Origin of the sequence: Acinetobacter sp. YH12094, from assembly GCF_013419295.1 — a bacterium.
Lineage (GTDB): Bacteria > Pseudomonadota > Gammaproteobacteria > Pseudomonadales > Moraxellaceae > Acinetobacter > Acinetobacter amyesii.
Genome location: NZ_VPAK01000005.1, coordinates 115,343 through 165,382, shown reverse-complemented (window position 1 = coordinate 165,382; position 50,040 = coordinate 115,343). Strand labels below are relative to the sequence as shown.

Annotated in this window: 41 protein-coding genes, 1 tRNA gene and 1 pseudogene (1 of these 43 running past the window's edge); 24 read left to right on the top strand and 19 right to left on the bottom strand. The window is 41.8% G+C overall.

What is annotated here, in order from left to right:
• The 12 genes and pseudogenes from tuf to FTU34_RS06130 form a co-directional block, all read left to right on the top strand.
• Nucleotides 1–149 (top strand): annotated as a pseudogene (gene tuf / locus FTU34_RS06185) (elongation factor Tu); the annotation flags it as partial.
• A 55-nt stretch (nt 150–204) separates the two neighbouring features.
• Nucleotides 205–280: transfer RNA gene (locus FTU34_RS06180), tRNA-Trp, on the top strand.
• 76 nt (nt 281–356) lie between these two features.
• Nucleotides 357–797 carry a preprotein translocase subunit SecE gene (gene secE / locus FTU34_RS06175; RefSeq protein WP_078189832.1) on the top strand — a complete coding sequence of 147 codons (441 nt, stop codon included), beginning with the start codon at nt 357–359 and terminating at the stop codon, nt 795–797.
• A gap of 7 nt (nt 798–804) precedes the next feature.
• Nucleotides 805–1,338, top strand: a complete 534-nt coding sequence (gene nusG, locus FTU34_RS06170; protein ID WP_078189831.1) for a transcription termination/antitermination protein NusG — start codon at nt 805–807, stop codon at nt 1,336–1,338.
• A gap of 115 nt (nt 1,339–1,453) precedes the next feature.
• Nucleotides 1,454–1,882, top strand: a complete 429-nt coding sequence (gene rplK / locus FTU34_RS06165; RefSeq protein ID WP_004868049.1) for a 50S ribosomal protein L11 — start codon at nt 1,454–1,456, stop codon at nt 1,880–1,882.
• A 3-nt stretch (nt 1,883–1,885) separates the two neighbouring features.
• On the top strand, nt 1,886–2,581 hold the full coding sequence (rplA, locus tag FTU34_RS06160; protein WP_078189830.1) for a 50S ribosomal protein L1: 696 nt from the start codon (nt 1,886–1,888) through the stop codon (nt 2,579–2,581).
• Between the two features lie 301 nt (nt 2,582–2,882).
• Nucleotides 2,883–3,389 (top strand): 50S ribosomal protein L10, encoded by a 507-nt coding sequence (rplJ, locus tag FTU34_RS06155; protein WP_111885844.1) that lies wholly within the window; start codon nt 2,883–2,885, stop codon nt 3,387–3,389.
• Nucleotides 3,390–3,437: 48 nt separating this feature from the next.
• Nucleotides 3,438–3,809: a 50S ribosomal protein L7/L12 gene (gene rplL, locus FTU34_RS06150; RefSeq protein WP_078189828.1), complete on the top strand. Its 372-nt coding sequence runs from the start codon at nt 3,438–3,440 to the stop codon at nt 3,807–3,809.
• Nucleotides 3,810–4,113: 304 nt separating this feature from the next.
• Nucleotides 4,114–8,202 (top strand): DNA-directed RNA polymerase subunit beta, encoded by a 4,089-nt coding sequence (gene rpoB, locus FTU34_RS06145; RefSeq protein WP_180035023.1) that lies wholly within the window; start codon nt 4,114–4,116, stop codon nt 8,200–8,202.
• Between the two features lie 155 nt (nt 8,203–8,357).
• Nucleotides 8,358–12,557, top strand: coding sequence for a DNA-directed RNA polymerase subunit beta' (gene rpoC / locus FTU34_RS06140; RefSeq protein ID WP_078192842.1), 4,200 nt, complete (start codon nt 8,358–8,360; stop codon nt 12,555–12,557).
• Nucleotides 12,558–12,717: 160 nt separating this feature from the next.
• Nucleotides 12,718–13,260 carry a hypothetical protein gene (locus FTU34_RS06135; RefSeq protein ID WP_180035022.1) on the top strand — a complete coding sequence of 181 codons (543 nt, stop codon included), beginning with the start codon at nt 12,718–12,720 and terminating at the stop codon, nt 13,258–13,260.
• 130 nt (nt 13,261–13,390) lie between these two features.
• Entirely contained in the window at nt 13,391–13,747 is a 357-nt protein-coding gene (locus tag FTU34_RS06130; protein ID WP_078192840.1) for a DNA transfer protein p32, read from the top strand.
• Nucleotides 13,748–13,797: 50 nt separating this feature from the next.
• Here the strand turns inward: FTU34_RS06130 and FTU34_RS06125 are convergent, their stop codons facing one another.
• Nucleotides 13,798–14,280, bottom strand: coding sequence for a DUF4442 domain-containing protein (locus FTU34_RS06125; protein ID WP_078189823.1), 483 nt, complete (start codon nt 14,278–14,280; stop codon nt 13,798–13,800).
• Between the two features lie 128 nt (nt 14,281–14,408).
• Between FTU34_RS06125 and FTU34_RS06120 the strand changes: the two genes are divergently transcribed.
• The 6 genes from FTU34_RS06120 (at nt 14,409) to FTU34_RS06095 (ending at nt 20,634) form a co-directional block, all read left to right on the top strand.
• A complete protein-coding gene (locus FTU34_RS06120) occupies nt 14,409–15,284 on the top strand; it encodes an alpha/beta fold hydrolase (RefSeq protein WP_078192838.1) in 876 nt (291 codons plus the stop codon).
• Nucleotides 15,285–15,380: 96 nt separating this feature from the next.
• On the top strand, nt 15,381–16,748 hold the full coding sequence (locus FTU34_RS06115) for a Na+/H+ antiporter family protein (RefSeq protein ID WP_180035021.1): 1,368 nt from the start codon (nt 15,381–15,383) through the stop codon (nt 16,746–16,748).
• Nucleotides 16,749–17,054: 306 nt separating this feature from the next.
• Nucleotides 17,055–17,663: an OmpW family protein gene (locus FTU34_RS06110; protein ID WP_180035020.1), complete on the top strand. Its 609-nt coding sequence runs from the start codon at nt 17,055–17,057 to the stop codon at nt 17,661–17,663.
• A gap of 157 nt (nt 17,664–17,820) precedes the next feature.
• The gene (locus FTU34_RS06105; protein WP_078189819.1) at nt 17,821–18,168 is read left to right on the top strand and encodes a lysozyme inhibitor LprI family protein; all 348 of its coding nucleotides are present in this window, start codon (nt 17,821–17,823) and stop codon (nt 18,166–18,168) included.
• A gap of 117 nt (nt 18,169–18,285) precedes the next feature.
• Nucleotides 18,286–20,205: a molecular chaperone HtpG gene (htpG, locus tag FTU34_RS06100; RefSeq protein ID WP_180035019.1), complete on the top strand. Its 1,920-nt coding sequence runs from the start codon at nt 18,286–18,288 to the stop codon at nt 20,203–20,205.
• Between the two features lie 204 nt (nt 20,206–20,409).
• Nucleotides 20,410–20,634: a hypothetical protein gene (locus tag FTU34_RS06095; RefSeq protein ID WP_180035018.1), complete on the top strand. Its 225-nt coding sequence runs from the start codon at nt 20,410–20,412 to the stop codon at nt 20,632–20,634.
• A gap of 68 nt (nt 20,635–20,702) precedes the next feature.
• Here the strand turns inward: FTU34_RS06095 and FTU34_RS06090 are convergent, their stop codons facing one another.
• The 5 genes from FTU34_RS06090 to FTU34_RS06070 all read right to left on the bottom strand — a co-directional run bounded on the left by FTU34_RS06090 (nt 20,703) and on the right by FTU34_RS06070 (nt 24,624).
• A complete protein-coding gene (locus FTU34_RS06090) occupies nt 20,703–21,863 on the bottom strand; it encodes a hypothetical protein (RefSeq protein WP_180035017.1) in 1,161 nt (386 codons plus the stop codon).
• 98 nt (nt 21,864–21,961) lie between these two features.
• A complete protein-coding gene (locus FTU34_RS06085) occupies nt 21,962–23,410 on the bottom strand; it encodes a hypothetical protein (RefSeq protein ID WP_180035016.1) in 1,449 nt (482 codons plus the stop codon).
• An 11-nt stretch (nt 23,411–23,421) separates the two neighbouring features.
• On the bottom strand, nt 23,422–23,601 hold the full coding sequence (locus FTU34_RS06080; protein ID WP_078189814.1) for a hypothetical protein: 180 nt from the start codon (nt 23,599–23,601) through the stop codon (nt 23,422–23,424).
• Between the two features lie 351 nt (nt 23,602–23,952).
• Nucleotides 23,953–24,141, bottom strand: coding sequence for a hypothetical protein (locus FTU34_RS06075; protein ID WP_111885834.1), 189 nt, complete (start codon nt 24,139–24,141; stop codon nt 23,953–23,955).
• A gap of 234 nt (nt 24,142–24,375) precedes the next feature.
• Nucleotides 24,376–24,624, bottom strand: coding sequence for a glycine zipper domain-containing protein (locus tag FTU34_RS06070; RefSeq protein WP_078192883.1), 249 nt, complete (start codon nt 24,622–24,624; stop codon nt 24,376–24,378).
• A 237-nt stretch (nt 24,625–24,861) separates the two neighbouring features.
• Here FTU34_RS06070 and FTU34_RS06065 point away from each other — a divergent pair, with 237 nt between their 5' ends.
• Entirely contained in the window at nt 24,862–25,062 is a 201-nt protein-coding gene (locus FTU34_RS06065) for a dodecin family protein (protein ID WP_067761311.1), read from the top strand.
• Nucleotides 25,063–25,139: 77 nt separating this feature from the next.
• On the opposite strand, the gene FTU34_RS06060 is transcribed toward FTU34_RS06065, so the two are convergent.
• From FTU34_RS06060 to ompR, 5 genes are all read right to left on the bottom strand, one after another.
• A complete protein-coding gene (locus FTU34_RS06060) occupies nt 25,140–25,826 on the bottom strand; it encodes a DsbA family protein (protein ID WP_111885832.1) in 687 nt (228 codons plus the stop codon).
• Between the two features lie 150 nt (nt 25,827–25,976).
• Complete coding sequence (locus FTU34_RS06055) at nt 25,977–26,396, bottom strand: GNAT family acetyltransferase (protein ID WP_078189811.1); 420 nt, start codon at nt 26,394–26,396, stop codon at nt 25,977–25,979.
• A 127-nt stretch (nt 26,397–26,523) separates the two neighbouring features.
• Complete coding sequence (locus FTU34_RS06050; protein WP_078192882.1) at nt 26,524–28,041, bottom strand: acetyl-CoA hydrolase/transferase family protein; 1,518 nt, start codon at nt 28,039–28,041, stop codon at nt 26,524–26,526.
• A 206-nt stretch (nt 28,042–28,247) separates the two neighbouring features.
• Complete coding sequence (locus FTU34_RS06045) at nt 28,248–29,708, bottom strand: ATP-binding protein (RefSeq protein WP_180035015.1); 1,461 nt, start codon at nt 29,706–29,708, stop codon at nt 28,248–28,250.
• A gap of 246 nt (nt 29,709–29,954) precedes the next feature.
• Nucleotides 29,955–30,719: a two-component system response regulator OmpR gene (gene ompR, locus FTU34_RS06040; RefSeq protein ID WP_078189809.1), complete on the bottom strand. Its 765-nt coding sequence runs from the start codon at nt 30,717–30,719 to the stop codon at nt 29,955–29,957.
• A 335-nt stretch (nt 30,720–31,054) separates the two neighbouring features.
• Between ompR and FTU34_RS06035 the strand changes: the two genes are divergently transcribed.
• The gene (locus FTU34_RS06035) at nt 31,055–33,415 is read left to right on the top strand and encodes a Tex family protein (RefSeq protein ID WP_180035014.1); all 2,361 of its coding nucleotides are present in this window, start codon (nt 31,055–31,057) and stop codon (nt 33,413–33,415) included.
• 246 nt (nt 33,416–33,661) lie between these two features.
• Complete coding sequence (locus FTU34_RS06030; protein WP_180035013.1) at nt 33,662–35,842, top strand: SulP family inorganic anion transporter; 2,181 nt, start codon at nt 33,662–33,664, stop codon at nt 35,840–35,842.
• Nucleotides 35,843–35,912: 70 nt separating this feature from the next.
• On the opposite strand, the gene FTU34_RS06025 is transcribed toward FTU34_RS06030, so the two are convergent.
• The 7 genes from FTU34_RS06025 to FTU34_RS05995 all read right to left on the bottom strand — a co-directional run bounded on the left by FTU34_RS06025 (nt 35,913) and on the right by FTU34_RS05995 (nt 42,211).
• Complete coding sequence (locus FTU34_RS06025; protein WP_078189807.1) at nt 35,913–36,227, bottom strand: hypothetical protein; 315 nt, start codon at nt 36,225–36,227, stop codon at nt 35,913–35,915.
• Nucleotides 36,228–36,299: 72 nt separating this feature from the next.
• Complete coding sequence (locus tag FTU34_RS06020) at nt 36,300–37,379, bottom strand: patatin-like phospholipase family protein (RefSeq protein ID WP_180035012.1); 1,080 nt, start codon at nt 37,377–37,379, stop codon at nt 36,300–36,302.
• A 106-nt stretch (nt 37,380–37,485) separates the two neighbouring features.
• On the bottom strand, nt 37,486–37,893 hold the full coding sequence (locus FTU34_RS06015; protein WP_180035011.1) for a hypothetical protein: 408 nt from the start codon (nt 37,891–37,893) through the stop codon (nt 37,486–37,488).
• Nucleotides 37,894–38,004: 111 nt separating this feature from the next.
• Entirely contained in the window at nt 38,005–39,624 is a 1,620-nt protein-coding gene (locus tag FTU34_RS06010) for an AarF/ABC1/UbiB kinase family protein (RefSeq protein WP_180035010.1), read from the bottom strand.
• A gap of 18 nt (nt 39,625–39,642) precedes the next feature.
• On the bottom strand, nt 39,643–40,311 hold the full coding sequence (locus FTU34_RS06005) for an SCP2 domain-containing protein (protein ID WP_180035009.1): 669 nt from the start codon (nt 40,309–40,311) through the stop codon (nt 39,643–39,645).
• Nucleotides 40,312–40,327: 16 nt separating this feature from the next.
• Nucleotides 40,328–41,272, bottom strand: a complete 945-nt coding sequence (gene ubiE / locus FTU34_RS06000) for a bifunctional demethylmenaquinone methyltransferase/2-methoxy-6-polyprenyl-1,4-benzoquinol methylase UbiE (protein ID WP_180035008.1) — start codon at nt 41,270–41,272, stop codon at nt 40,328–40,330.
• 225 nt (nt 41,273–41,497) lie between these two features.
• Nucleotides 41,498–42,211 carry a hypothetical protein gene (locus FTU34_RS05995; RefSeq protein ID WP_078192822.1) on the bottom strand — a complete coding sequence of 238 codons (714 nt, stop codon included), beginning with the start codon at nt 42,209–42,211 and terminating at the stop codon, nt 41,498–41,500.
• A gap of 205 nt (nt 42,212–42,416) precedes the next feature.
• On the opposite strand from FTU34_RS05995, the gene FTU34_RS05990 reads away from it, so the two are divergent.
• Nucleotides 42,417–43,835, top strand: coding sequence for a phosphate--AMP phosphotransferase (locus FTU34_RS05990; RefSeq protein ID WP_180035007.1), 1,419 nt, complete (start codon nt 42,417–42,419; stop codon nt 43,833–43,835).
• A gap of 140 nt (nt 43,836–43,975) precedes the next feature.
• Here the strand turns inward: FTU34_RS05990 and FTU34_RS05985 are convergent, their stop codons facing one another.
• Nucleotides 43,976–44,497, bottom strand: a complete 522-nt coding sequence (locus FTU34_RS05985) for a hypothetical protein (RefSeq protein ID WP_180035006.1) — start codon at nt 44,495–44,497, stop codon at nt 43,976–43,978.
• 179 nt (nt 44,498–44,676) lie between these two features.
• On the opposite strand from FTU34_RS05985, the gene FTU34_RS05980 reads away from it, so the two are divergent.
• Nucleotides 44,677–48,459, top strand: a complete 3,783-nt coding sequence (locus FTU34_RS05980; RefSeq protein ID WP_180035005.1) for an exodeoxyribonuclease V subunit gamma — start codon at nt 44,677–44,679, stop codon at nt 48,457–48,459.
• Nucleotides 48,456–50,040, top strand: the 5' end (the start) of a protein-coding gene (locus tag FTU34_RS05975) for a UvrD-helicase domain-containing protein (RefSeq protein WP_257226234.1). It continues 2,186 nt past the right edge of the window; the window shows 1,585 of its 3,771 coding nt (coding positions 1–1,585); its start codon is at nt 48,456–48,458; the stop codon falls past the right edge of the window. Before FTU34_RS05980 ends, FTU34_RS05975 begins: the two co-directional genes overlap by 4 nt.

The following is a 50,040-nucleotide window of genomic DNA, read 5'->3' as shown; positions in this document are numbered from 1 at the left end:
AAGGCGTTGAAATGGTTATGCCTGGTGACAACGTAGAAATGTCAGTAGAATTAATCCACCCAATCGCAATGGACGCTGGCTTACGCTTTGCGATCCGTGAAGGTGGTCGTACAGTTGGTGCGGGTGTTGTTTCTAAAGTAACTGCATAATATAATACAGTTATCTTTGTACAGATCGAGAGTTTCGACTCTCGATTTGCTCTGCAGGTCAGTAGTTCAATTGGTAGAGCGTCGGTCTCCAAAACCGAATGTTGGGGGTTCGAGTCCCTCCTGGCCTGCCAAATTTTTTTAAAAAGAAGCTTGATGCTGGCTCAACTGGTCATATAATAAGTCGCGAATCCTACGACGAGTACAAAAATGTCGAATGATAAATCGCGTGACGCATTAAGCGACGCGCCAATTCCTCAAAGAAATAATCCTGCTGAAGTTGTTAATTCTGGTTCCCCTTTAGACTATGTTCTGTGGGTTATCGCGTTGATTTTACTCGGTAGTTCTATGATGGTGAATCAACATTTGCCAGCATACTGGGCACCAGCGAATGATGTTTGGGTCCGTGTTGGGGTAATTTTGGCTTGTATCATCGTGGCTTTAGGTTTATTATACGCCACCCATCAAGGCAAAGGCTTTGTTCGATTGTTGAAAGATGCTCGAATTGAGTTACGTCGAGTGACTTGGCCAACCAAGCAAGAGACCATGACCACATCTTGGCAGGTACTTGCGGTAGTCTTAGTGGCATCTATTTTATTATGGTGCTTTGACTATGCTTTGAGCTGGTTAATGAAGTTTATTATCGGGTAAGAGAGCTATGAAACGTTGGTACATTATTCATGCCTATTCTGGTTATGAAAAACAAGTGTTACGCTCACTTAATGATCGAATCCAGCGTAGCGCTGTAGCCGATAGCTTTGGTGAAGTCCTTGTCCCTACTGAAGAAGTAGTGGAAATGAAGGATGGTAAGAAACGTAAATCTGAGCGTAAATTCTTTCCCGGCTATGTGTTAGTCGAGATGGAAATGAATGATGAAACTTGGCATATTGTTAAAGAATGTCCAAAAGTATTAGGTTTCATCGGTGGTACTGCAGAAAAGCCTGCACCAATTACGCAAAAAGAAGCTGATGCGATTCTTGCACGTGTACGCAATACTGGCGAAGCACCTCGTCCCAAGACGATGTTTGAACCAGGTGAAGAATTACTCGTAATTGACGGTCCATTTACCGATTTTAAAGGCGTGGTGGAAGAAGTTCTATACGATAAGTCACGTTTAACGTTGACGATTAATGTATTTAATCGACCAACTCAGGTTGAGCTGGAATTTCGCCAAGTCGAAAAATCGGTTTAATTTAACTTGGTTGATAAACGCCCGATTTGTTATGAGTCGGGCATTGTTGTTGTAACGGTATCGTTACTTATATGTATGGGGAGCCTAGCGGCGTTAGTACCCAGAGGTAATTGAAATGGCTAAGAAGATTGACGGCTATATCAAGCTGCAAGTTCCAGCTGGTAAAGCAAATCCATCTCCACCGATTGGTCCTGCACTAGGTCAACGTGGTGTTAACATCATGGCATTCTGTAAAGAATTCAATGCTGCGACACAAAAAGTTGAAGCTGGTCTTCCAATTCCAGTAGTGATCACTGTGTACAACGACAAGTCGTTCACATTCATCATGAAAACTCCTCCTGCTGCGATTCTTCTTAAGAAAGCTGCGGGCATCCAAAAGGGTTCAGCTGTACCTAACAAAACTAAAGTTGGTAAGTTGACTCGCGCTCAATTAGAAGAAATTGCGACTACTAAAGAACCAGATCTTACTGGTGCTGATTTAGACGCACGTGTACGTACCATTGCTGGTTCTGCGCGTTCTATGGGCTTGGAAGTGGAGCTATAAGACATGGCTAAATTAACTAAACGTCAAAAAGCCATTGTTGCTGCTGTTGAAGCTAACAAAGTTTACACTTTGGAAGAAGCAGTTGCAGTTCTTAACGGCCTTCCAGCAGTAAAATTCAAAGAATCTTTGGATGTTGCTGTAAACCTAGGTGTTGATCCTCGTAAATCTGACCAAGTTGTTCGTGGCGCGACTACACTTCCTGCAGGTACTGGTAAAACTGTACGTGTAGCTGTGTTTGCTCAAGGCGCTGCTGCTGAAGCTGCTAAAGCTGAAGGCGCGGACGTTGTTGGTTTTGATGATCTTGCTGAAAGCATCCAAGCGGGTAACCTTGACTTTGACGTAGTAATTGCAGCTCCGGATGCAATGCGCGTTGTTGGTAAGTTAGGTACGATTCTTGGTCCACGTGGCTTAATGCCAAACCCTAAAGTGGGTACTGTAACTCCTGACGTAGCTTCTGCTGTTAAAAACGCGAAAGCTGGTCAAGCACGTTACCGTGTAGACAAAGCGGGTATTATCCACGCTGCGATCGGTCAAGTAGGTTTCACTGCTGAAGCTGTTCGTTCAAACGTTGAAGCTCTTGTAGCTGACCTTAAGAAAGCAAAACCTGCTACTTCTAAAGGTGTTTACATCCAAAAGATCACTTTAAGCTCAACTATGGGTCCTGGTCTTGTTGTTGATGTAGCAAACGTTTCTAAATAAGTTTCGACTTATTACAGAATTTTAAAGCCCTGAGTAATATTTGAAGCACTGCTTTAAATATTACGCAAGAAATGTTCCGTCGTATATTGCGTGATTCAGGCAAACTTTGAATTGATAAATTTAGATTTATCAGCGTCAAAGACCTCAGGCGAGGGGAGTTTTATGCTTTCTTCTTAATAGCCCAGCCTGAGTAGACGCGGTGGTGTGATTTGTTCCTCCTCCGCGTGTTGGTTCAGTGATGAGCTAACGAATTGGGAGTGCATCTGTATAGGTGCATAAATCACCGTTAGGAGGTTTTACAATGGCTCTTCTTATCGAAGGCAAAAAACAGATCGTAGCTGAAGTAACTGAAGTTGCTTCTACTGCGTATGCTGCTGTTGTTGCTGACTATCAAGGTTTAACTGTTGAGCAATTAACTGCTCTACGTGTTGAAGCTCGTAAACTAGGTGTTGCTACTCGTGTAGTTCGTAACACTTTGGCTAAACGTGCTCTTCAAGATACTCAATTCAATATCTTGAGCGACAACCTTGTTGGCCCAACAATCTTAGCTTTCTCAACTTCTGAAGACGACATGGGCGCAGCTGCTCGTTTGTTTGAAGAATTTGCTAAAACTAATAAAGCATTTGAACTTAAAGCTGCTGCATTTGACGGTAAAGTTTATCAAGGTGCTGAAGTTAGCGTTATCGCGAACCTTCCAAACCAAGAGAAAGCGCTTACTATGCTTGCAAACGTTCTTCAAGCTCCTATTTCGAAATTGGGTCGCCTTATTACTGCGCTCAAAGAGAAAAACGAGTCAGAAGCTGCTTAAGCTTAAATCAATTTACACACCATTCAATACCCATTTGGAGTTACTCTCATGGCTTTAACAAACGAAGAAATCTTAAACGCAGTTGCTGAAAAAACTGTTCTTGAACTTGTTGAACTTATTTCTGCTTTCGAAGAAAAATTCAACGTATCTGCTGCTGCTGTAGCAGTTGCTGCTGCTCCTGGCGCTGCTGGTGCTGCTGCTGAAGAACAATCAGAATTCAACGTTGAGTTGACTTCTTTCGGTGCTAACAAAGTTGCTGTAATTAAAGCAGTTCGTGAAGCTACTGGCCTTGGTCTTAAAGAAGCTAAAGATCTTGTTGAAAGCGCTCCTTCAGTTCTTAAAGAAGGCGTTTCTAAAGAAGAAGGCGAAGAACTTAAGAAAAAACTTGAAGAAGCTGGTGCTACAGTTACACTTAAGTAATCTTAAGGGGAGTCGATTTTTTTATAATCGGCTCCAAAAAATGGCTGGTGGCCCTTGGGTCATCAGCCTTTTTGCGTTACAATAATCGGCTCGATTTTTGTTTGCATGATATAAAAATCATACAAATTAAAAATAATTGATAAAACCAAACGCTTACCAATATTTTTCAGTAAAAAAATATTGTTAAGCGTTTTAATACCACTAAAAATTGCAGCATTTGTGAAAGTGGTGGCCATATCGGCCTGCGTAATTCCTTCTAAGTTCGTTCTGCAGGCGGACTTAGTTTACTTTCCGAGGACTCCAGATGGCATACTCATATACCGAAAAGAAACGGATCCGTAAGAATTTTGGTAAATTGCCCAAGGTAATGGATGTTCCGTACTTGCTCGCGATTCAAGTCGACTCGTACCGAACTTTCCTTCAAGACGGCAAAACTCCAAAAAACCGCGAAGATATCGGTCTCCAAGCCGCATTTCGTTCAGTTTTTCCTATTGAAAGTTATTCTGGCAATGCTGCTTTAGAATTTGTTGAGTATAGTCTTGGTAAGCCTGAATTTGATGTGCGCGAATGTATTCTTCGTGGCTCAACTTATGCGGCGCCAATGCGTGTAAAAATTCGTCTGATCATTAAAGATCGCGAAACTAAAACAATCAAAGATGTGCGTGAGCAAGAAGTCTACATGGGTGAAATGCCACTTATGACAGACAACGGTACCTTTGTGATCAATGGTACTGAGCGTGTAATCGTATCTCAATTACACCGTTCACCAGGTGTATTCTTTGACCACGATAAAGGCAAAACTCACTCTAGCGGTAAAGTTCTTTACTCTGCTCGTATCATTCCTTACCGTGGTTCATGGTTAGACTTTGAATTCGATGCAAAAGATCTTGTATATGTTCGTATTGACCGTCGTCGTAAATTACTTGCGACTGTTGTGCTTCGTGCCTTGGGTTATAACAACGAACAAATCCTAGACATGTTCTACGAAAAAGTACCTGTATATCTTGATATGGGTAGCTATCAAATTGACTTGGTTCCAGAACGTCTACGTGGCGAAATGGCACAGTTTGATATCGTGGGTACAGACGGTAAGACAATTGTTGAACAAGGTAAACGTATTAACGCGCGCCATGTTCGTCAAATGGAAGCAGCAGGTCTTGAAAAACTTTCTGTTCCTGATGAATACCTATATGAACGTATTGTTGCTGAAGATGTAACGTTACGTGATGGCGAAGTAATTGCTGCAAATACAGTACTAAGCCATGAAATTATGGTGAAATTGGCTGAAGGCGGCGTTAAACAATTCAACGTACTTTATACCAATGACATCGACCGTGGCCCATTCATTGCGGACTCTTTACGTGCAGATACTACAACTGGTCGTGAAGAAGCACTTGTAGAAATCTACAAAGTGATGCGTCCGGGTGAGCCACCAACAAAAGAAGCTGCTGAAAACTTATTCAACAACTTGTTCTTCTCTTCTGAACGTTATGACTTATCACCAGTAGGTCGTATGAAGTTCAACCGTCGTTTGGGTCGTCCTTACGAAGTGGGTACGGATCAGAAGTCTCGTGAAGTTGAAGGTATTCTTTCGAACGAAGACATCACTGATGTATTGAAAACATTAGTTGAAATCCGTAACGGTAAAGGTGAAGTCGACGATATCGATCACTTGGGTAACCGTCGTGTTCGTTCTGTTGGTGAAATGACAGAAAACCAATTCCGTGTTGGTCTAGTTCGTGTTGAACGTGCTGTTAAAGAACGTTTATCTCAAGCTGAAACTGATAACTTGTCTCCGCAAGATTTAATCAATGCGAAACCAGTTGCTGCTGCAATCAAAGAATTCTTTGGTTCAAGCCAGTTGTCTCAGTTCATGGACCAAAACAACCCGTTGTCTGAAATTACACACAAACGTCGTGTATCAGCATTGGGCCCAGGTGGTTTGACTCGTGAACGTGCGGGCTTCGAAGTACGTGACGTACATCAAACTCACTACGGTCGTGTATGTCCAATTGAGACTCCTGAAGGTCCAAACATTGGTTTGATCAACTCACTTTCTGTTTATGCGAAAGCGAATGATTTTGGTTTCTTAGAAACGCCTTACCGTAAAGTTGTTGATGGTCGTGTAACGGATGACGTTGAATATCTTTCTGCGATTGAAGAAGTAGGTACTGTGATTGCACAGGCCGATTCAGGTTTAGATAAAGACGGTAACTTAACAGAAGAATTTGTTTCTGTACGTCACCAAGGTGATTTCGTACGTATGCCTCCTGAAAAAGTGACGCATATGGACGTATCTGCACAGCAGGTTGTATCTGTTGCCGCATCACTTATTCCATTCCTTGAACACGATGATGCCAACCGTGCATTGATGGGTTCAAACATGCAACGTCAGGCAGTACCTACGTTGATCGCTGACAAGCCGCTTGTTGGTACAGGTATGGAAGCAAACGTAGCGCACGACTCAGGTGTATGTGTTCTTGCGAAACGTGGTGGCCGTATTGAATTCGTTGACGCGTCTCGTGTTGTTATTCGTGTAAACGAAGACGAAATGATCGCGGGTGAAGCAGGTGTAGATATCTACAACCTGATCAAATATACACGTTCTAACCAAAACACTTGTATTAACCAAAAAGTGCTTGTAAGCCTTGGTGATCAAGTGGGTCGTGGTGACGTATTAGCTGATGGTCCATCTACAGATGGCGGTGAATTGGCATTGGGTCAAAACATGCGCGTAGCATTCATGACTTGGAACGGTTACAACTATGAAGACTCGATCTTATTATCTGAGCGTGTGCTTCAAGAAGATCGTTTAACATCAATCCACATTCAAGAATTGTCATGTGTAGCACGTGATACTAAATTGGGTGCGGAAGAAATTACTGCCGATATCCCGAACGTGGGTGAAGCAGCACTTTCTAAACTTGATGAGTCAGGTATTGTTTACATCGGTGCTGAAGTAACAGCGGGCGATATCCTTGTAGGTAAAGTAACACCTAAGGGTGAAACCCAACTTACTCCGGAAGAAAAACTTCTTCGTGCAATCTTCGGCGAAAAAGCGGCTGACGTTAAAGATTCATCTTTACGTGTATCTTCTGGTGTTAAAGGTACTGTTATTGACGTTCAAGTGTTTACACGTGATGGTCTTGAAAAAGACGAACGTGCTCAAGCAATTGAAAAAGCTCAATTAGATGCTTACCGTAAAGATTTGAAAGAAGAATTCAAAATCTTTGAAGAAGCAGCTCGTGAACGTATTGTTCGTTTGTTGAAAGGTCAAGAATCTAACGGTGGCGGTACAACTAAACGCGGTGACAAATTAACTGAAGAGTTATTGTCTGGTCTTGAGTTGGTTGATCTTATTGAAATCCAACCAGTCGACGAAGCGATTGCTGAACGTTTAACTCAAATTCAAGTGTTCTTGAAAGAGAAGAGCCTTGAAATTGATGAGAAATTTGCAGAGAAAAAGCGCAAATTATCTACAGGCGATGAACTGACAACTGGCGTATTGAAAGTTGTTAAAGTTTACTTGGCTGTAAAACGTCGCATCCAACCGGGTGATAAAATGGCGGGTCGTCACGGTAACAAAGGTGTTGTATCAAACATCCTACCTGTAGAAGACATGCCACACGATGCAAACGGTGTTCCAGTTGATGTTGTACTTAACCCACTGGGTGTACCATCACGTATGAACGTGGGTCAGATTCTTGAAACTCACTTAGGTATGGCAGCTAAAGGTCTTGGCGATCAAATCGACAAGATGATGAAAGAGCAACGTACTGTACTTGAGCTTCGTGATTTCTTAGACAAGATTTACAATAAAGTTGGTGGCGAACAAGAAGATCTTGATAGCTTGACTGATGAAGAAATCTTGGTGCTTTCAGGTAACTTGCGTAAAGGTGTTCCTTTAGCAACACCAGTATTTGATGGTGCTGAAGAATCACAAATCAAAGAATTGTTAGAACTTGGTGGCATTTCACGTACTGGTCAAACAGTATTGTATGATGGTCGTACAGGTGAACGTTTTGACCGTCCAGTAACTGTGGGTTACATGTACATGTTGAAACTGAACCACTTGGTTGACGACAAGATGCATGCGCGTTCTACTGGTTCTTACTCTCTAGTAACTCAACAGCCGCTTGGTGGTAAAGCACAATTCGGTGGTCAGCGTTTCGGTGAGATGGAAGTATGGGCACTCGAAGCTTACGGTGCAGCATATACACTTCAAGAAATGCTTACTGTGAAGTCGGATGACGTTGAAGGTCGTACCCGTATCTATAAGAACATTGTAGATGGTAACCATTACATGGACCCAGGTATGCCTGAATCGTTCAACGTATTGACCAAAGAGATCCGTTCTTTAGGTATCAACATTGAACTGAAAAATGGTGACTAAGAATCTCCATTAAATCTCCCTAAATCCCTCTTTGCAAAAGAGGGACTTTTCCCCCTTTGAAAAAGGGGGATTAAGGGGGATTAAAATTCAGTTAAAAAACAATATTTGTGACCCAGTTGTGAAGTGAAAATCTCCACAACACACGGAGAAAAAAATTGAAAGACTTGCTCGATATCATGCGCAAAAAGACGGATTCAGACGGTCATGCTCCTGTAGAGTTTGATCGCATCCGTATTGGTCTTGCGTCACCAGAAATGATTAAGTCGTGGTCTCATGGTGAAGTTAAAAAGCCTGAAACCATTAACTACCGTACGTTCAAACCTGAACGTGATGGTTTATTCTGTGCCAAAATCTTTGGTCCAGTAAAAGATTACGAATGCTTGTGTGGTAAATACAAGCGTATGAAATACAAAGGCGTCATTTGTGAAAAATGTGGCGTTGAAGTAACAACTGCAAAAGTACGTCGTGAGCGTATGGGTCATATTGACCTTGCTTCTCCAGTTGCACATATTTGGTTCTTAAAATCACTTCCTAGCCGTATTGGTCTGCTTTTAGACATGACTTTACGTGATATCGAACGTGTATTGTATTTCGAATCATACGTTGTAACTGACCCAGGTATGACTCCACTTGAGAAATACCAACTTCTAAACGATGAAGAATACTTCACTGCTTTAGAAGAACACGGTGATGAATTCACTGCGAAAATGGGTGCGGAAGCAGTTCAAGATTTGTTGAAAGACATCGATCTTGAAGCTGAAATTTCACGTCTTCGTGAAGAAATTCCAAATACGACTTCAGAAACAAAGCTTAAAAAAGCTTCTAAACGTCTGAAATTGATGGAAGCGTTCAAAGAATCGAACAATAAGCCAGAATGGATGGTGATGAATGTACTTCCAGTACTTCCACCTGATCTTCGTCCGTTGGTTCCTCTAGAAGGTGGTCGTTTTGCGACTTCTGACTTGAACGATCTTTACCGTCGTGTGATCAACCGTAACAACCGTTTAAAACGTCTACTAGACCTTGCAGCACCAGACATTATCGTACGTAACGAAAAACGTATGTTACAAGAGTCTGTTGATGCATTACTTGATAACGGTCGTCGTGGTCGCGCAATTACTGGTTCGAATAAACGTCCTCTTAAATCTTTGGCAGACATGATCAAAGGTAAACAAGGTCGTTTCCGTCAAAACTTATTGGGTAAACGTGTCGATTACTCTGGTCGTTCGGTAATTACCGTAGGTCCGACTTTACGTCTTCACCAATGTGGTCTTCCGAAAAAAATGGCGCTTGAATTATTCAAACCATTCATTTTTGCGAAACTACAAGCATCTGGCCAAGCGACAACCATTAAAGCTGCGAAGAAAATGGTTGAGCGTGAAACTCCAGAAGTTTGGGACGTACTTGCTCACGTAATTCGTCAACATCCAGTGATGTTGAACCGTGCGCCTACACTTCACCGTTTGGGTCTTCAAGCATTTGAACCAACCCTGATTGAAGGTAAAGCGATCCGTCTTCACCCACTCGTATGTGCTGCGTTCAACGCCGACTTCGACGGTGACCAAATGGCGGTACACGTACCATTAACACTTGAAGCTCAGTTAGAAGCTCGTGCGTTAATGATGTCAACAAACAACATTCTTTCTCCTGCGAACGGTGAGCCAATCATCGTACCTTCTCAGGACGTTGTCTTAGGCTTGTACTACATCACTCGTGATGCAATCAATGCCAAAGGTGAAGGCATGGTGTTTGCGGATACTGACGAAGTAAACCGTGCACTTGCAACAGGTCAAGTTGATTTACACGCTCGCGTAAAAGCACGTGTACACCAAACTGTCATTGATGAAAATGGTAACCGTGAACAACAAACCATTGTTGTAGACACAACTCCAGGTCGTTGTTTACTTTGGGAAGTTGTACCTGAAGGTATGGATTTCCAACAAATCAACGTTGAGATGACTAAAAAGAACATCTCTAAATTGATCAACTCTTGCTACCGTAAATTAGGTCTAAAAGATACTGTTATCTTTGCTGACCAATTGATGTACTTGGGCTTCCGTCAAGCGACTCACTCAGGTGTGTCTGTTGGTATGGAAGACATGTTGATTCCGCCACAAAAACAAGCAATTATCGAAAAAGCTGAAGTTGAAGTTCGTGAAATTGAACAACAATTCGAGCAAGGTTTCGTAACTGCCGGCGAACGTTATAACAAAGTTGTCGATATTTGGGCGCGTACAAACGACCAAGTAGCGAAAGCGATGATGGATAACTTGTCTTTCACAACTGTTAAAAACAAACAGGGTGAAGACGAGAAACAAAAATCATTCAACTCGATCTACATGATGTCTGACTCAGGTGCCCGTGGTTCGGCAGCTCAGATTCGTCAGTTAGCGGGTATGCGTGGTTTGATGGCGAAACCAGATGGTTCGATCATTGAAACACCAATTAAAGCGAACTTCCGTGAAGGTTTGACCGTACTTCAGTACTTCATTTCAACACACGGTGCACGTAAAGGTTTGGCCGATACTGCATTGAAAACTGCGAACTCAGGTTACTTGACTCGTCGTTTGGTTGACGTTGCACAAGACTTGGTAATTACTGAGCCAGATTGTGGTACTTTCGACGGTCTTGTAATGACTCCGTTCATTCAAGGTGGCGATGTCATCGAGAACTTAGGTACTCGAGTATTGGGTCGTGTACTTGCTGAAGATGCGAAGAAACCAGGTTCGGATGATGTGATTCTTCCACGTAATACTTTAATCGACGAAAAACTTGCAAACTACTTAGAAGAGCAAGGTGTCGATGAAGTGAAAGTACGTTCAGTTGTAAACTGTGAATCTACTTTCGGTGTATGTGCGAAATGTTACGGACGTGACCTTGCTCGCGGTCACTTGGTGAATCCAGGTGAATCTGTGGGTGTAATGGCTGCTCAATCAATTGGTGAGCCAGGTACACAGTTAACAATGCGTACATTCCACGTAGGTGGTGCTGCGAGCCGAACTTCTGCTGCTAACAGCGTACAAGTTCGTAACAAAGGTACAGTACGTTTCCACAATGTGAAAACAGTACAACACGCTAAAGGTCACTTGGTATCAACTTCACGTTCAGGTGAAATCGGTATCGCGGATGACATCGGTCGTGAACGCGAACGTTACAAAATTCCATACGGTGCTTCAATCATCATTAAAGATGGAGAAGCTGTGGAAGCTGGCGGTATCGTAGCGACTTGGGATCCGCATACACATCCATTGGTTACCGAAGTTGCAGGTAAAGTGCGTTTCAGCCAAATCGCTGATGGCGTAACTGTGACATCGAAAACTGATGATGCAACAGGTATGACGACTATTGAGGTACTTCCAGTAACTTCACGTCCAGCATCTGGTAAAGATATGCGTCCAGCTGTTGTATTGGATACAACAGATGGCGGCGAACAGTTCTACTTCCTACCACAAAACACGATTCTGACTGTGCGCGACGGCGAAACAATTGGTGTCGGTGACGTTATTGGTCGTGTACCACAAGAATCTTCACGTACACGTGATATTACCGGTGGTCTACCGCGTGTAGCTGACTTGTTCGAAGCACGTAAACCGAAAGAACATGCGATCCTTGCTGAAATTTCAGGTATCGTAAGCTTCGGTAAAGAGACCAAAGGTAAGAACCGTCTTGTGATTACTCCAGATGATGGCTCTGAGATTTACGAAGAGCTAATTCCGAAATGGCGTACGATTAACGTGTTCGAAGGCGAGCATGTGAACCGTGGTGAAACCATTTCTGATGGTCCGCAAAACCCACACGACATCTTACGTTTGAAAGGCGAAGTTGCACTGACAAACTACATCGTGAACGAAGTTCAGGACGTATACCGTCTGCAAGGTGTAAAAATCAACGACAAGCACATTGAAGTGATCGTACGTCAAATGCTTCGTAAAGTTGAAATCACTGACGGTGGTGATACAAGCTTCATCAAAGGCGAGCAAGTGGAATACATCCGCGTTGTTCAAGAAAACCAAGCTGTGGCAGCTCAGAACAAGTTCCCAGCGAAGTTTGAACGTCAATTGATGGGTATTACCAAAGCGTCGCTTTCTACTGACTCGTTCATTTCTGCTGCATCGTTCCAGGAAACAACTCGTGTGTTAACTGAGGCTGCTGTAACAGGTAAAGAAGATGAATTACGTGGTCTGAAAGAAAACGTAGTTGTAGGTCGTCTGATCCCAGCGGGTACAGGTTTGGCTTACCACTTAGAACGTCGTCGTCAAGAGTCTGAAGCTGCAGAGCTTGAGCTTCACAATGACTTCTCTGATGTTGATCAAGCATTAAGCCAAGCATTTAGCGATGAATTTAACGGTCTTTAATTAGCCCTTAAATCATTCAAAAAAGCCACCTTCGGGTGGCTTTTTTTATACAGATTATTTGAAAATTAAAGCTTTCTAAATGTCGAATTATTTCCTATAGTAAAAATAGAACATAACAAATCTCTTGATTTTTAAATTTAAAACATAACGGGGTCTTTTGATGAAATTCACACAGCAATTATTCGCAGTTTCTGCATTATTCAGCTCATTGACAGCGATTGCTGCACCTATGCCCAATTCGATTGTGGTAGAAGATAAAGCTGTAGTTCCAGTACTAAAAACAGAAGTGATTCGCCGTGTTGCAGGTCAAGAACCTGTACGTCAAGTGACTGCAACAGTGTTAGAAATGACCAATAAAGGTCAGGATGTCGTGGCACGTGAAATTGAACTTTCTGATCACCAAGGTGATTTTTCTGAAAAGAAATTATCCATTCCAGTACTACAACGTGGTGGTGTCATCGTCCCGACTTCTAAAATTGAAACCAAGACTACGGTGAAGCAGGATGGTCAGATTATTCGTCAAAACACCAATATTGATGCAGAAGGTGTAGAGTTTAAGAAAGGGCAGGAACCCATTAAACGCACGCTAAAACTAGATCAGGCAACAGATCCAGAAAGCAAAGCCAAACTCTCCCATGCTGTGCTGACTGAAAATGGTGAAACCACAAAAGATTTGATGATTTTGGATGAAAACCCTGAGTGATTCGTGAGCGATTAGGCGTGGTTTTTTACAAAATGCAGCATTTATGCTCCAAGCCGTAACAAGCTAAATTTAATTGTTTCATACAATGGTTTTAGAATCATAGGTATTGAAGAAGACAAGGAACATCACAATGAAAAAAGTAATGAGCGTATGCGCAGTCGCGATGATGTCGACCCTAATGCTTGCTGGTTGTGAAAGCATGTCGCCAAATGAACAACGTATTGGTGCTGCAGCTTTAGGTGGTGCCATAGGTGGTGGTGTGGGTAATAATGTCGGTGGTGGTGTAGGTGCAGCCGTTGGTGGTGGTGCTGGTGCAGCTGTCGGTAGTAAAACTCAAAACGGTTCAAACCGAAATGCCACATATAGTGGTGTAGGTGGTGCGATTGGTTCTGCAGTCGGTAAAAGTATCTTTGGTGGTAACACTGGTGCTGCGATTGGTGGTGCAATCGGTGGTGGCGCAGGTGCTGCAATTGAGCAAAATCGCTAATCCAATCCGATAAATTTGAATGAAAAGGCGCTTAAAGATAAGCGCCTTTTTTATTTGCGTGGACGAGGTTGCTTGCGACGAATGTATAGGGTTTTTTGAACTTCAGCGATACGTAAGCCTGCTTCATCAAAAATATTTAAGCTATAGTTCCGTAGTACAGGTGCGTGGTTATCTGCTAAGTTTTTAATATGATTGATTTCATTTGGGTCGAGCTGGATGTCAGCGTATACCGTTCCACGCCCAGGGGATAAAAATTGAATATTTGCAGCTTTGTCCCACACGATATAACGTGAGCCAAGATGATGCATCAAAATCAACATATAAAATGGGTCAACCATTGAATATAGACTACCGCCAAAATGTACACCGACAATATTTTGATTTTTTCGAGTTAATGGCATTTTGACGCGAATGTGATAATTGGCGAGATCAATTTTATCAATCGAAATGCCAGCACCTTTATAAGGGGCATAATGATTGAGTAAGAATTTAGAGACAATAGGCATTGTCATTATTTTCTGGATTATGCTCATACTGGGTCAATTTTTTTTTATGCTGAACTTTGCATACTAAATGAGTTTCAAAACTGTGGCATTGATCACATTGCCCATGTTCATAAATAAAACGTCAATTCGATGGAATCGATAAAAGGACTAGAAGAATGCAACCACTAAATACGCAATGGGTGAATACCACAGATCAACAACGGCTCTATGTAAAGACATGGGGTGATGAAACCAAGCCCGCTTTGGTTTTGGTTCATGGTTATCCTGATAATCAGGAAGTATGGGAACCGGTTATTGAACATCTTGGTTCTGAATTTTATATTGTGAGCTATGACGTGCGAGGTGCAGGGCAGTCCTCTGTGCCCCGTAAAGTACGAGATTACCGTTTAGAACAACTTTCACTTGATTTGGATAGTGTGACGCAAGCAGTATTAGGCGAGCGTAGTTTTCATTTGGCCGCGCATGATTGGGGCTCTATCCAATCTTGGGAATCGGTGACTGAGCCAAAATTTCGCTCACGTATTTTGTCTTATTCAACTATTTCTGGGCCATGTTTGGATCATGCGGCATTTTTACTCAGAAATAGCTTTAAGCATCAGCAGAAAAAATTACTCAAATTATTAAGTAAGTCATGGTACATCGGGGTATTCCAATTACCATTTTTGGCACCGACCGCGTGGCATTTTTTGAATGCTGAACGTTGGGGAAAAATTGTGAATGATTTAGAACGTACTCAAGAATTGCCTTTGAATCATAATATTCAGCATGATGGTAAACACGGTATTGCACTTTACCGTGCTAATTTTATTCCCCGCTTAACTCAGCCTAGACAACGTCATGCCGTCTGTCCTGTACAAGCGATTGTGTTGAAACATGATAATTTTGTCAGTCCAGATTACATTAAAGAATTACCTAATTGGGTTGAAGATTTATCTGTAGTTGAAGTCAATGCCAATCATTGGGCCGTGCTGAGCCAACCCGAAAAAATTGCAAGTTACATCGCTCAATTTGCGCAATCACAGCAGCTTTAAGTAAATCGTTCAACAGTGGCAGTTTCATCGATAGGGGGCTAAATAGCGAGCAAATTCTGATAAAATACGGTTTTTTGTCAGACTCCCTTTTTTCTTATGTTTGCTATTCTTGCCGCAATTACAGTCATGTTTGGACTGTCGCTGGCACGCGTGCCTGTTGTATTTGCGCTGATCATTGGTGCAGTAACAGGTGGCTTGTTAGCTGGTCTTGGTATTCATGGCACCATCGAAGCGTTTAATAGTGGCTTAGGCAACGGTGCTCAAATCGCACTTGCTTATGGCGTGTTGGGGGCATTTGCTTTGGCACTTGCGCGTTCAGGTCTGCCAGATTTACTGGCTTATCAACTCATTACTAAACTCAAAGGTAACAGTAATGTGAAAGCCCAGAATCGCGTGAAATACGTAATTTTCGCTACTATCGCTTTAGCCGCCGTATGTTCACAAAACGTGATTCCAGTGCACATTGCGTTTATTCCAGTATTAATTCCACCATTACTCAGCGTATTTAATCATTTAAAACTTGACCGTCGTTTGATTGCTTGTGTTCTGACTTTTGGTCTTGTGGCGACTTATATGCTGGTACCTTTTGGTTTTGGTGCTATTTTCCTTAATGATATTTTAGGTCAAAACATCAATACCTTTGGTAAGCCATACGGTTTCAACATCAGCTATGATCAAATTCCAACTGCTATGGCAATTCCAGTATTTGGGATGTTTGTTGGCTTATTAATTGCTGTTTTTTATAGCTACCGTAAACCACGAGAGTATGCTGACGTTCAGGTTAAGGAATCACAGCACACCATCTCCTCTGATGTAAAAGCAGATGAAAATGGTAAACCACAAGTCGCTAAATTTACTTTGATTATGGCTGCGGTTGCAGTGGTTGCTACGCTTTCTGTTCAAGTCATATCTGAGTCGATGATTTTGGCCGGTCTCGTTGGTGTTGCGATCTTAAGCTGTGCAGGTATCTTTAAGTGGAAAGAAGCCGACGATGTCATTATCAGTGGTATGCGCATGATGGCACTGGTGGGTTTCATTATGATTTCTGCGCAAGGCTTTGCATCTGTGATTGAGGCTACGAATCAAGTACCAACACTGGTACAAGCTTCAGTTGAATGGATTGGAAACAGTCAAGGTTTAGCGGCATTTTGGATGTTATTAATTGGGTTATTAATTACCTTAGGTATTGGTTCTTCATTCTCAACAATCCCAATTTTGGCCATTATTTATGTACCACTTTGTATTCAATTTGGTTTTAGTCCAATGGCGACTATTGCGTTGATTGGTACAGCAGCGGCATTAGGTGATGCGGGTTCTCCGGCCTCGGACTCGACATTGGGTCCAACATCTGGCTTAAATATGGATGGTCAACATGATCATATGAAAGACAGTGTGGTACCAACTTTTATTCACTACAATATTCCATTAATGATCTTTGGTTGGATTGCCGCAATAGTACTCTAAAAAATTTTCAAAGATAAATAAAAAGGCGATTATATAATCGCCTTTTTTGTTATTTAATTCTGAGGATTTTGGTTGGATTAAAATAATTCATTTTATTAATTCTGATTAAAAAGGTTGGTATATTATGAATAATAAATTAATTATAACGGTGAAAATATAAAACCAAGCATTGCACTATGATTAAAATAAATATATTTAATTAATAATAACTTATATAATAATGTAATAAATTATTAAATAATGTTATTGCATAATTTTAATACTAATGTTTAATATTAATTATTCATTCTAGAAGGTTGTTTAAAAATGTTAAAACAAGCTGCTCTTATTGCATTATTGGGTATGTCTGCATCAGCTATGGCTGGTCAATGGCAAGTGAAAGTTGGTGGTTCTGTGGTAGCCCCTACTTCTGACACAAGTATTTTAAACGGCGCAGTAAATGTTGAAGCAGATCATGAATATGCATTTACACCATCAATTGAATATTTCTTTAATGACAACATTTCAGCTGAATTACTTTTGGCAACGCCAATAAGTCATGATGTAAATGTTACAGGTGCTGTAGATGCTGGTGTGAAGGTCAAACATTTGCCACCTACAATTACTGCAAAATATAACTTTAAAAATTCAACACGTTTCACACCGTATATTGGTGTAGGTGGTACAGCATTTGTTGCGTGGGATGAAAAAGCAAGTGGTGATTTAGCTGGTGCTAAAGTAAAAGTAAAAGAAGACTTTGGTTTTGCAGGTCAAGTCGGTTTTAACTACCAGCCAGCTGATGCAAAAAACTGGGGTGTTTTCTTTGATGCGCGTTATGCACAGATCAGCCCAGAAGTTGAAATTAAAGATGTTACAACTTTTGATTTAGATATCGATCCAATGGTGTATACAATTGGTTATAGCTACAAATTCTAAGCTGTAGCTAATTTTAAAACCCTGTCGAATGGCAGGGTTTTTTTATGCAGCATATTCCATCCATCAGTTGATCGAATTGAACAAATAGGCAATAGAAAATTTAGGTAGAACTGTTAGAGTCGAGATAAATCAGCAAGTTGGATGAAGAGAAAAGACGATGAAAAAAATTATTCAGGGTATGCTGGTCTTGGGCAGTGCTTATTTTATTTCGACAAGTTATGCCGCAAGTTTTGATTGTAAAAAGGCGAAAACCATTACCGAACATGCGGTTTGTGATAACCGTAGTATTAATGATGCCGATGTCAAAATGGCAACAACCTATACGATTATTCGTCATTTGGTTCCCATGGGGACACGTGGTGCAATTCAAGATCAACAAATAAAATGGCTACAACTACGCGATCAGTGCCGTGACAATGTCAGTTGTTTAAGTGATGTATATAAAATGCGGCAGCAAAAACTGGATCTCTACATGGACCGCGTTTATAAACAAGGACCTTTTTAAACCTTAAAATTTAGTGCGATAGAATAAAAATTTTCCATTCACACTATTGAAAAATAGTGAAGTCCCTCCATTCATATAGGCAATTGATAATTTTACTCAGTATGAACGGAGAGACTGATGAGCGAACAACAATCTCAAAAACACAGCTTCCAAGCGGAAGTGGCTCAGTTACTGCATTTAGTAACACATTCTTTATATTCAAATCCTGAAATTTTCCTTCGTGAGTTAGTATCAAACGCATCTGATGCCTGTGATAAATTGCGTTTTGAAGGGATTAACCATCCTGAATATTATGAAAATGATCCAGATTTACATGTGCGTATTCATTTAAATAAAGAGCAGAAGACAATTACCATTTCGGATAATGGTATTGGTATGACACAACAAGAAGCGATTGATCATTTGGGTACGATTGCTAAGTCTGGCACTAAAGATTTTATGTCGAAGCTTACGGGTGATCAAAAGTCAGATGCACAATTGATTGGTCAATTTGGTGTGGGCTTCTATTCAGGTTTTATTGTTGCTGAAAAAATTACAGTGGAATCACGTCGTGCTGGGGTAAATGCCGCTGAAGGGGTACGTTGGGTTAGTAATGGTACAGGTGAGTTTGATGTAGAGCCAATTGATAAGGCTTCACGTGGAACCGACATCATTTTGCATTTACGCGAGGATGCTTTAGATTATTTAGATCGTTACAAAGTTAAGCAGATTATTAATAAATACTCTGATCATATTAGTTTGCCAATTGAGATGCAGAAAGAAGTTTGGCAACAAGAGGAAGCTGCCGAAGGCGAAGACGCAAAACCTGGTCAATATGTACTGACGGATGAATGGGAAGCGATTAACTCAGCAAGTGCATTATGGACGCGTAATAAAAATGAGATCAGTGAAGAACAATATACTGAGTTTTATAAAAACCTGAGCCATGATTTTGAAGCCCCGCTTGCGTGGACACACAACCGTGTAGAGGGAAGTACGGAATATACACAGTTACTTTATATTCCATCTCGCGCACCAAGCAATATTTTCACACGTGAAGCTAAAGCAGGAATTAAGCTGTATGTGAAACGTGTATTTATCATGGATGATGCGGATAATTTGATTCCAAATTATTTACGTTTTGTTCAAGGTGTGGTGGATAGCGCAGACTTACCACTTAATGTAAGCCGTGAATTATTACAAGAAAGTCGCGACGTTAAAACGATTCGTGAAGGTAACGCCCGCCGTATTTTAACGGTGCTAGATGGTTTGGCGAAATCTGAAGATGTTGCTGATCAAGAGAAGTTTGCAAAATTCTACGCTGAGTTTGGTTCAGTCTTAAAAGAAGGCTTAGGCGAAGACATGGCGAATCGTGAGCGTATTCTAAAATTATTACGCTTTGCTTCGTCAAATAATGATGAAGTGAAAACATCATTTGCAGACTATAAAGCCAATATGAAAGAAGGCCAAAAGGCAATTTACTATGTGACTGCTGATAGTTTAAATGCTGCGAAAAACTCACCACAACTTGAATTGTTCAAGAAAAAAGGTATCGAAGTGCTGCTCATGACTGAACGAGTGGATGAGTGGGCGATGGAATTTGTTTTTGAGTTTGATGGAACACCATTACAGAATGTATCGAAAGGTGCAGTTGATTTGGGTGATCTACAAGATGCTGAAGAGAAAAAAGCACTTGAGGAAGCTGCTGAGCAGTTTAAACCTGTTGTTGAAAAACTGTCGGATGCGTTAAAAGATAAGACCTCTGAAGTGCGTGTAACAACACGTTTAGTGGACTCTCCTGCGTGTTTGGTGGTGGCTGAGGGTGAGTTATCACCGCAACTGGTCCGTATGCTAAAACAAGCAGGACAAGCGGTTCCCGAGTCAAAACCAGTCTTGGAAATCAATCCATCCCATCCGTTGGTACAAAAATTAGAAGGTTCAGCGCAATTTGATGATTTGGCGAATGTGATCTTCGATCAAGCGTTGATTGCTGAAGGCGGTTTACCCGAAGATCCTGCCCAATACATCAAACGGATTAACAGCTTATTGCTGAAGTAACGGTAGATATGAAATGAACCTCCTTCGGGAGGTTTTTTTATTTGGTTTTTCGATAGAGCACATGAATAAAAACGTCCATGTTTTAATCTTTAAAATAAATTAAAAATAAATAATTAATCTATAATAGCGATCGTTAAGTATTGGGAATCTTAAGATGAAAATTTTAGTGATCGCTGTAATGGCTCGCTGCTCTCTATGGGCCTCATGCAATCTGCTCAGGCAGACAGCGCTAAGCAAAAAATGGTGCGTAATGACCGTGTGCAGGTTTCAAAGCAGATCGCACAATACGATATCAACCCTTTTGTTGATAGTCGCCGTGTGATGCGAAATGATCGTGTTCAGTATAGTTTTCCTAAAGTGAAAAAAGTCGCTGAAAAACAGCCAAGTATTGTACGTAATGATCGTGTACGTGTGATTAAGAAAAATTGAAGCTGAGTTATTTAAAAAAAGCCCATCCTGTTGAGATGGGCTTTTTATTCGCTGTGAAATAGCGGGTTCTAGAACAAGGCTTCAAGGCGCACTAAAGCGCCCACAAAGTGGCTTTTATCGTCACGATGGTTGTTGAGGTAGTTGAGATCACCTTGGATATAAAACCATTCGCGCAGAAAGGGCTGTCGCCATGATACATAGGGTCCCCAACTGTTTAAACGCAGTTGATCGTTATTGTAAAAACCACCTGTATATAGGCCGTAGTTGAATCGGTTACCTTTAAAAAATTGGTGTTGGCGGTAACTGAAGTTATCCCATTTCAGATCATCATCCTGTGCATCTGCATAGGTCAGGTTGAATTGGTTTGAGATAAAGGGTTGGCCTGGACGGGCATGGGTTAATTCTAAATTGGTTCTTAGATAATTTTCACTATCGATACCATAACGATAAATTTGTTCGGCTAAAAAACTGTAATCATTGTCGAGTTGCCATTTTTTAGCTGCTTTTAAGCGGACATATAGGTCATCACCAGAACGTAAACCTAGATCAACGTCAGTTTCGAAAGGCAGTCGATCTGAAATTTCTGACCAACGTAACGCGAGCGAACTGTTATCTTCACGGGTTTGCTTATTGTCATAATTTTTATCACTACGCCCCGCAGGGTTTTCATTGGTAATTGCAGCATTATTTTCTAATTCATTATCAAGTGAGTCATCACCAAAGACTACACTCAATTTTTTTTCTAAAGTGGGAAGCTTAATTTTACCGCGAATACGTGGCTTAATTTCGTATTCATCGTGCTTATTCCAACTGTTGTCTAAAATCACCCTAAGGGTAGCATTGGCTGGTTTATCAGGCTCACTTTGCCCAAACCAGTTATCCATGCGAACGGCCGTTTGATCTGCCCAATTTCGGACTTTCTTCTGTTGTCGATCGGTCCAGCTATTATTTTCCGTTTGTTCTGTTGTCGGAACAATGGGGTGATCTGATTGTTCAGGTAAGAAGGTCGGTGTTGCATCAATCCAACGTGGAATTTGATCTAAAAAATCATAGGTCTTTGGCATGATATACGGTGAACTTTGCTCGGTTGCAGGCACTTCCTGAGAATGTTGCCCCTCAGTTTCATTGACGACAGCATCAGTTTCATTGGCCCAAGCAACTTGATACATCAAGCTTATTGATGCGGAAAAAAGCAAAGTCCGAATAAAGTACTGTTGTTTTTTATGCATATGTTTTGGCTCTATTTAATTATCATCTGAGTATCCTGCATCTGTAGTTTCGTTATTTTTGTCGAATAAATGCAAGCCAAACTACAAAATAAATGCAATTAATCTTCGGTCATTTGCTTAAGTGCTTGATAAAGCGAAATCACATCAATGGGTTGAGGCAATTGTTGGATCACATTTTGGATGCTTTGCCAATTTAAACCTTGCTGTCGATGGAGGATCAAATAAGGAAGGGCTTGTTCGGTACGCAAGAGTGCCATGCGTTTTTGACCGTGGATTAAACGTAATTTTTGACGTTCTTGTAATAATAACAGCGGGGTATGTAGCGTCGGTTCAGGTTCATCAAAATGAATGAATTTTTGCGTATGAACTAACTGTGCCGGGATAAATGGATAATAGTCGTTTTGCGACCAAATCATTTCAGCCTGCTGAGACTGTTGATAGAGCTGATCAGGTGCAGCACAGAGTTGCTCTAGATTGTCCCATGTCATGACTTTAATCGCGGCAAGTTCATGTTGATGTTGTTGGCAAAACAGTTGAGAGAGTCGAATGGCTTCCATTTGCGTTTGCGCACCAAACAACAAGAGATATTTGATGAAGCGACCTTCGGTATTGATTTGCTCTGCTAAATACAGTGGCTGGTTTTTCCAATCTGTACCATCTGTCGTATGTAATAGAACATCAAGCTGCGTTGTGAGTTCAGGCTGATCTATAAACTGCAATTCATACAAGGCCAATTGCGCATCGATGTTTTGCAGCGTTTGAACGCGAGCGGTATATTGAGCGATTTGAACCTGTTCAGGAAGTTCAACGCCTGCCATTGTCGTGTTGAGATGTTCCTCCGATGGGGCATGTGTTGGCTGCTCAATTAGAACAAGAGGAACGGTATCAGGTGCAGAAAGCTCCGGTTTATTTGTATTTGAGTTATGAAGCAACGTATCCGCTTCATTGATTTGCTTATCGCAATGATCTAGATCGACAGATCCGTCTTTATTTATCGCTTCAATTGGCAGTAGGTCGTCCACACTTGCTGCAACACAGCTTGGCGCTGTAATGATTTCATCCTTTAGGCGTAAGGCATGTAGACGTAGATCGATATCACTAATTAAACATTTATATAGCTGTTGTTGTTCAATTAACCAATCATAGCATTCGCTAAAATTACCCCATTCACTGAGTAAAGCCGTGCGCTGTTTGGCTGGAATCATCCACACTTGCCAACCTAATTCATGGTCATGCAGCAAGGCCCAACCCATCTCTGGATATTGATATAAAGCATTTTCAAGTGCAGCATCATGGTTAAAATAGCCACGAAATAACAATGAATATGGCGTTTGTTTGGAAAATTCAGTTGCAGCCATTTGTGGCTTAGTTAATGCACGATAACTTAATATTTGCTTTTGAAAAATCGGTTCATCGCATAAGGCAAAAATTTCATGAATCCGACGTTTAGAAAGCGCAGTTTCATAAAAACTCAAAGCACGGTGTTCAAGTTGATGGGTCAGTACATGGATTTCTTTTATTAATTGTACTTTCTCTTGTAGATTCATTTGTCCGCTTCCTAAAGGACTTTTTGTGCTTTTTCTAAATATTTAGCCAATACAATATTGGTTGCAAGTTCTACTAATTTATATTCAGCCGAGTTTGGGTTTCGATATGTATTGGCCAATTCAATCAGGCGTTCAATATCGATGACCTGCGGTGAAATTTTTCCTTGTATCAGTGCCTGAAGTTCTTGCATAGGACAATGTAAATTTAAAAATAAAGAAGTCGATTAGTTCATTTGATTATAGAGATTTCATTAAAAAAAACATGGAAATAAATGTCAGCTTCTACAAATTAAGCGTTAAATATGACAATTAATGCGCATTTTGTTTAAAAGTAATACCAAATCATTAACTTAAAGATACGCTTTGCAAATTTTATCGCGGCATAGTTGGATCAATTTTTTTGAAGTCATCATCAGCGATCGAGCGCTTTTAGATGTTCATTTTTAATGTTAAGTAAAGAATAAAGCCCAAAGTAAAGGCACATAAAATAAAAAACCGATGGTGGGAGCCATCGGTTTTTTTATGGAAAAATCAGCTAAAAATTAAGCTTTTTTTTCTGTGTTTGTGATAACTTCAGTTGTATCAGCAGCTGGAGCTTGGCTCTCTGCATTGGCAGTTTCAGCAGTTACAGCTTTTTTTACTGGAAAATCTGGTACGTAAACGATTTGTGCAGAAACAGTTGCAGAAAGCGCCATCACAGCAACAGCCATAGCATATTTGATTGCGTTCATTTGTGTATTCCTATCAATCATTAGTAACTCAAAAATTGAGTCAGGGAGAAAATTAATCACTTGAATTTATGTGAAAATAATATCAAAAAATAATCAATTAAAAATGATCGATTCGGCAACACAAGATAAATGGTAGGATTTAATATTTATATAAAACAGTCTATTAGAGTTATTGCTCTAGAGTTTTTAGTGGCTGAGTGACAGCGGCGTATCACTCAGATATAGATGAAAAATCTATGAATGTTTGGCACATTTCTTTTCATAGACTTTGCCTGCGATACCACCAATAATGGCACCACTAATCGTACCAAAAACAGGTAATATACTGCCTGCAACAGCTCCGATCGCAGCACCTTTGACGGTCGGAGAAAAACGTGAGAGAAAGCTATTCTTCCCTGTTTGGGACTCGTTGGTGGTTGTTTGAGGGGGTGTATTGGTAGATAGTTCGGTTTCAGCAGAAGTTGCTTGAGGTTCAATAGTCATGACATTACTCCCGAGCATGATCGTTTGAAGAATGAAGCTTTTAGCCTAATCGGTAGTGGCCTTGGCTTAAACAGAAAGCATGTAATAAATGATGGTCAGTTTGTAATCCACCGAAGTGGAATTCACTCCTGTGTAAGACATGTAATATTTTGCTGTTTTGATGTTTAAAAAATAACCAAAATAAGTGACTTAATCATATGATGAAGATTCAAAATCATAACAATGAGGATAAATACAATGTCTGTTGCTAAAGTCGTTGAAGTAAATGCAAGTAGCACAAAAAGTTTTGAAGATGCGATCCAAACGGGAATTAATAAAGTCACTGAAACCGTAAAGAACGTTCAGGGTGCATGGATTAATGAACAAAAAGTTGTGGTGAAAGACAATAAAATTGCGGAATATCGAGTGAACTTAAAAATCAGCTTCTTGGTTGAATAAGTTTAGTTTTATTGAAGTTAAAAACTGATCAAAAAAAAATCCCCGAAGTTCGGGGATTTTTGATTGAACGCGCTGAATTATTTTTCAGGTGTTTCACAGCTTTCATCATTACACACAGGTGTAGGAGCAAGCTCAGGGAGTTCCGCAGCTTTGTCCATCACTTTTTTAAATACATCTTTCGGTTGAGCGCCTGCTAAAGCAATGCGTTGCTCAAATACAAAGAACGGTACACCCGTAACTTTAAGTTGATCGCGTGCTACTTCTTCATCGTATTTGACGAAATCAGCAAATTCATCTGAGTCTAATAAGTCATCGACTTCAACAGGGTTTAGACCAATACGAGATGCAACGTCTTCTAAGGTTTCACGTTCACCAATGGCCAAGCCTTGCGTCATATAGCTATAGAAGAACGCTTCTTTGGCTTCACTGCCGAGACCTTTGCTTTGTGCAAGATGAATCAAGCGGTGCGCGTTGAAAGTATTGCCTGAATTGGCTTTTTGCCAGTTAAATTCAATACCTTCAGCTTTTGCCATTTCGGCAATATTGCGCTGCATTTCCTCTACTTCTTCAATACTGCGGCCATATTTTTGTGCTAGACGTTCAGTATTAGAAATTTCTAGGCGAGCGGGCGCATCTGCGTCAAGTTGATAGCTATGCCAAAACACTTCAAGCTCTACACCCGATTCTTCGGCAGCAGCTTCAAGGCGTTTTTTCGCAATATAACAAAATGGGCAAACCACGTCTGACCAGATATCTACACGCATGGGAAATCTCTTTTCTATGTTCTGGGAAAATGATGGGGGCAAATCCTAAAATTTAAAGCCAAGCAATGCAATCCATTTTTGTCTCGATGGCGCAATGTCGATTTTTTTTTTGATTTTGTTACAAGGATTGAATGAAGATTTGTCGAACGATTAATCCGTGATTAAACGTTTACCCAAACAAATCACTTCAACCTCTTCATAGCCCAATTGTTCATAAAAATTTTGTACGTCAATGTTGTCTTGGCGAATCAGTAATTGAAGTTTTGGGCAGCCTAAAGCAATTAAGCGTTTTTCTAATTGTTGAATGAGGGCGGTAGCGACGCCATTACGTTGAAAATGTGGATGTACGGCAAGATAATTGACCCAGCCTCGGTGTCCATCATAGCCCCCCATGACAGTTGCAATCAGTTGATCATCTTTGACCGCCAACAAGAATAATTGATCACGTTGAGCCAATTTTCGAAATATATCAATTTCAGGGTTATTCCATGGGCGGGTCAGATCACACAGTTCCCAAAGTGCAATCACATCATCTAAATCAGATTCGAGATAGGGGCGGATAATAAACATAATTTTTATTTTAGCATGTATTTTGACCAATTTAGATTAGTCGAGTTTTGCAGACTTGATAAGTCATATTGAAAAATAAAAGCCATAAAAAAACGCTCCGAAGAGCGTTTTTTTAGTTCACTGTCAATTAAGCCGTTTTCACTTCAGGCTGAGCAGCTAACATATGGCCGTTCTCTTCGAAGTTGATGTGCCAAGACAATGCTTCACGTAGAAGGTGAGGTGTTTGACCACCTTTCGCACAAGCACGGTCGAAGTAATCATTTAATGCTGCACGGTAGCTTGGGTGAGCACAGTTGTCGATTACAGCACGAGCACGTTCACGTGGAGCAAGACCACGTAAGTCAGCAAGACCTTGTTCAGTAACCAAGATGTCAACGTCGTGTTCTGCATGGTCAACGTGAGAAGCAAATGGAACAACAGAAGAAATGTCGCCACCTTTTGCAATTGATTTGGTCACGAAGATCGCCAAGTGCGCATTACGTGCGAAGTCACCTGAACCACCAATACCGTTCATCATTTTTGTACCGCAAACGTGAGTTGAGTTCACATTACCGTAAATGTCAAACTCAAGTGCTGTGTTGATACCGATGATACCTAAACGACGTACAAGTTCTGGGTGGTTAGAAATTTCTTGTGGACGTAATACAAGTTTGTCTTTGTATTGTTCAAGGTTATTAAATACTTTTTCGCCATATTTCGCAGAAAGCGTAATAGAAGAACCTGAAGCAAATTTCATTTTGCCTGCGTCGATCAATTCAAATGTACAGTCTTGAAGTACTTCAGAGTACATGATCAAGTCTTCAAAGTTTGAATCTTTAAGACCCGTCAATACTGCGTTTGCAATTGAACCAATACCTGCTTGTAATGGACCTAGGTTCTTCGGTAAACGACCTTCAGCGACTTCTTTTTCAAAGAAAGCGATAAGGTGGTTTGCAATACCTTGAGTTTCATCATCAGGGGCAGTCACTGTAGATGGAGAGTCATGCAATTCGTTGTTAAATACGATACCTACGATTTTTGAAGGATCGATGTTGATTGCATGTGTACCAATACGTTCATCAACATGAGTCAATGGAATAGCTTGACGTGTTGGACGATATGTTGGGATATAAATATCGTGTAAGCCTTCAAATGCTGGACTTAAGTTGGTGTTGATTTCAACAATCACTTTTTCAGCAAAAATTGCGAAGCTTGCAGAGTTACCTACAGAAGTTGTAGGGATGATGCCACCATCTTCAGTGATCGCAACAGCTTCAATAATTGCTACATCAGGCTTTTTAAGCTGAAGGTTACGCATTTGTTCAACTGTTTCAGACAAATGCTGATCGATGAACATTACTTCGCCTTTGTTGATCGCTTTACGTAATGTATTGTCTACTTGGAACGGTAAACGACGAGCAAGAACACCTGCTTCAGTCAATTTTTTGTCCAAATCGTTACCCAAGCTCGCGCCAGTAATTAGGGTGATTTTAAGAGGATTAGCATGAGCCTGTTGAACCAACGCTAAAGGTACAGCTTTCGCTTCACCTGCGCGTGTGAAACCACTCATACCTACCGTCATACCATCCTGAATGAATTCAGCAGCTTTTTCTGCGCTGATAACTTTGTCGTGAAGGGCAGCTAAACGGATGCGATCTAAAGACATCATATACTCTCGTGAAATTCTCAAAACTGATACGGATTGTACCGATCAAAAAAGCCATTTTGCATCCCTGTTAGGCTAAGGTCTAATTTTTTGAAAAAATGTGGGTATAAGATTTTATTATGATTTTTAAGCTACTGAATAATAAAGTTAAAAATAACAATGGTTAAGGATTAAACAAAACTGTTCGTTGCTTTTTTGAACGCTTGTTAAAAGCGTTCAGTTAAACTTTGCTTAATTTTTTCCAATGGGCTGTTGTTTAATATTTCATCATTTTCGAGTTTTTGCAGTGGTAAAGAAATGATCGCTTCGAGTCCACCTTCTGCTCGATTGTGAATTGAAAGTTGACCTTCGTGAATATCCACAATACGTTTTACAATGGCTAAACCGAGTCCACTGCCTTGGATGGTACGTGCATCATTACCACGTACAAAAGGTTGCATCAGGTCTTCAATTTGGTCTTCAGGAATCCCTTCGCCATTATCGGCAACGCGAATTTGAATATGGTCACCTTCATATTCGGTAGACAGTTCAATCGGCTCGGCACCATAGCGTTTTGAGTTATTGATTAAGTTGCCTATTAGTCGTTTTAAGGACAGGCTACGTGCTTGAATAATCGGTAAGTCTTGGGGTTCAAAGCGAATATCTAAAGGTTTAAATTGAATCACTAATTCCTGCAATAGCGCATTTAAATCAGTATCTTGCGGAACTTCATCAGAGCCATCTCGCATATACGAAATGAACTGATTCAGAATCGCATCCATATCTTCAACATCGTAAATCAGACCTTCTTTTAGGAAGTCATCATCAGGCATCATTTCTGCGCTGAGTCGAATACGGGTCAGCGGAGTACGCAAATCGTGGGAAATACCAGCCAACATGATGCGACGATCACGTTCAGTTTGTTCCAGCGTGTAGACCATGTGGTTAAAGGCTTGGTTTACTTCACGGATTTCTTGTGGCCCATGGTTGGTTTCTAAATAAGGAGCAGTGCCTTGTTTACTATAGTTGTTTGCCGCATCTTGTAAACGTTTTAGTGGACGGTTGAGCTGACGAACCAAGGTTAAGATAATGATGCCAGCAATCAGCGGAATACCCAATAACCAACCTAAAATCAGCTCTGCGCTATAGTTGGCATAGGTTTTTAAAGGCTCGCGAACCCAGTTGCCATTCATTTCTGGAGTTTGAATCCAGATGCGTGGGTCAGGTTTAAATTGGAAATACACGGTCGCATTATCAATGCGCATTTCTTTGGCCAGTTTCTTTTCAATTTGATTGGTAAAGAATTCTGCAATGACTTTGTCTTTGACATTGGGGAATTCTTTCGGATCGGTCACATATTCGATCCCGACACGGTTGCGCATCCAGTCGTCGACATCTACTTCGGCATTGTTATGAAAAATCCGTAAATCAGGATTGTTAATGATTTCAAGTTCGACCGCGAGGTAACGAGCATGTTGTTGAATTTCGGGTAAATAGAGTGTCCGCCAAAAGAACCATAAGGACATAAACAGGCTAAAAAACACCACAAATAAGACCAATACGGTGGTCCGCATGGCTGCAGAGCGGGGTTTGATTTTATCGAGGAAGCGTTCCCAAGGTGTCCGTTTTTTTTCGGAGTAGGCAACGTAGTCGGTAAATTCCTGTGGGTCGATGGGTTCGAGTTTCACGCAGAATCCTTTAAGCAAATTTTTTGAAAGGCAGTTTTTATTCTTTGCGATGGAATCTTACTGCTGGAACGTTCTTCGGGAGGAGTTCGTTATGTTACTTTTTAAAAAAGTAACCAAAATTTTTGCCATTCGCTGAACTCGCGCACATTACTTTTATTCATTCAATTTCAAGTGGCTCAGACAGCAGCGAATGGTATTTCCGGACATGAGGTACGGTGACTCGATTCTCAGGTCTTATTTTATGGCTTATTCAGCACCATCTGGAACAAAGACATAACCTACGCCCCAAACGGTTTGAATATAGCGCGCACGTGCTGGGTTTTCTTCAACCAAACGACGCAGGCGAGAAACCTGAACGTCAATTGAACGTTCCATCGCGCCCCATTCACGACCACGAGCAAGATTCATTAACTTGTCGCGTGTCAGTGGTTCACGTGGGTGTTGAACTAATGCTTTGAGTACGGCAAATTCACCCGTTGTTAATGTGACGACTTGACCTTCACGGGTTAATGTACGAGTAGACAGGTCGAGTGACCAAGGACCAAAAGACACCACTTCCATTTGTTGGCTTGGTGCGCCCGGAACTTCACGCACTTGGCGACGTAGGACCGCACGAATACGAGCTAATAGCTCATTCGGGTTAAATGGTTTTGGTAAATAGTCATCTGCACCGGCTTCAAGTCCTGCAATACGGTCTGAATCGCTACCACGAGCGGTCAGCATAATGATCGGGGTATCGATGCTAGATTGGCGCAGACGGCGGCAAATACTCAAGCCATCTTCAACAGGCAACATAAAGTCGAGCACAATCAGGGAAAAGAGTTCCCGCTGCAACAGACGATCCATCTGAGTCGCATCATGTGCGGTTTTGACCACAAAACCTTTATCTTCTAGGAAGCGTTGTAAGAGGGTGCGTAGACGCACATCATCATCGACAACCAGAATGCGTTCGACTCGGTCGGTTTCGGCTTGTACGGCATCTGTTTTTTCAGCAGGTACAACTAAACTCATGACGTGCTCCTTATTCTTTATTGTCATCGTAAACAAAAAGTCGATTTCACTTGAGTATACGATTCATTTATATAAATTTACTATGCTCTAAAGCAACAAATATTGCAGTTAAAATCAAGACATAGATACCAAATGTATACATGTTGTTCGAATCAGTTTGCTTGTCTAAGTCTCGCTAATTTGCTGTTTCATAGTCAGTTTCGTAAAAAAATGTGTATTTGAGATGAATTGGCATTAAAAACCACGAATAAATTTATAAAAACAATTGTGGATTTTATGGTCTTGGTCTTTATAATCATGGCTTTTAGAACTTATCCTTGCAGGGATCTAATACGATGACTGACTTAGTTCAGCAGTTGGCAAAAGAAATTGCCGTACGTCCAAATCAAATTGAAGCTGCCATCAAGCTCATTGATGAAGGTGCCAGTGTTCCATTTATCGCACGTTACCGTAAAGAAGTGACGCAAGGTCTGGACGATACTCAATTACGTCAGCTCGATACACGTCTGACTTACCTGCGTGATTTATTTGAGCGCCGTGAAAAGGTAATCGAATCTCTAAAAGAACAAAACAAGTTATCTGATGACTTACTTGCTCGCGTGAATGCAGCAGAAACGAAAAATGCTTTAGAAGAGATTTACGCGCCGTACCGTCCAAAACGTACAAGTAAATCATTTAAAGCCAAAGAAGCGGGTTTAGGCCCAATCGCTGAAAAAATCTTTAATGAAGCGGTTGATCCAACCGAAGCTTTAGCTGGTTTTAGTCATGAAGATTATTCAGATGTTGAAAGCCAATTAGACGCGATTCAACACATTTTAATTGATGACTGGGCACAAAATATTGCATTAACCACTGAGCTAAAAGCGACATTTGCGAAAACTGCAGTGTTGAAAAGTTTAGTTGCAAGTGATGAGAAAAAGGAAGTCGGTAAAAAATTCCGTGATTACTTTGATTTCTCTGAAAGCTTAAACAAAGTCCCTTCACACCGTTTACTGGCGATGCTCCGTGGCCGTCAAGAAAATGTCTTGGGCTTAAAAGTCGATGGTGAAGATGATGCACCATTGGCACGTATTGAAACTGAATATAATGTTGAAACTGCACAGCCTCAAGCACGCGCAAATTTTTTAAAACAAACTGCAAAACTGTTCTGGTTGGGCAAAGTACGTCCTGCTATTGAGCATTCATTATTGACTGAAAAACGTTTGGCTGCCGAAGCTGAAGCGATGGATGTCTTTGCTGAAAACCTACGTCATTTATTACTTTCTGCACCAGCAGGCGCGCGTACCACTCTGGGTGTTGACCCTGGTATCCGTACGGGTGTGAAATTGGCCGTTGTTAATGCATCAGGTGATGTTCTTGCACATAGCACGATTTACCCATTTGCTCCGAAAGAAGACAAAGCTGGTTCAGTGGCTGAACTTGCCCGTCTATGCCGTGAGTTTAATGTTGAACTGATTGCCATTGGTAACGGTACTGCAAGCCGCGAAACTGAAGCGGTTGTGGCTGAAATGATGGCTGCGAATACGGATTTGAATTTGATTCGTGTGTCTGTCTCTGAAGCGGGTGCATCTGTTTATTCAGCATCTGAATTGGCATCTCAAGAATTGCCAGAGCTAGATGTATCTATTCGCGGTGCAGTGTCGATTGCTCGTCGTTTACAAGATCCATTGGCGGAGCTTGTGAAAATTGATCCGAAATCGATTGGTGTGGGTCAATATCAACATGACGTGAACCAAACCGGTTTGGCAAAAACGCTAGAAGCGGTTGTGGAAGACTGTGTGAACTCAGTAGGTGTCGATGTCAACACTGCATCATCTGCAATTTTGGGTTATATCGCGGGTCTAAACAAAGCGATTGCACAGCAAATTGTTGAATTCCGCAAAGAAAATGGTCGTTTTGATAACCGTCAAAGTTTGAAGAAAGTACCTCGTTTAGGCGAACGTACCTTTGAACAAGCAGCAGGTTTCTTACGTATTCAAGATGGTTCTGAACCATTGGATGCATCTGCAGTTCACCCAGAGTCATATGACTTGGTGGCAAAAATTGTGGAAGCAAAAGCAACCACAGTCAAAGATATTATTGGTAATACTGAAATTATCCGTCAGATCGATGCAGCAGCATTTGTAAATGATCAATTTGGTTTGCCAACGATTCAGGACGTTTTATCTGAACTTGAGAAACCAGGTCGTGACCCGCGTCCAGAGTTCCGTACGGCGAAGTTCCGTGAAGACATCACTGAAGTGGCGCAGTTGACTGAAGGTTTACAGCTTGAAGGTGTGGTTACGAATGTGACGAACTTCGGTGCATTCGTGGATGTGGGTGTACACCAAGACGGTTTAGTGCATATTTCTGAACTTGCAAATGAATTTGTTGCAGATCCGCACAAAGTCGTGAAACCAGGTCAAATTGTTCAAGTTCGTGTCTTGAATGTCGATGTTGAACGTAACCGTGTCAACTTGTCTATGCGTGCAGAAGGTGCTGCTGCAGCGAAACCACAACGTCAACCACGTCGTGACAATGCGCAGCAAGAACAACGTGGTGAGCGTAAGCCACATGCGAAACGTCCACAGCATGCCCGTCCGCAAGGCGACCGCCCACAAGGTCATAAAAAACCTCAAGCAGCGAAACCACAAGAAAATAAAATTGGTGGTTTAGGTGCGTTGTTATTACAAGCAGGGATTAAAGGTTCGAAGTAATCTTTAATTGTTAAAAAACCTCCCAAATGGGAGGTTTTTTTATTTCTATTACGGCCTATCAAAGATATATGAGCTGAATCTTAAACTTCGCAATTAAGTGTAAAAATCACACAAATCATGTATCAAAACACACTATAGAATCGTTCGATTGTCAGACAATATAAGTCACGCCATAAAGTGGTCACAAACTTTAGGCTTTACATACTTACATCTAATTATTTGATATTTATTATAAACGGTAAAATGATGACATCTAAAATTGAACGACATCGATTTCATATTCACGACTTTTTATCTGGAACAGTGGTATTTCTCGTGGCTTTACCACTATGTCTAGGCATTGCATTGGCTTCTGGCGCACCGATTCTCTCTGGCATTATTGCCGGCATTGTCGGTGGTATTTTAGTTGGGGCACTGAGTGGCTCACATATCAGTGTTGCAGGGCCAGCAGCAGGTTTAACAGCAGTCATTTTGGTACAGCTTGAATTACTGGGCGGCAACTATGCCGCCTTTTTATTGTGTATTGTTTTTGCCGGTATCTTACAGATTGGATTTGGCATATTTCGGCTCGGTTTCTTTGCCAACTTTATTCCGAACAATGTCATATTGGGTTTATTGGCAGCCATTGGGCTGATCTTGATTGGGAGTCAAATGCCTTATCTGTTTGGCTTGAACCAATTTTCATGGTCAGTGTTGTGGCAGTCACAGCCGCTCAATTTGCAATGGGATGTGGGTGCCATTGTGATCGGTATCGGTAGCCTTGTACTGATGTTGCTTTGGGAGCAGAGCCCATGCAAAAAATGGGTTTTGCCTTCAGCCTTGGTTGCTGTAGTCCTCGCTGCACTATGTAATGCCGTGTTGGTGCTTAGTGGCTCGTCTTTTGCAGTTCATCCATCAAATCTCATCCAACTTCCTAACCTTTGGGATCAGCCACAAAATGTGATGATCTTTCCGGATTGGACCGCATTAAATAATCCTCTGATTTATACGGGGGCTATCACTTTGGCGGTTGTGGCGTCATTAGAAACTCTATTGAATTTAGAAGCAGCAGATAAATTGGATCCGCATAAGCGCTCTTCACCCCCCAACCGAGAGTTATGGGCGCAAGGCATCGGCAATGTCGTTTCGGGTGCTATAGGCGGGATGCCGCTAACGTCAGTAATTGTTCGTAGTTCTGTCAATGCCAGTGCTGGAGCTAAAAGTAAATGTTCTGCCATCTTTCATGGCGTATTGCTCTTGTTTGCCGTACTGTGTTTAGTGCCTTTGATGAACATGATTCCGCTTTCAGCATTAGCCGCAATTTTAATTCTCACAGGGTTTAAACTGACACATCCCAAATTGTTTAAACAGTTGTATTTAAAAGGTTGGAAACAATTTATTCCTTTTATCATTACCTTACTGGCGATTTTATTCACAGACTTATTGCTCGGAATCTTGATTGGTTTAGCCAGTAGTGCGGCCTTTATTTTATACGCCAATTTTAATAAGGGACTGAAGGTGTATAAAGAGCATCATTTACATGGGGTGATTACACGGATTGAATTGCCTTCACAAGTCAGTTTTCTCAACCGTTCGGCATTAATATCTGCATTGGAACATATCCATCGCGGCGAACAAGTGGTGATTGATGCCACACATGTGAGTGATATGGATGCTGATATTTTCCAACTCATTCAAGAGTACCAACAGGAAAAGGCAGCACAGCGTAAAGTGCAAGTGCAGTTGATTGGTTTCAAGACACACTATGCCGATGCGCAGGAGGCGGCATTAGATATAGATATTAGTACCGCAGCTTTACAGCAACGTTTGAACCCAGAGGACGTGCTCGCTTTGCTTAAAGCAGGCAATGAACGTTTTGTACAAAATGAGCGTTTGCAACGAGATATCTATCGGCAACTGCGGGTGACCGCTGAAGAAGGGCAGCATCCGATTGCGGCAGTGTTAGGTTGCATGGATTCTCGTGCGCCGACTGAAATGATCTTTGATGTTGGAATTGGCGATTTATTTAGTTTACGCATAGCGGGGAATGTCGCAGGGCAAAAAGTATTGGGTTCTTTAGAATTTGCCTGCGAAGCCAAAGGCGCCAAAGTGATCGTAGTGCTTGGTCATACGGACTGTGGTGCGGTTAGCAGTGCTTGTCAGTTGCATTTAGCCGGTCAATCGATTCAGAGCTTGACGCGTATGCCGCATATTCAATATGTGCTGGGGCCACTCAATGAGTCTGTATCGCGTGTTGCCGAATTGATGCAACCACAAACGCTGAGTCCGGCATTTTTAGAGCAAGTGACGCAAATGAATGTACATTACAACATCCGCTATATTTTGCAAAATAGTGAAGTGCTACAGCAGTTGGTGCAAGAAGGTAAAGTGGCGATTGTTGGTGCAGTGTATGATGTAAAAACTGGACGGGTTAATTTCTTCGGATAAATAAAATCCGATGACATAAAAAAGGATCATCATGAACACATGATGATCCTTTTTATTGAACTAAAATACATTAGCGAATCATCGGTACAATCCAACTGGTAATGATCAGCAAAATACCGAAATGTCCCAATTTACGGGTGACATATACCAATTTTGACGGCTTTTGTTCCAATTGTTTCGCATAGTCTTCGATGCTAATGCCTTGTTTTGCATTACTGGTAAATAAAAACACCGCCAAATCGATACAAATTAAAATGGTACCGACATCTGCTACCACTTCCATTAAATCGTATTGGCCGCTGATCAAGGCGGTTGACACTTGATAAACAAGGAAAAGTGCAAAAGCGATGCAGGCATACTGCAAAACAGTTAAAAATATCCGCATAAATCTATACTAAATAAGCTCAAAATTCTGAAACAGGATTATAGCGTCCCTCGCAAGAGATTACTGTAACGCTTAGAGTGCTTGCATGACTGCTGGGAAATGTTGCTTTTCAACTAACTCCAAAAACTCATCGCCCATACGCTGACTTTCAGCCACACATTGATTCCACATTTTAATGCGTTGTTGGTTGTCTAAGCCTCTGAGGGTAAAGTCTTTACGATCAGGCAGTCGGCCAAGCGGCAAGCTTGCAAGGTACTCTTGTGAAGGTGACAGCAACAGGGTACGCGCCTGATTTTCAGGATTGGCTTGGCGTTTAAATAATTTATCAAACCAACCTGGGGTGATGCTATCCGTGAAATGCGGATACAGCACGATGCCCTGACTTTGGAAGGGTAGGTCAATATGATAGTCAATCAGGCCGCCATCGCGGTAACTGCCTTGTGGCGCATCAGGGATATCACGTATCGCGGCCATGACACCGGGAATAGATGCAGAAGCCATAAGCCACGGCATGACACTGTCTTGAGTCAATGCATGGTAATGCGTGGTAAAGCCATCATCCGCCACGGTAAATTGATGACCTGACACAGGCTGACTAATCACACGCTGCATGAAATAACGACTGTGTTTACGTGCAAGCGCTGTCGTGCCCACGATCCCTGCGACAGAGGCTAACAGCGGCAGGGCTTTATCACTTTGGAAAATATGCTGAGCTTTGACCGAAAGCACAGTGAGGTGATAATCAGGATGATTAACCAGTGCAGCTTCTTGACCTTGAATCAAATCGATCAGCATGCCACGACACACATCGCTGACTTCTTGACGACTCATCTTTTTATGAAAGCTCAGATTGGTATACAGCTCAGAGAGGCGTTTCGTGCCTTCGATAGCTCCCCAAGCAGCAATACTGGCAAAGCGCCAACTGCCAATCGATGAACCAATTAAAGTACGCTTTTGTTGCGCACGTGGCAAAAAGTCAGCAAAAATCGCCTGATCTAAACCTTGAATACCAATGCCTTTCGGGCCACCAGCAGCACCGGGCAGGATATCCACTTGAGCAGCGTTTAAACCTTCTTGTTCAATCAGTTGGCGTGCTAAATGGCCAGCACGGATATTGAGCGCAGGCGGTTTTTTTTGCAAAATTTGAGTCATGGCAGTCGCTTAAAATACAGTCGTAGAATTATTCTAGTGCGTTTTTGCACAGACCCAATGGCTGAAACTTACGACAAATGACTTCTCAGTCATATCAGGGCACCGCTCACGAATGCTGTAATAATTGTTCATTATGCCGATGCAATTGAAACAAACTGAGGCAGACGATTGCCCATGTCGCCATTAGGAAGACCGCCCAAGCAAATAGATTAATGATAAAAACCACGGCCCCAGCTAATAACCAATAATTTAACCCGGCCATCAGTTTTTGCTGTGGCAAACAAAGCAGGAATATACAGGGAAGTGCATTAAAGAGAATGATCCACCAAAATGCAGCGCTATGCTGCATCCGATACAGGGTGGTGTTGGCTGTCGGTTGCCAGTTCAGAAAAGATAAGTGCAAATTCAATTGAACCAACACATCGAGCAGGGTCGAAAAACTATATAGCAAGGCCGTTGCACAAGCTCGGAGTGGATTTCGACCATACAGTACCCCTAAATAACTGTATGACATGGCGTTCAGCCTTATTTTATTTTTTGAATTTTTTGTTTTTATAGCTTTAAGCCCTTTATTGTCAAAAGGCTTAAAGGATTTATGGATACATCAAGATCATTTAAATACAGATTATTTAAACACACGCCAAATGGCAAGTAAGCTTGAAAGTGCAATTAATACGATGGAAACGTACCATGGCGCAATTATCGCAATGGAGAGGAAGATGGCCATAACACTGCCAAAGACCCAACTACGCTTTTGCTGATGTTCCATTTGCAAGCGCATGCTTTGCAGTTCATTGAGTTGTTTGGCATGCCAAGCCGACTGATTTTTTAAACCATTCAGACTGTCGATCATCAGCGTTGGTAAATCTTGCGCACCTAAAAGTAAGTCTGGAATTTTTTGTCCGAGTTCTTTTAAGTTTTTCTGCGGATTCATTTGCGCTTTAATCCAATCGGTGAGGATTGGTTTTGCTAAACTCCAAATATCCAATTCAGGATAGAGATCCGTTCCTAAGCCTTCGACATGGACCAAGGTTTTGAGCAGCAACATCAGTTGTGGCGGAATCTCTAAATGGAAACGACGCGCAATATCCATCACTTGAATCAGAATGCCGGCGAAGTCCAATTCATGCATTGGTTTAGAGACCATTGGGCCAACAGTGCGACGCATTTCACGTGCTAAGGCATCTTGATCTGTACCCGGTGGAATCCAACCCGCTTGATGCACGATTTGAATCAGCTGCATAAAGTCGCTGTTCATAACCGCAAGTAGCATGCGTGCTACGGTCATTTGGTCGTGCTTTGAAAGCTCACCCATAATCGCGCAGTCCAAGGCAATAAAGCGTGGATTGCTAGGATTGATGGTTTCGACGAAGACATTCCCCGGATGCATGTCTGCATGGAAGAAGTTATCGCGGAACACTTGGGTAAAGAAAATGGTGAGCCCTTTTTCGGCTAAATCTTTACGATCCATGCCCAAACGATCAAAGGTCGCAATATCTGAAATAGGCACACCCGTAATACGTTCTTCGACCATGACATCACGGCTGTCCATATAGACTTCAGGCACGTACATCATGCTTGAACCGGTGAAGTAATGACGCATACGACGGGTGTTATCCGCTTCTAAAGTCAAATCCAACTCATTGAGAATAATTTGACGGTAGTCCTGAATAATTTCAGATAAATGCAGGGCACGAGCGGCTTCTAGACGTTTTTCAAGGAACTGACCAAGCCACTCTAATATTTCAAAATCTTCCAGAATTTGATTGCGAATATTTGGGCGAGTCACTTTTACCACGACTTCACGGCCATCATGCAGGGCTGCAGTATGCACTTGCGCAATAGATGCTGCTGCTAAAGGTTGCTCGTCAAAGCGTGCAAATAAGGTATTCACATCCGCTTTGAGTGACTCCTGAATACGCATTTTGGCAACGTCATTCGAAAAAGGTTTTACACGGTCTTGTAGTAATACCAATTGCTGTAAAACTTCAGGTGGAATCAAGTCACGACGGGTAGACAGTAATTGCCCCATTTTAATGGCCAGCGGGCCCATATCTTCCATGGCTTCTTTGAGCTTGAGCGGATTTTTACGCTCGCGGCTTGACCATGCCGCAGGGTGCATGCGAATGAGAGAAAGAATATGACGGGCTTTTTCCGGTAATTCTTCCGCAGGAAACAACGTGTCGAGTCTATAGTGCGCAGCGATGCGCCAAAGGTCGAGTAAACGTGAAACGTGCGGAATCATATGTGCAATTACCTAGTCTTAAGTGTTGTCTTGTAATGAGTCAATTTGGCTATGCAGTTGCTGAATTTTTGCTTCTGCACGGTCCAGATTTTGATTCAAAATTCGTGTGTCTTGATTCAGGTCATCCATCTGCCAACGTGGGGCAAACAAGCCAGAATCTTCTTTTAACGCGTCTTCAGCAAAGAACAAATGGCTTTGTAAAGTACGTTTGAGATATTTGGGTGCAAGTTGCAACTTACCAATTTCATGCGCAAGGCTTGGACCTATCCAAGGGCTTAAATGCGAAGCTAAATCGGGCTCAGCTTGCTGCATAATGCGTTGGATATCCTGCAATAAATGATAATCACCTTGCAATGGGATATTGCCGACATCTTCAGCCAACAGCAGTTTAAGGAGCTCGACGACCGTTTTGACATGCAAGGTCGCCGTTGCTTCGGTCGTACTTGACTGCTGCTCGAAAGGGCGTTGCTCAAAGATAGATGCGGTTTCAGAGTGTCCTGTTGGCGTCGGTTCTAAGCGAACTTTCTGATTGTCAAAAAACACATCCACCGACAACTGTGGTGAATCGATCACCACACGAAGCATTTTGCCTTGCAATTCATTCAGTTGGATGCGAGTAATAGCATCCAGATCAATGAAATGATGAATTAAGCGTTCAACTGCACCAAGTGCGAGAATCGACCACATAGTTCAGCCTGCAGTATTAAAGTTTGAAACCACGATGTACGGCTACGATACCACCCGTTAAGTTGTGATAATCACAGTTTTGGAAGCCTGCATTTTCCATCATACCTTTAAGAGTACGTTGGTCTGGGTGCATACGAATTGATTCTGCAAGGTATTTATAACTTTCAGAGTCATTTGCTACGATTTTGCCCATAATTGGTAATGCAGTGAATGAGTATAAGTCATACAGTTTTGAGAATGGTTCAAATACCGGTTTAGAGAATTCTAAAATCAGTAAACGACCACCTGGCTTAAGAACGCGGTACATTGCAGCAAGAGCAGCATCTTTGTCAGTCACGTTACGTAGACCAAATGAAATGGTTAATAGGTCAAAACTGTTGTCTGCAAAAGGTTCTAAAGTTTCAGCATTGGCCAAAACGAAATCGACATTGGTACAACCAGCATCAATTAGGCGGTCACGACCGACATTGAGCATCGATTCGTTAATGTCTGAAAGCACCACATGACCTGTCGGACCAACTTCACGACTGAACACTTTAGCAAGGTCACCTGTACCGCCTGCAATATCCAGTACGTGCTGACCGCGACGAACACCTGACATGTTAATGGCAAAACGTTTCCATAGACGGTGAATACCAAATGACATTAAATCATTCATGATGTCGTATTTCGCAGCCACTGAGTGGAAAACTTCCGCGACTTTTTGCGCTTTGTCTTCGCTGCTCACGGTCTGATAACCAAAGTGTGTAGTTGGCCCAACATTACCTGTGTTCGCGCCACGTGGCAGATTATATTTGGGTACTGAACCTGTCACAGGTGTGTCGGCCAGACGTTGTTCTAAAGATTGTTGCTGACCTTGCGCTGTCCCTTGTGGTAAAGGTTCAGTTAAGAATGGACTCGCTTTGTCTGTATTTTGTGCCGACTCAGGTGTAGGGGCAGGCGTTTGATTCTCGTTAGACATTAGAGTCACTCCTAACTTATAAATAGGGTTAATGTTGCTTTGCAAGCATGATGACAGATTCTCTGCTGTTATACAGCAGTCATTTGCATTTGTTGTGAATAATATACAGAAAAAATAAGGGTCTGCTGTAATTGCTTTGCAAATCCCCTATAAAAAATCTGAATTCAGCCTTGCAAGCCCTGTCTGTTTTATATCAAACATGGGCTTTATGGGATGTGAGTTTTGTTAAGCTGCGGGCTGAAACGGGTTCGGGTCTCCAGCATGTACACGGTCAATGATTTGACGTTCTACAGTGGTAAATTCACGCACAAATTTTTCTGCTGACTTAAGTGGTTTCATTGCGAGAAAGCCATCTTGCATAAAGTCATACATCACTTCGAAGTTATATTTTATTGCTGCACCTTTGCACATCTTAAAGGCGGTATAGACCATAAATGAGCGCATATATTTATCTAAATTACGACCTAAATCGTCCAATAGTTGCAGCTGTAACATACGGTCCTTGCCCTGATCAAGCTTAAGATAAGTCTGGCGCATCATTTCATCGGTTAGGGGCAGATTGGATGGATAATCTTCTAATAATTGCATGGCCACTTGTTCATCAAGCTGTACGGCTAAAATGGCAAGTTGTACGCCCGAAGTACCAGTCTTTATAGCATTGTCTGGAATCAATTTTTCAGCTTTGTGTGCATAGCGCGTGAGACGAGCAATTTGTGCTGCTAATGCATCAAAATCAGGACCGCCATATAAACGATTAATAAAATATTCAGACATCAGCACATTGTGTTTTTCAGCAAATTGTACGGCATGAGTGCGTTGCATACGCTGTTTTTGCCACTGCTGGACATCTTGTAAACGCTGTAAAATTTCTGGCTTTTTGTGGTAGTTCAACTGGTAATACAGTTCAAGTAAATCATCTAATACTGCAAGTTTGGACATTGAGTGTCTCAATTATTTTTTAGATGTTTGAATCTTAGTGGGTGTTGGAGCTTAGGGCTATGACAAAGTGACGAAATTACAGGTTAATCTGAGTCAGTTTGTTGCAGAAATGGTCATATTTTGCATTTCAGCATATACATGAAAGCATTGTTGTGTGATGAACGGCATGGTTATACTCAAAACAGAATAAAACCAAGGGTCCGCCATGAGCTTAAAAGAAACAGAATTTCAATTGATGGATGAAGAACAACTCTCGGTTGAGCTAATTGAAGCGCAATATCAACTGAAAAATACCAGCCGTCAGCCTAATGCCAAAAGCGTGTTGATTTTAGTCAGCGGAATAGAGCTTGCGGGTAAGGGGGAGGCCGTCAAACAGCTCCGTGAATGGGTCGATCCACGTTACTTAAGGGTGAAAGCGGATGCCCCGATCATATTTAATCCAAAACAAACCTTTTGGCAGTCTTATGCACGGTTTATTCCTGCCGAAGGGCAAATCATGGTGATGTTTGGAAACTGGTATAGTGATTTGCTCAGTACCGCCATGCATGTGTCGAAGCCTTTGGATGAAACCTTATTTGATGAATATGTCGAGAACATGCGGGCTTATGAACGAGACCTAAAAAATAATCATGTCGATGTGATTAAGGTCTGGTTCGATTTATCTTGGAAATCTTTACAAAAACGTTTGGATGAAATGGACCCGAGTGAAGCGCGTTGGCATAAATTGCATGGTTTAGATTGGCGAAATAAAAAACAATATGACAACTTGCAACGTTTACGTCAGCGTTTTAGTCATGACTGGATCATTATCGACTGTGAAGATGAGCAAGTCCGTGATCAGCAATTTGCACAGTATATTTTACGCACTTTAAAACATTGTCCAACACATGAAACTAAAGCGGTAGGGCGTTGGAAACAAGCCAAAACACCACAGGCTTTATTGGAGCCAAGTACAGCCGTCGCTGATGAAGCCGATTATAAAAAAGAATTAAAAAAATTAAGCCGTAAGGTGGCTGAAGCTTTACGTTTTGATTCACGCAACGTGGTGATCGTGTTTGAAGGGATGGATGCCGCAGGGAAAGGCGGAGCAATTAAACGTATTGTTAAAAAGTTAGACCCACGCGAATATGAAATTCATACCATAGCAGCACCTGAAAAATATGAACTACGCCGTCCTTACTTATGGCGCTTTTGGAATAAAATTGTCCCTGAAGAGAAAATCACGATTTTTGATCGCAGTTGGTATGGTCGTGTTTTGGTTGAGCGGATTGAAGGATTTGCTAACACCGTTGAATGGCAGAGGGCATACTATGAAATTAATCGCTTTGAAAAGGACCTATATGACAGTCAAACGGTTGTCATCAAGTTCTGGTTAGCCATAGATAAGGATGAGCAAGCTGCGCGGTTTAAAGCCCGCGAAGAAACCGCACATAAACGGTTTAAAATTACTCCAGATGACTGGCGGAATCGTGACCGTTGGGATGACTATCTCAAAGCTGCTGCAGATATGTTGCAACGCACGAATACAGAATATGCGCCGTGGCATGTGATTGCGACCAATGATAAGCATAGTGCTCGTTTACAAGTGCTAAAAACGATTTTAGCGCAGTTGAAAGCAGATTGACTTTATGAAAAAAGCCACGCAATTCGTGGCTTTTTCTTCATTTTCAAAACTCGCTCATTTTCAGATTTACTTCATCTTTAGATCTATGGTTTAAATCACTTTGATTCTTAAATCTTGTTGATGCGTTAGACATCGCTCCGTTAACCATTGTTCGGCGTTGGGATAGGTTGGTTCGGAAATTTCTGTTGAATACGCTTCGCCAATTGGTAGCTTTCTTCTACATGGGTTTCAGCGACTTTTTTCATCACAATATAACCCAAACTGGCTGCCACTAATTGTCCACCTAATGGAATAAATTTAGTGACTTGTTTGGTAATATATTTTGCTGCAATGTTATTTAGCGATTTTTTCATCGCGGTTCGTGCAACCACTAAACCAGAAAATTCGACACCACGTTTACGCAGTTCTGTCCAATGAATTTGTTTGGTTTTTGGATCATACACACTAATTTGATCTGGCGCTAAACCAAAACGCGCATTAATTTCTGGAATGAGCTGTGACAAAATTCCGACGTCAATCACCACATCCAAAAATGGCACAGGAATAATGGCTGCACCTGCTGAAAAATAAGCACGTTTTTTAACGAGCTCTAAGCATTCAGCGCGAATAATGTCCAGATTTAAGTTAGGGTCGATGGAATCAGGAATGTTATCAATTTTCATAAGCAAATACCCTTAATACTGGATTGGTTTTTTTCTCATAAAGTATCATTAAGATACTTGTTTAAAAGCATTTTTTGCAATCTATTCTCTTGTCAAAGTCGCATAGACAGCCCAAGATGTATAGTAAATAATCATTGTTGTTTTGTAGTAGTTGGTCACTCAGGCTGTAAAGGTAATCCATGGCAATACATGTAATTCAGAGTCAAAGAATCGAAGTTTTGGTGGATTGTCTAATCAAAAAATTGAAATCAAATCAGTCGACTAATGCATTATCTGTCTTGCAAGAACGGCATATCGTGGTACCCGATCAAGCCATTGCAGCATGGTTAGAAAAACAAGTTGCTGAAAAAATCAGTATTAGTGCCAATATTAAGCATCATCGTAAAATTTTAGGGTTGCAGTGGAAAGCCTACGATTGGGCCTTGCCGAACAAACAAGACCGTGAGCGAATTAAAGGTATCAACATGCCGCCATTGATTATGCAATGGCGTATTTATAATGCTCTAGCCGGTTTTATTGCGGCTGATAAGTTTGATGCTGCTCAGATTCCGACAGACGTGCAGCCCTTAGTTCAGCGTATTTTTGACAGCACAGCACAACTCTCAGATCGAAAAAAACGTGAGCAAAAGCGCCAAGAAATGTTGTACTGGATCGCTGCTCAAGTCACCCGGCTTTTTACTAACTACATGGCCTTTCGTGGCAGTTGTATTCATACCCCTGATGAAGGTGTTGAGCAATGGATTTGTCCACATTGCGATACCGACTGGCTAAAAGCGTGGAGTCATAACCAGCCATTAAATATTATGCAACTCACAGGTCTGAAACCTGAACAAGCTGATGAATATTTACCGACGCAGGCTCGACAACTAGAGCAGTGGCAGCGTTGGCTGTGGCATCAAGTATTCAAAAAAGATTTTAATGACCGTCAGGAAATAGACAATAAATTTTGGTTTGCCTTGGCGCATGCTGAGCAAAATCGGCAGCAGCAGTTTGATTTGGATGCTGAGGAGGATGAACGCGATGATGAGCGTCATCAAACCTATAACGGTTTACCTGAACAGATTTTCGTCTTTACTACCTTAGAACTACCACCTGCACAACTCAAATTTTTGTATCGTTTGGCGGCGTATACCGAAGTACATTTGTTGTATTTCAACCCATCGCGTGAGTATTGGGCAGACATGGTCGATCCTGTTTGGAAAGATCGTTATAACCTAAAATTGCAACAGCGTTATATTGAACGAAATCCTAATGTCAGCACAGCGCAAATTCAGGCCTATCTGAGTACGACCAATGCGGAATTTCGTGAATCACAGCATTCATTATTGACTCGTTTAGGCAAACGTGCGCGGGATAACTTTGCATTATTGGTGAATATGTCTGGTGGCGAAGGCTGGGAAGATATTTTTCCAGATACTGAGCCGACAACGCTGCTCGCTCAAATTCAATATGACATCATGACTCTAGAAGAGCCCGAACAGCATCAATATGCACTCGCGGGTTCAGATGAATCGATTCAATTTCATGTCTGTCATTCTAGCCTGCGTCAGTTAGAAGTTTTACGTGAGCAGTTGGTACATTGGTTGGCCGAAGGCTCGGAACAAGAGCCACGCCATCCGAGTGATATCTTGGTATTGGTGCCAAACTTAAAAGAACTGGAACCGCATATTCGGACGGTCTTTTCGACGACTCGAGGCATGGGTCGCAGTGCTGTGGATTTACCTTATATCCCAGTAAAAATTGCAGGAGTGGTTAGTCAAGATATTCAAAATGCATGGAAAGCCTTTGTTGGACGCATTGAAATTAGCCAAGGTCGTTTTACCGCCGAAGATTTTCACGATTGGTTGAATTTGAATGCGGTGCAAGAACTGTATCAGCTCGACCATGTGCAAATGGAACGTATGATGGAGCTGCTAATTCAAGCCGGTTTCCGTCGTGGTTTAGATGAACAGCACATGTTGGCTTATTTGTCTGAGCAAGACCGAGATTATCGTTATACCTTTAAATTTGCTTTAGACCGTTTGGCGTTAGGGATTGCGATTCCACAGCATGCCGTATTTGAGAATACCTTAAGTTTCGCAGGGGTGCAGAGTAGTGATTTTGAGTTGGTGCAAACCTTAATTCAGATCTATCAAGATATCAGTGCGCGTCGAGATTGGCTTAATCCGAACCTCAGTGCACAGACTGTCAAAGCGTGGTTGCAACAGCTAGATGCAGATTTAAAACCTTTTGTTGAAGCCAGTGGTCGAGCATTTGAAACCATACGCGGTGTGATGCGTGCAATGACACAACGACTGAAAAATGCCCAAAGTGAAAAAGTTGAGTCGCTACCAAATAGCTTTAATTTACCACTATCTTTATTGCTCAAAGAGATACAACAAGGCATCGATGGTTCTGTCGATCAGATCGAACCAACTGGTTCAGTGACCTTTGCAGACATGGGTAAAATCCGTCAAGTCCCATTTTCACTGGTGGTGTTGTTGAACATGGATAGTGGAAAATTCCCACGTCGTGATCAGAAAGTACCTTTTGATTTAATGGATGTGTTTAAGCCAGTATTGGGTGATCGCTCACGTTTGGAAGATGATAAAGGTGCATTTTTAGATGCCTTGTTATTTGCCCGAAAGTCCTTATGGATTTTCTATAATGGCTTTGATGTCAATGGAGGTGAAAGTCGTGAACCATCATCTGTCATTTATGAGTTTAGCCAATTCCTCGCTCGAATGATTCAACCCCAGCAGTTAGATCAGCCACATGATGCCATGTTGGATTTGGATGGGTTACGAATTCCAGAGCAACTCGAACCGCTCTATCATATCTATCCGTTGCAGCCATTTGACCCGACAGGATTTCAGCAGTCGAAAAACGTACGATATAAAGATCAATGGTTTGCTGTGGCGGAACATATTTTAAATCAGTCTGGACAACGCCAACCCTGGATTAACCTTGATTATCCAGTGCATGATGCACAAGAAGTAAGGGTGTTAGATGGTCAGGAATGGATTAAAGATATGGTATTCCCAGCTCGGGCATATTTGAAAACCCTTGGTGTGGCCAGTGTGTATACCGGTGATCAGTTACCACAGAAAGAACCTTTATTACTTGACCGTTTACAGCAATACCATGTCCGTGACTTATTGCAAAAGCATTTTGTGCAGCCTGCATCTCGTGTCAATCAAGCTGAGGATCAGAACTCTACGACTCCAACTGAACCAGATATAGCATTATTCCAAGATGTACTGCCTGTAGGACATAGCCAAATAGCAACGTGGAAGCTCAGTTTGCAAGAGCAGACGCAATTGTTAGCACGTTTAGATGGACGTTATGTAACTGCGACCACTTTACAAAACTTACAGCTTGAACCGCATTTGATACTGAGCATCACCGTGCCTGAAGACCGTCAGAGTATGCATTGGTTAAGCTGTATGGCATCTGGGGCAAAGCCTAAACGTCAGACGCAAACGTGGCTCGAATATCTACTGTGGTTGAGCTATTTAGACTTAGGCGATGAGGGCGCGACGTATCGTCGTGAAGTAATTTGTAATGATAAAAGTATAGTTTGTTGTGGTTTAAGCTCGGCACAAGCCAAGCTGCAGCTCAGTGAATGGCTGGCGATGTGGAAACATGCACAAAAACGTCCTGTGGTGCTGCCTGCTGCTTTAATTCGCCAAGAAAAATGCACTTGGGTGGAAAATGAAACAGGCCAACTCATGCCAGATAATTTTGCAAAGCTTCAAGAGGAATGGTTGAAAAATCATAGTTTTGGTGGAGTGGGGTTGGAGTCGAATGAAGCCAATAGCCACCATCGTGATTGGAGCTTTATTTTACAGCAACAAGCGGCAGATGAGCTTCTGGCATTGTCCTGTCGTTATTATGCAGAACGTTTATATCATGTGATGGATACCGAGGCAGATGACGGCCTAAAAAAACTTAATGTCATCAAGCCTGAGGTCAAAAAATGAATATGCCACAGCAAACGATGAATATGTCCACCAACCCGATTGCAGACATGAGCTTTACAGGACTCCATTGGATAGAGGCTTCTGCGGGTACAGGGAAAACCTATACGCTTTCCAGTCTGATGGTGCGGATTTTTCTCGATCGCTATATGCCGAATCAGGTCATTGCCACCACTTTTACTCGTAAAGCCACAGCGGAACTCAAAGCGCGGGTACGACTGCGGATTGAAGAAACCCGTGACTTTATTTATGGCCTGCTCGCGGCACCTCAAGATGAGTTGGCCGAACTTCAGCAGAGTTTGAGTGACCCTTTATATCAGCAGGTGTTGAAAGATCATGGGCATCACTTAGATTATGCCTACAATCGGCTGAACGTGGTCTTACAACAATATGAAGAACTCTTTGTCGGAACTTTAGACAGCTTTAGTCAAAAGTTATTACGTGAATTTGCCTTTGAAAGTGGTCGTATCGAACAGGTGCAAATCAGTGAAGATGAAGATCTACATATTGAACGTATTATTCATGATTCATTAAGAGATTGGATTCAGCAGCAGCCTGCACATTTGATTGAATATTTGCTGTTGAATCATCAGTTGAAAGGCCCTGAATACTATCTGGGCGTGGTAAAGGAAAGTCTAAATTTCCCATCGGTGGATTTACGTGTCCCTGAATTACCCGAAAATGCTTTGGCACATTTTGAGGCGATGTGTCATCAGCTTGCGCAAATGCTGCCTGCTGCTCGTGTAGAACTTGCAGCGTGTTTTGATGCCGCAAGTCATTATAAAAACCTTGTCGACGCTCGACGTTTTAATAAAGGGGCATTCTTTGTCACTTTTAATACACGCATTCCCGAGTTTTTACAGCACTTTGAAGCTGCGGGTAGCCAAGGGGTATTGACTCAGTCCGACGTGTTACAACCCACGATGAAAGCCATTCGTTCATTGTTTTATGATCCGAATAAAACTGAATTTAAGCCACGTGTCTTTAAAGACAAAATCGTTGAGGAACAGCCAGATGTCTCAAAAGAATTTTATCAACATGCTTTTGTTCAACAACTCCGAGCAGTACTCAGCGCTTATGAACATATCAATCAAGCAGAGCAATTTCTAAACTTTTATTTGGCACAGGAAGTTAAAAAGCGTTTGCCTCAAGTGTTGTCCCACGCTGGGGAAACCACCTTTTCACAACAAATTCGGACCTTGTCGGAAGCTTTACAGCAAAGTTCAGCAGCGGGGAAAGACAGTTTTGCTGCCCATGTTTTGGCGCGTTATCCGCTGATTTTAGTCGATGAATTTCAAGACACCAACCAAGATCAAGATGACATGCTGTCTAGCATTTGGCGGGTCAAGGAGCGCTTACATCAGGGTTGTATGATTATGGTCGGTGACCCCAAACAGGCGATTTATGGGTTCCGTGGCGGTGACATGCTGACCTATCGTAAAGCGCGTCATGATATTCAAACCAAGGGTGGACGTTGTTATACCTTGAACAAAAACCATCGTTCAGTCAAAAACTTGGTTGAAGTGGTGGATGCCTTGTTTCATCGGCAAATGGACTTTGGTGAGCAAGTTGAATACACCCCGA

Coding starts and splice junctions, on each gene's coding strand:
- rplA (WP_078189830.1), top strand. CDS start 1,886: ATGGCTAAATTAACTAAACGTCAAAAAGCCATTGTTGCTGCTGTTGAA.
- htpG (WP_180035019.1), top strand. CDS start 18,286: ATGAGCGAACAACAATCTCAAAAACACAGCTTCCAAGCGGAAGTGGCT.
- FTU34_RS05995 (WP_078192822.1), bottom strand. CDS start 42,211: ATGTCCAAACTTGCAGTATTAGATGATTTACTTGAACTGTATTACCAG.
- FTU34_RS06090 (WP_180035017.1), bottom strand. CDS start 21,863: ATGCATAAAAAACAACAGTACTTTATTCGGACTTTGCTTTTTTCCGCA.
- rplK (WP_004868049.1), top strand. CDS start 1,454: ATGGCTAAGAAGATTGACGGCTATATCAAGCTGCAAGTTCCAGCTGGT.
- FTU34_RS06020 (WP_180035012.1), bottom strand. CDS start 37,379: ATGACTCAAATTTTGCAAAAAAAACCGCCTGCGCTCAATATCCGTGCT.
- FTU34_RS06085 (WP_180035016.1), bottom strand. CDS start 23,410: ATGAATCTACAAGAGAAAGTACAATTAATAAAAGAAATCCATGTACTG.
- FTU34_RS06065 (WP_067761311.1), top strand. CDS start 24,862: ATGTCTGTTGCTAAAGTCGTTGAAGTAAATGCAAGTAGCACAAAAAGT.
- FTU34_RS05985 (WP_180035006.1), bottom strand. CDS start 44,497: ATGAAAATTGATAACATTCCTGATTCCATCGACCCTAACTTAAATCTG.
- FTU34_RS05980 (WP_180035005.1), top strand. CDS start 44,677: ATGGCAATACATGTAATTCAGAGTCAAAGAATCGAAGTTTTGGTGGAT.
- FTU34_RS06015 (WP_180035011.1), bottom strand. CDS start 37,893: ATGTCATACAGTTATTTAGGGGTACTGTATGGTCGAAATCCACTCCGA.
- ubiE (WP_180035008.1), bottom strand. CDS start 41,272: ATGTCTAACGAGAATCAAACGCCTGCCCCTACACCTGAGTCGGCACAA.
- FTU34_RS06025 (WP_078189807.1), bottom strand. CDS start 36,227: ATGCGGATATTTTTAACTGTTTTGCAGTATGCCTGCATCGCTTTTGCA.
- FTU34_RS06135 (WP_180035022.1), top strand. CDS start 12,718: ATGAAATTCACACAGCAATTATTCGCAGTTTCTGCATTATTCAGCTCA.
- FTU34_RS06095 (WP_180035018.1), top strand. CDS start 20,410: ATGCAATCTGCTCAGGCAGACAGCGCTAAGCAAAAAATGGTGCGTAAT.
- FTU34_RS06030 (WP_180035013.1), top strand. CDS start 33,662: ATGACATCTAAAATTGAACGACATCGATTTCATATTCACGACTTTTTA.
- FTU34_RS06120 (WP_078192838.1), top strand. CDS start 14,409: ATGCAACCACTAAATACGCAATGGGTGAATACCACAGATCAACAACGG.
- FTU34_RS06005 (WP_180035009.1), bottom strand. CDS start 40,311: ATGTGGTCGATTCTCGCACTTGGTGCAGTTGAACGCTTAATTCATCAT.
- FTU34_RS06115 (WP_180035021.1), top strand. CDS start 15,381: ATGTTTGCTATTCTTGCCGCAATTACAGTCATGTTTGGACTGTCGCTG.
- FTU34_RS06050 (WP_078192882.1), bottom strand. CDS start 28,041: ATGTCTTTAGATCGCATCCGTTTAGCTGCCCTTCACGACAAAGTTATC.
- FTU34_RS06130 (WP_078192840.1), top strand. CDS start 13,391: ATGAAAAAAGTAATGAGCGTATGCGCAGTCGCGATGATGTCGACCCTA.
- FTU34_RS06080 (WP_078189814.1), bottom strand. CDS start 23,601: ATGCAAGAACTTCAGGCACTGATACAAGGAAAAATTTCACCGCAGGTC.
- ompR (WP_078189809.1), bottom strand. CDS start 30,719: ATGAGTTTAGTTGTACCTGCTGAAAAAACAGATGCCGTACAAGCCGAA.
- secE (WP_078189832.1), top strand. CDS start 357: ATGTCGAATGATAAATCGCGTGACGCATTAAGCGACGCGCCAATTCCT.
- rplJ (WP_111885844.1), top strand. CDS start 2,883: ATGGCTCTTCTTATCGAAGGCAAAAAACAGATCGTAGCTGAAGTAACT.
- nusG (WP_078189831.1), top strand. CDS start 805: ATGAAACGTTGGTACATTATTCATGCCTATTCTGGTTATGAAAAACAA.
- FTU34_RS06010 (WP_180035010.1), bottom strand. CDS start 39,624: ATGATTCCGCACGTTTCACGTTTACTCGACCTTTGGCGCATCGCTGCG.
- FTU34_RS06110 (WP_180035020.1), top strand. CDS start 17,055: ATGTTAAAACAAGCTGCTCTTATTGCATTATTGGGTATGTCTGCATCA.
- FTU34_RS06125 (WP_078189823.1), bottom strand. CDS start 14,280: ATGAGCATAATCCAGAAAATAATGACAATGCCTATTGTCTCTAAATTC.
- FTU34_RS06035 (WP_180035014.1), top strand. CDS start 31,055: ATGACTGACTTAGTTCAGCAGTTGGCAAAAGAAATTGCCGTACGTCCA.
- FTU34_RS05990 (WP_180035007.1), top strand. CDS start 42,417: ATGAGCTTAAAAGAAACAGAATTTCAATTGATGGATGAAGAACAACTC.
- FTU34_RS06055 (WP_078189811.1), bottom strand. CDS start 26,396: ATGTTTATTATCCGCCCCTATCTCGAATCTGATTTAGATGATGTGATT.
- FTU34_RS06060 (WP_111885832.1), bottom strand. CDS start 25,826: ATGCGTGTAGATATCTGGTCAGACGTGGTTTGCCCATTTTGTTATATT.
- FTU34_RS06070 (WP_078192883.1), bottom strand. CDS start 24,624: ATGACTATTGAACCTCAAGCAACTTCTGCTGAAACCGAACTATCTACC.
- FTU34_RS06075 (WP_111885834.1), bottom strand. CDS start 24,141: ATGAACGCAATCAAATATGCTATGGCTGTTGCTGTGATGGCGCTTTCT.
- rplL (WP_078189828.1), top strand. CDS start 3,438: ATGGCTTTAACAAACGAAGAAATCTTAAACGCAGTTGCTGAAAAAACT.
- FTU34_RS06105 (WP_078189819.1), top strand. CDS start 17,821: ATGAAAAAAATTATTCAGGGTATGCTGGTCTTGGGCAGTGCTTATTTT.
- rpoB (WP_180035023.1), top strand. CDS start 4,114: ATGGCATACTCATATACCGAAAAGAAACGGATCCGTAAGAATTTTGGT.